General features: G+C 47.0%; 45 protein-coding genes, 1 tRNA gene and 1 other RNA gene. 6 read left to right on the top strand and 41 right to left on the bottom strand.

Going from position 1 to position 53390, the window contains the following annotated elements; genetic code table 11:
- From ssrA to CS562_RS31110, 10 genes are all read right to left on the bottom strand, one after another.
- Positions 1-306: a transfer-messenger RNA gene (ssrA, locus tag CS562_RS31155) on the bottom strand; the annotation flags it as partial.
- A 669-nt stretch (positions 307-975) separates the two neighbouring features.
- Positions 976-1458: an SsrA-binding protein SmpB gene (smpB, locus tag CS562_RS31150; protein ID WP_024629496.1), complete on the bottom strand. Its 483-nt coding sequence runs from the start codon at positions 1456-1458 to the stop codon at positions 976-978.
- A gap of 180 nt (positions 1459-1638) precedes the next feature.
- The gene (rnr, locus tag CS562_RS31145; protein WP_099859268.1) at positions 1639-4413 is read right to left on the bottom strand and encodes a ribonuclease R; all 2775 of its coding nucleotides are present in this window, start codon (positions 4411-4413) and stop codon (positions 1639-1641) included.
- A gap of 451 nt (positions 4414-4864) precedes the next feature.
- Positions 4865-5098: a preprotein translocase subunit SecG gene (gene secG, locus CS562_RS31140; RefSeq protein WP_024629498.1), complete on the bottom strand. Its 234-nt coding sequence runs from the start codon at positions 5096-5098 to the stop codon at positions 4865-4867.
- 219 nt (positions 5099-5317) lie between these two features.
- Positions 5318-6604 (bottom strand): phosphopyruvate hydratase, encoded by a 1287-nt coding sequence (eno, locus tag CS562_RS31135; RefSeq protein ID WP_076291983.1) that lies wholly within the window; start codon positions 6602-6604, stop codon positions 5318-5320.
- Positions 6605-6938: 334 nt separating this feature from the next.
- Positions 6939-8483, bottom strand: coding sequence for a 2,3-bisphosphoglycerate-independent phosphoglycerate mutase (gpmI, locus tag CS562_RS31130; protein ID WP_076291984.1), 1545 nt, complete (start codon positions 8481-8483; stop codon positions 6939-6941).
- Entirely contained in the window at positions 8483-9235 is a 753-nt protein-coding gene (tpiA, locus tag CS562_RS31125) for a triose-phosphate isomerase (protein ID WP_017691241.1), read from the bottom strand. Before tpiA ends, gpmI begins: the two co-directional genes overlap by 1 nt.
- Positions 9236-9268: 33 nt before the next feature.
- Positions 9269-10450, bottom strand: coding sequence for a phosphoglycerate kinase (locus CS562_RS31120; protein WP_076291986.1), 1182 nt, complete (start codon positions 10448-10450; stop codon positions 9269-9271).
- A 149-nt stretch (positions 10451-10599) separates the two neighbouring features.
- Positions 10600-11607: a type I glyceraldehyde-3-phosphate dehydrogenase gene (gene gap, locus CS562_RS31115; protein WP_056695277.1), complete on the bottom strand. Its 1008-nt coding sequence runs from the start codon at positions 11605-11607 to the stop codon at positions 10600-10602.
- A 105-nt stretch (positions 11608-11712) separates the two neighbouring features.
- Complete coding sequence (locus CS562_RS31110; protein ID WP_076291987.1) at positions 11713-12738, bottom strand: sugar-binding transcriptional regulator; 1026 nt, start codon at positions 12736-12738, stop codon at positions 11713-11715.
- 483 nt (positions 12739-13221) lie between these two features.
- Here CS562_RS31110 and CS562_RS31105 point away from each other — a divergent pair.
- Together CS562_RS31105 and clpP are read left to right on the top strand one after the other, a co-directional pair.
- Positions 13222-13296, top strand: a tRNA-Arg gene (locus tag CS562_RS31105).
- Positions 13297-13475: 179 nt separating this feature from the next.
- The gene (clpP, locus tag CS562_RS31100) at positions 13476-14072 is read left to right on the top strand and encodes an ATP-dependent Clp endopeptidase proteolytic subunit ClpP (protein ID WP_072735760.1); all 597 of its coding nucleotides are present in this window, start codon (positions 13476-13478) and stop codon (positions 14070-14072) included.
- Positions 14073-14263: 191 nt separating this feature from the next.
- Here clpP and CS562_RS31095 read toward each other — a convergent pair whose 3' ends face one another.
- From CS562_RS31095 to CS562_RS31065, 7 genes are all read right to left on the bottom strand, one after another.
- Positions 14264-15361 (bottom strand): stalk domain-containing protein, encoded by a 1098-nt coding sequence (locus CS562_RS31095; RefSeq protein WP_076291988.1) that lies wholly within the window; start codon positions 15359-15361, stop codon positions 14264-14266.
- 364 nt (positions 15362-15725) lie between these two features.
- On the bottom strand, positions 15726-16481 hold the full coding sequence (locus CS562_RS31090) for an SIMPL domain-containing protein (RefSeq protein WP_076291989.1): 756 nt from the start codon (positions 16479-16481) through the stop codon (positions 15726-15728).
- Between the two features lie 147 nt (positions 16482-16628).
- A complete protein-coding gene (locus CS562_RS31085) occupies positions 16629-16898 on the bottom strand; it encodes an HPr family phosphocarrier protein (protein WP_017691248.1) in 270 nt (89 codons plus the stop codon).
- 254 nt (positions 16899-17152) lie between these two features.
- Positions 17153-18091, bottom strand: a complete 939-nt coding sequence (gene whiA / locus CS562_RS31080; protein ID WP_076291990.1) for a DNA-binding protein WhiA — start codon at positions 18089-18091, stop codon at positions 17153-17155.
- Positions 18092-18097: 6 nt separating this feature from the next.
- Positions 18098-19084 (bottom strand): gluconeogenesis factor YvcK family protein, encoded by a 987-nt coding sequence (locus CS562_RS31075; RefSeq protein WP_053782950.1) that lies wholly within the window; start codon positions 19082-19084, stop codon positions 18098-18100.
- A 13-nt stretch (positions 19085-19097) separates the two neighbouring features.
- Complete coding sequence (rapZ, locus tag CS562_RS31070) at positions 19098-19997, bottom strand: RNase adapter RapZ (RefSeq protein WP_053782949.1); 900 nt, start codon at positions 19995-19997, stop codon at positions 19098-19100.
- 51 nt (positions 19998-20048) lie between these two features.
- The gene (locus tag CS562_RS31065; RefSeq protein WP_063566497.1) at positions 20049-20999 is read right to left on the bottom strand and encodes an ROK family glucokinase; all 951 of its coding nucleotides are present in this window, start codon (positions 20997-20999) and stop codon (positions 20049-20051) included.
- Positions 21000-21361: 362 nt separating this feature from the next.
- On the opposite strand from CS562_RS31065, the gene CS562_RS31060 reads away from it, so the two are divergent.
- Genes CS562_RS31060 through CS562_RS31045 form a run of 4 tightly spaced genes read left to right on the top strand, consistent with a single transcriptional unit; the run spans position 21362 to position 24796 of the window.
- On the top strand, positions 21362-22315 hold the full coding sequence (locus tag CS562_RS31060) for an ABC transporter ATP-binding protein (protein WP_099859267.1): 954 nt from the start codon (positions 21362-21364) through the stop codon (positions 22313-22315).
- Position 22316: 1 nt separating this feature from the next.
- The gene (locus CS562_RS31055; RefSeq protein WP_099859266.1) at positions 22317-23054 is read left to right on the top strand and encodes an ABC transporter permease; all 738 of its coding nucleotides are present in this window, start codon (positions 22317-22319) and stop codon (positions 23052-23054) included.
- A gap of 9 nt (positions 23055-23063) precedes the next feature.
- Positions 23064-24197 (top strand): sensor histidine kinase, encoded by a 1134-nt coding sequence (locus CS562_RS31050; RefSeq protein ID WP_099859265.1) that lies wholly within the window; start codon positions 23064-23066, stop codon positions 24195-24197.
- A complete protein-coding gene (locus tag CS562_RS31045; protein WP_076291994.1) occupies positions 24194-24796 on the top strand; it encodes a response regulator transcription factor in 603 nt (200 codons plus the stop codon). The genes CS562_RS31050 and CS562_RS31045 overlap by 4 nt, the downstream gene beginning before the upstream one ends.
- A gap of 178 nt (positions 24797-24974) precedes the next feature.
- Here CS562_RS31045 and CS562_RS31040 read toward each other — a convergent pair whose 3' ends face one another.
- From CS562_RS31040 to CS562_RS30925, 24 genes are all read right to left on the bottom strand, one after another.
- Positions 24975-26006: an AI-2E family transporter gene (locus CS562_RS31040; RefSeq protein ID WP_076292022.1), complete on the bottom strand. Its 1032-nt coding sequence runs from the start codon at positions 26004-26006 to the stop codon at positions 24975-24977.
- Between the two features lie 160 nt (positions 26007-26166).
- Positions 26167-27126 carry a thioredoxin-disulfide reductase gene (gene trxB / locus CS562_RS31035; protein WP_099859264.1) on the bottom strand — a complete coding sequence of 320 codons (960 nt, stop codon included), beginning with the start codon at positions 27124-27126 and terminating at the stop codon, positions 26167-26169.
- Positions 27127-27296: 170 nt separating this feature from the next.
- Positions 27297-29030 carry a tetratricopeptide repeat protein gene (locus tag CS562_RS31030; RefSeq protein WP_099859263.1) on the bottom strand — a complete coding sequence of 578 codons (1734 nt, stop codon included), beginning with the start codon at positions 29028-29030 and terminating at the stop codon, positions 27297-27299.
- A 192-nt stretch (positions 29031-29222) separates the two neighbouring features.
- Positions 29223-30977 carry a hypothetical protein gene (locus tag CS562_RS31025; RefSeq protein ID WP_099859262.1) on the bottom strand — a complete coding sequence of 585 codons (1755 nt, stop codon included), beginning with the start codon at positions 30975-30977 and terminating at the stop codon, positions 29223-29225.
- Positions 30978-31072: 95 nt separating this feature from the next.
- Complete coding sequence (locus tag CS562_RS31020; RefSeq protein ID WP_099859261.1) at positions 31073-31945, bottom strand: carbohydrate ABC transporter permease; 873 nt, start codon at positions 31943-31945, stop codon at positions 31073-31075.
- Between the two features lie 62 nt (positions 31946-32007).
- Positions 32008-32904 carry an ABC transporter permease gene (locus CS562_RS31015; RefSeq protein WP_099859260.1) on the bottom strand — a complete coding sequence of 299 codons (897 nt, stop codon included), beginning with the start codon at positions 32902-32904 and terminating at the stop codon, positions 32008-32010.
- A 136-nt stretch (positions 32905-33040) separates the two neighbouring features.
- Complete coding sequence (locus tag CS562_RS31010) at positions 33041-34642, bottom strand: extracellular solute-binding protein (RefSeq protein ID WP_099859259.1); 1602 nt, start codon at positions 34640-34642, stop codon at positions 33041-33043.
- Positions 34643-34977: 335 nt separating this feature from the next.
- Positions 34978-37230, bottom strand: coding sequence for a helix-turn-helix domain-containing protein (locus tag CS562_RS31005; RefSeq protein ID WP_076291999.1), 2253 nt, complete (start codon positions 37228-37230; stop codon positions 34978-34980).
- Positions 37231-37522: 292 nt separating this feature from the next.
- A complete protein-coding gene (locus CS562_RS31000; RefSeq protein WP_076292000.1) occupies positions 37523-38470 on the bottom strand; it encodes a ribose-phosphate diphosphokinase in 948 nt (315 codons plus the stop codon).
- A gap of 309 nt (positions 38471-38779) precedes the next feature.
- Complete coding sequence (hisJ, locus tag CS562_RS30995; RefSeq protein WP_076292001.1) at positions 38780-39604, bottom strand: histidinol-phosphatase HisJ; 825 nt, start codon at positions 39602-39604, stop codon at positions 38780-38782.
- 11 nt (positions 39605-39615) lie between these two features.
- Complete coding sequence (gene hisIE / locus CS562_RS30990; RefSeq protein WP_099859258.1) at positions 39616-40344, bottom strand: bifunctional phosphoribosyl-AMP cyclohydrolase/phosphoribosyl-ATP diphosphatase HisIE; 729 nt, start codon at positions 40342-40344, stop codon at positions 39616-39618.
- Positions 40337-41098, bottom strand: a complete 762-nt coding sequence (gene hisF, locus CS562_RS30985) for an imidazole glycerol phosphate synthase subunit HisF (RefSeq protein WP_099859257.1) — start codon at positions 41096-41098, stop codon at positions 40337-40339. The genes hisIE and hisF overlap by 8 nt, the downstream gene beginning before the upstream one ends.
- Before the next feature lie 67 nt (positions 41099-41165).
- The gene (gene hisA, locus CS562_RS30980) at positions 41166-41900 is read right to left on the bottom strand and encodes a 1-(5-phosphoribosyl)-5-[(5-phosphoribosylamino)methylideneamino]imidazole-4-carboxamide isomerase (protein WP_024634114.1); all 735 of its coding nucleotides are present in this window, start codon (positions 41898-41900) and stop codon (positions 41166-41168) included.
- 311 nt (positions 41901-42211) lie between these two features.
- Entirely contained in the window at positions 42212-42835 is a 624-nt protein-coding gene (hisH, locus tag CS562_RS30975; RefSeq protein ID WP_099859256.1) for an imidazole glycerol phosphate synthase subunit HisH, read from the bottom strand.
- Positions 42836-42838: 3 nt separating this feature from the next.
- Entirely contained in the window at positions 42839-43468 is a 630-nt protein-coding gene (hisB, locus tag CS562_RS30970) for an imidazoleglycerol-phosphate dehydratase HisB (protein WP_063566514.1), read from the bottom strand.
- Positions 43461-44765 carry a histidinol dehydrogenase gene (gene hisD, locus CS562_RS30965; RefSeq protein WP_099859255.1) on the bottom strand — a complete coding sequence of 435 codons (1305 nt, stop codon included), beginning with the start codon at positions 44763-44765 and terminating at the stop codon, positions 43461-43463. Before hisD ends, hisB begins: the two co-directional genes overlap by 8 nt.
- Positions 44766-44872: 107 nt before the next feature.
- Positions 44873-45532: an ATP phosphoribosyltransferase gene (gene hisG / locus CS562_RS30960; RefSeq protein WP_064641175.1), complete on the bottom strand. Its 660-nt coding sequence runs from the start codon at positions 45530-45532 to the stop codon at positions 44873-44875.
- A 1-nt stretch (position 45533) separates the two neighbouring features.
- Complete coding sequence (locus CS562_RS30955) at positions 45534-46727, bottom strand: ATP phosphoribosyltransferase regulatory subunit (RefSeq protein WP_099859254.1); 1194 nt, start codon at positions 46725-46727, stop codon at positions 45534-45536.
- Between the two features lie 485 nt (positions 46728-47212).
- Complete coding sequence (locus CS562_RS30950; RefSeq protein WP_076292007.1) at positions 47213-47734, bottom strand: acyltransferase; 522 nt, start codon at positions 47732-47734, stop codon at positions 47213-47215.
- Positions 47731-48381, bottom strand: coding sequence for a pyrophosphatase PpaX (gene ppaX, locus CS562_RS30945; RefSeq protein ID WP_099859253.1), 651 nt, complete (start codon positions 48379-48381; stop codon positions 47731-47733). Before ppaX ends, CS562_RS30950 begins: the two co-directional genes overlap by 4 nt.
- A gap of 6 nt (positions 48382-48387) precedes the next feature.
- Entirely contained in the window at positions 48388-49425 is a 1038-nt protein-coding gene (gene lgt, locus CS562_RS30940; protein WP_076292009.1) for a prolipoprotein diacylglyceryl transferase, read from the bottom strand.
- Between the two features lie 126 nt (positions 49426-49551).
- Complete coding sequence (gene hprK / locus CS562_RS30935) at positions 49552-50490, bottom strand: HPr(Ser) kinase/phosphatase (protein ID WP_076292010.1); 939 nt, start codon at positions 50488-50490, stop codon at positions 49552-49554.
- Between the two features lie 288 nt (positions 50491-50778).
- Positions 50779-51903: an ABC transporter ATP-binding protein gene (locus CS562_RS30930; protein WP_099859252.1), complete on the bottom strand. Its 1125-nt coding sequence runs from the start codon at positions 51901-51903 to the stop codon at positions 50779-50781.
- A gap of 103 nt (positions 51904-52006) precedes the next feature.
- Complete coding sequence (locus CS562_RS30925; protein WP_257219662.1) at positions 52007-53203, bottom strand: PucR family transcriptional regulator; 1197 nt, start codon at positions 53201-53203, stop codon at positions 52007-52009.
- Positions 53204-53390: the final 187 nt, after the last annotated feature.

Here is a 53390-nt window from a genome sequence, read left to right as displayed (position 1 = left end):
GGTGTAGTCACAGTTTTGATGTCACCCGAGTATCGCCCCGTAACCGGCTATACGTTGGGTCAGCCTGATTGTCTTCTTCAGCACACCCCAGGCGGAGATGTGACAGCGTATCCCACTACTTGTTAGCCCCTAATCCTGTCACATGGGCGATGCAGGTTAGAAGCACGCACACAGTTTCTTAGGCTGCGAAAGCGTAGTTTGTTTGTTGTTTGCCGTTTAATAGGCTTTAGCGTTGATGAAGTGGACGCGTCCCCACTACCCGCTACCCATGCTCGAACTATCCCCGTCGAATCCATAAACGCCCCCTCATATAAGAAGGGCTCCAGGATTAATCCGTGAATACGGAGCAAAGGTGCTGCACATCTTTTTCCTCCAAGGTAAAAAGATGCTTCTTTCAAACTCGGCATTCCTGTTTCCTGTTTGCTACAAGAACATCATAACATAGGAACAATCACCGATATAGTACAGATTGCTGGAAGACGTTCCAGCAGACTGAGCAACTGTGCAAGTTTAACCAACACACATATGAAGCTCAAGCGTCTACATATTATACCGCGTCCCTCAAGGGAAGTAAAGTTGAGTACCGAATGCCAACGATTCACAAACAGTTCCACTTAACTATCTTACCCACGATCCGAACAAACTACGCAGCCATCTGCAAACTTACTCCATCAACCTTGCCAATAAACCATACAGTTTTAACTTGTACTAACCTAACATCTTAATAGACAGGATACGTGGCAACAACTGGTGTATCTCATATCATAACCGGCACAATAATCTGACTGGCGCACGGCAAATGAGCGTGTTGCGCCAAACTCATTACACCGCTTCCCCTTAACAAGGACCTCTGATCAGATCAAAAAAATCCCAAGCTCTACCCAACTACGGGTAAAACTTGAGATCCTTATTTCTAAAATAACCCGCTTATCACTAACTAACTTACCATGCGCAATTCAACACATAGCAACTCAGTTAACGAGCCACCTTCTGCTTCTCGCGCAGTACCCGTTGAATATCACGTTGTGCATCGCGTTTTGCGGCAGACTCCCGCTTATCATACTGCTTCTTACCTTTACCCAGTCCAAGTAAGAGCTTTGCATACCCGTTACGAATATAGATCTTCAGCGGCACTATACTGTATCCGTCCTGCTTCGACAGCCCTAGAAGCTTGTGGATCTGCACTTTATGCATCAGCAGTTTGCGCGTACGGGTTGGATCAATTGGATTATGACGGTTCCCTTGTTCAAAAGGACTAATATGCATATTGTGAATATGAATCTCACCGTTCCGAATCGTGGCAAATGCATCGCCAATATTCGCACGGCCGTTACGAAGAGATTTTATCTCCGTTCCGGTAAGCACCATGCCCGCTTCATACGTATCTTCAATGAAGTAGTCATGGGAAGCCTTTTTATTCTGTGCAAGCACTTTACTCTGTCCATCATTCTTGCCCATGTCCTCACTCCTTCTCCGTAAAATAAGCCGGTACCTATGCTCTACAGCAGCGCACCACACATCTCCTCAGGTACCACATGCCAGACCTTAATTGTAGCAAGGACCGCTGTTAAAATCAAGAAAGAGGCGGTCTGCGCCGCCCCTTCTCATTACACTCATTTCATGTTCAGCGAAACGCTTTTACTTTTTCTTCTTCCGTACAAAAGCCGCCGTTCCGTTGGCAGGTGCACCTTTATTCTTTTTGCGCTTACGACGTAGTGCTCCACCTTCCTGAACACCGCCTGGTGTAGCTCCTTCTCCAATAAACACACCGCTAGGTGAGGTGTTTTTGCGTCCACTACCGCCTTTGCCACCTTTACCTCCGCCTTTACCGGATTTGAAGCTTCCTTCACCACGACTGCTGCCGCTGTTCAGAGCATTCCCTTGTCCACTAGCTGAAGTGCCTTCCTGACCACCTGCGGTAGAGCTATAACCACCTTTGCCCGAGCCAAAACCAAAGCTTACCGCTCCCTTGCTCCGGCCAGCTGATCCGCCAGTATCTCCAGCACGACGCTCTCCTCTCGGTTTGCCGCCACCTTTGCCACCCGCGCTTCCGGCTGTGTTCGAAGCTCCGCTACGACCGCCACGGCCGCCTTTGCTGCTTTCATCGGCAGATCTGCCACCACGGCTGCCTCCAGTACCAGTTGGGGCACCTTTACCACCACGTGAGCCACTGAATCCACCGGAACCACTCTTCGCGCCACCGCGTCCTCCACCAGCAGGACGTCCACCTTTACCTCCACGTCCACCAGTGAAGCCACCAGGACGTTCGCCGCGAGGTTTCATGTCGACCATTTCAAAGTCAATCGTGTACTCTTCCATGCTCACACGCGCCACACGAATCTTCACCTCATCACCGATGCGGAAGACCTTGGAGGTGCGTTCGCCAATCAGAGCCATATGTTGATCATCAAAATGGTAATAGTCGTCTGTGAGCGCACTCAGGCGAATCAGACCTTCTACCGTATTCTCCAGTTCAATGAACATACCGAAGCTGGTAACACTGCTGATCATGCCTTCGAACTCTTCGCCGACTTTATCGAGCATGTACTCGGCTTTCTTCATTTTCTCTGTATCCCGCTCAGCTTCAACCGCCACACGCTCACGTTCCGAAGACTGTTGCGCAATATCGGCCATACGCCCAGCCAAATACTCCTGACGGTTCTCAGGCAAGGCCCCATTGTTCTCAATTACTTCCCGAATAACACGGTGAATGACGAGATCGGGATAACGACGGATCGGTGATGTGAAGTGACTATAGAATTCTGCCGCGAGGCCAAAGTGACCTGACATTTCAGAATCATACTTCGCCTGTTTCATGGAACGCAGCATCATTGTACTGATAACCGTCTGTTCTTTCGTTTCTTTAATATCCTCAAGAAGGGATTGAAGCGCCCGTGGATGAATCGCGTTGCCACGTCCCTTGACGTGGTGTCCGAAATTCGCCGCAAAGGCGAGAAAATTTTGCAGTTTTTCCTGATCTGGATCTTCATGCACACGATAGATGAACGGAACCTTCAACCAGTGGAAATGCTCCGCTACTGTTTCATTGGCTGCCAGCATGAATTCCTCAATAATTTGCTCCGCAATCGAACGCTCCCGTTTCACGATATCCACTGGTTTGCATTCTTCATCCACGATGATTTTGGATTCTTCAAAATCAAAGTCAACCGCACCGCGGCGCATACGCATCGCACGAAGCTTCAAGGCAATCTCTTTCATCAAGTGGAAATCATCCACCAGGTCCTTGTAACGCTCCAACAATTCAGGCTCTTCACCTTCAAGAATTTTACGAACATTGGAATACGTCATCCGTTCTTTGGTCTTGATCACACTTGTGAAAATGTCGTGTTTCACAACCTTCATCTGGTCGTTGAATTCCATCTCACAAGAAAGGGTCAAGCGATCTACTTGTGGGTTCAAACTACAGATCCCGTTGGACAACCGTTGCGGAAGCATCGGAATAACACGGTCCACCAGATACACGCTGCATCCTCGGTTGTAAGCTTCCTGGTCCAACTTGGAGTTTTCCTGCACATAATAGCCTACATCGGCAATATGAACGCCCAGACGGTAGTTACCGTTAGGCAGTTTCTCCACATTGACAGCGTCATCGAGATCCTTCGCGTCTTCGCCATCAATCGTAACGATATTAAGTCCACGCAGATCACGGCGACCTTGCTGGATAATTTCTTCTTCCGTAATGGCATCCGGTGCTTTTTCCGCTTCTTCCACCACTTCATCCGGGAAGGCTTCAGGCAGCTGATGTTTACGGATTACGGACAAAATATCAATACCCGGCTCATCCTTATGACCGAGAATCTCGATCACTTCACCTTCTGCTGCTGCCCGGCCCTCTGGATAGCTGACGATTTTTGCAACAACTTTTTGCCCATCAACAGCTCCATTAAAGTTCGTACGCGGGATGAAGATATCCCGGTTAATCCGCTTGTCGTCCGGAATGACGAAGCCATAAACCTCGTGGCTTTGGAATACACCGACCACTTGCGTGACCGCACGGGTAACAATACGGACAATCTCACCCTCCAAACGCCCACCAGAAGGCCCTTGAGAAGTAACCTTAACAAATACCGTATCGCCGTTCATCGCGCTTTTCATATCGTTAGCGTGGATGTACACATCCGGGTGTTCCCGATCCTCAGGGATGAGGAAAGCAAACCCCTTTGCATGAGCCTGCAAACGTCCGCGCACCAAATCCATACGTTCTGGCATACCGTAGCGGTTATTGCGGGTCAGCAAAACTTTGCCGGATTCCTCCAGCGTATTAAGCATAATTAAAAAGGCTTTGAAATCAGCCGCATCTTCAATCTCGAAGTGCTGTTCCAGTTCCTGATAAGTCATCGGTTTATAAGCGGTTTCCCGCATGAAGTCGAGCAATTGTTGTTCTGTTATCATTAATATTCACCTCGGGAAACATAAAAGTGTAATCTTGTCTCATCTCTCTATGTATCGGAAACCTTACAAATAGAAAAGCCATTTAACACAGGCCTCACTATCTCATACCCTAGTATACACGAATTCAATCCGGCGCATCCGTACCCTGCAAAATAAACCAAGCATTCATGGCCCCTTGCATAACCGCGCTTTCATGCATCATAACAGCATTTATGCTACATGTGTTTTGCTCTCGAAAAGACAGAAAAGAATCGGCCCAGAACAGGGCGAATATGTAGGAAGGTAACCGAACGGAAGTGAGAAGATATCGAAGATCAGAATCATGTGGTTCATTGGAAAAGACTGGTCATGGATGAATTTATTAAAAAACCTCCGTTTCTTCTCGAAACGAAGGTTAATCATTCAAGCGTTCCTGCTCGAAACTATCGCGTTACATCAGGCACTCCAGCTCTTACTTGGAGACAACCGTAACGATGATAGACAAAATGAAGAATCCTGCACCCAGTACAACTGTTGCACGTTGCAGGAAAAGATCCAGTCCGCGCGCTTTCGTTTTACCGAAAAGATGTTCCGCACCACCGGAGATGGCACCCGCCAAACCAGCGCTTTTCCCGTGCTGCAGCAATACTACAGTGATTAGACCGATCGAAAACACCACGAGCAGCAATTTCAAAGCAATATCCATTCTTTCCACCTCCTACCCATGTGGGCATAACATCTCACCATAAAAACAGTTACTTTAATTGTAACACAGCTATTAACGTGATACAAGTAGTGGCATTTCCTCAATTACTGAGATATCGCCACCCTTCTCAACCTTTTAATCTTCTTAAGTAAATAAAATCAACTTAATAAAAAAGACAAGCCGGTTACCCGGCTTGCCCGTGAGTTGTCGTAAGACAACTTATTTTTTGAGGTTGTAGAAACCTTTGAGACCATTGTATTGAGCCAGTTCGCCCAGTTGATCCTCGATGCGGAGCAATTGGTTGTACTTCGCGATACGGTCTGTACGGGAAGGAGCACCCGTTTTGATTTGACCTGCGTTTGTTGCAACAGCGATGTCAGCGATTGTGCTGTCTTCGGACTCACCGGAACGGTGGGAGATTACAGCAGTGTATCCTGCACGTTTAGCCATTTCGATTGCATCGAATGTTTCAGTCAATGTACCGATTTGGTTAACTTTGATCAGGATGGAGTTACCGATACCTTCTTCGATACCTCTACCCAGACGCTCTGTGTTCGTTACGAACAAGTCATCACCAACGAGTTGTACTTTGTCTCCCAATTTCTCAGTGAGCAATTTCCAACCATCCCAGTCATCTTCGGACATACCGTCTTCGATTGTGATGATTGGGTATTTCTCAACCCATGAAGCCAGAAGGTCAACATACTCAGCAGAAGTGTAAGATTTACCTTCGCCAGCAAGTGTGTACTTACCATCCTTGTAGAACTCAGTGGAAGCAACGTCCATACCCAGGAATACGTCAACGCCTGGTTTGTAACCAGCTTTTTCAATAGCTTCGATGATTGTAGTGATTGCTTCTTCGTTAGAACCAAGGTTCGGTGCGAAACCACCTTCGTCACCTACAGCTGTGTTCAAACCTTTGGAGCTCAGTACGGATTTCAGGTTGTGGAAGATTTCCGCGCCTACGCGAAGAGCCTCTTTGAAGCTTGGTGCTCCAACTGGAAGAACCATGAACTCTTGAACGTCGATGTTGTTGTCAGCATGCTCACCACCGTTGATGATGTTCATCATTGGTACTGGCAGTGCTTTAGCGTTGAATCCGCCCAGGTAAACGTACAATGGCAGGTCCAGAGCGTCAGCAGCTGCGCGAGCTACTGCCATGGATACAGCCAAGATTGCGTTAGCACCCAGTTTACCTTTGTTTGGCGTACCATCCAAAGTGATCATCAATTTGTCGATACCCAGTTGATCCAATGCATCCATACCGATTACTTCTGGAGCGATTGTTTCGTTTACGTTTTTAACAGCTTGCAGAACGCCTTTACCCAGGTAACGGGATTTGTCGCCATCGCGAAGCTCAACAGCTTCGTGGGCACCAGTAGATGCACCGGATGGAACGATAGCGCGTCCGATTGCGCCGGACTCCAGGTATACTTCAACTTCAACTGTAGGGTTACCGCGGGAGTCGAGGACTTCGCGAGCGTACACGTCAGAAATAATAGTCATGAGTGATAATCTCCTTTAAATTTAAATTTATTAAAAATTAGGACCACTTGTGTTTTCCCTTTTCCACTACGGTAGCAGAATCGTCTTCCGATCTCTGTCTGTTATCCCCTGATTTCTTTGAACTTATCGTCATAAGTTGAAATCATNTTTTCCACTACGGTAGCAGAATCGTCTTCCGATCTCTGTCTGTTATCCCCTGATTTCTTTGAACTTATCGTCATAAGTTGAAATCATGTGATAAAGGCGAACGCTCCGCTTCTTCAGACTATTTCTGCTGCCTTCGTTCAGGGGGAAACGCCAAACTTCCCAATTTCATATATTGTGGCTAAGCAACTTATTTACGGGTAGCGATGACGGATGTACCTGTCATTTCTTCCGGTTTAGGCAATTGCATCAAGTCAAGAATCGTTGGAGCGATATCTGCGAGGATTCCGCCTTCACGCAGGGTAACGTTAGCATCTGTAACGATGAATGGAACTGGGTTCGTTGTGTGAGCCGTGAACGGACGTCCTTGCTCATCGAACACCATATCCGCGTTACCATGATCCGCAGTAATCAACACAACGCCGCCTTTAGCGAGTACTGCATCTACAACACGGCCCATACATTCATCTGTTACTTCTACTGCCTTAATCGTAGGCTCCAGCATGCCGGAGTGTCCAACCATATCAGGGTTAGCAAAGTTCAGAATGATGGCGTCATGTTTGTCTGCTTCAATCTCGCGAACACATGCGTCAGCTACTTCATACGCGCTCATCTCCGGTTGCAAGTCGTACGTAGCAACTTTTGGTGAGTTGATCAGCACGCGTGTTTCGCCCGGAAGCTCAACATCACGGCCGCCGCTGAAGAAGAAGGTTACGTGCGGGTATTTCTCGGTTTCTGCAATACGCAATTGTTTCTTGTTATTCTGTACCAGAACTTCACCCAGCGTGTTGTCTAGGTTTTTAGGCGAGTACGCCACATAACCTTCAACGGTCTCACTGAACAAGGTCAGGCACACGAAGTGCAAGCCCACAGGGAACTTCGGACCACGGTCGAAACCACGGAAATCCTGGTTCGTGAATACTTGCGACAGTTGGATCGCACGGTCAGGACGGAAGTTGAGGAAAATGACGGAATCGCCGCTCTCCACCAAACCTACCGGCTGGCCATCCGCTTTAACAATAACCGTTGGTTCAACGAATTCGTCAAATACGGATTTTTCATACGATTCTTCAACCGCTTTGAGTGGATCAGTGTATTTCGGTCCATCACCATAAACGATGGCACGATATGATTTCTCAACACGTTCCCAACGTTTGTCACGGTCCATCGCATAGTAGCGACCTTGAACCGTTGCGATTTGTCCTACACCGACTTCCTCGATTTTGGCAATCAGCTTCTGCATGAACTCTTTACCGCTATCTGGCATAACATCACGGCCATCCATGAAGGCATGAATGTATACGTCATTCATTTCTTCTTTTTTGGCAAGATCCAGCATAGCGAACAAGTGGTCGATGTGACTATGTACGCCGCCATCGGACAACAAACCATACAAATGAAGCTTTTTACCGTTTTGTTTCGCTTCGCGTACAGCTTTAACGAGTGTCTCGTTATCGTAAAATTCACCGTCACGAATCGATTTGGAGATACGAGTCAAATCCTGGTATACGATCCGGCCGGCACCAATGTTCAGGTGACCTACCTCGGAGTTCCCCATTTGCCCTTCCGGCAAACCTACAGCTTCACCGCAAGCAGTGAGAGTTGTATGTGGGAATTGGCTCATAAAACGGTCATAGTTCGGTTTCTTGGCTTGCGCTACCGCGTTGCCTTCCTCCGTGTTACGAAGACCAAAGCCATCCATAATGATCAGTGCTACAGGTTTTGGAGCTGTCATTACTTCGCCCCCTCAACAAGCGCGATGAACGAAGCCGGCTGCAAGCTGGCACCGCCAACAAGCGCGCCGTCGATGTCGCTTTGTCCGAGGTATTCTGTTACGTTCTCAGGTTTAACACTGCCGCCGTATTGAATACGAACTGCACTCGCAACCGTCTCGTTGTACAGATCCTTCACCAGTGTACGAATGTAAGCAATAACTTCATTCGCATCTTGGGAAGTGGAGGATTTGCCTGTACCAATCGCCCAGATTGGCTCATAAGCGATAACCACTTGTGCCGCTTGCTCTGCAGATAGACCTGCCAAAGCAGCTTCTGTTTGCACTTTGCATACGTCTTTTGTTTGGTTCGCTTCGCGCTCTTCAAGCGTCTCACCAAGACAGAAGATTGGAGTCAATCCGTGACGGAATGCTGCATGCAACTTTTTATTGACAGTCTCATCGGTTTCCGCAAAATATTGACGGCGCTCCGAGTGACCAATAATGACATAATCCACACCCAGGTCTTTCAGCATAACGCCGCTGATTTCACCTGTGAATGCACCGTTGTCTTCAAAATGAAGATTTTGTGCACCAATTTTGATGTTTGTGCCTTTAACGGCTTCTACCAGAGATGGCAGATTCGTAAACGGTGCGCAGATAACAGTCTCTACGCCTTCAACTTCCGCTTTTCCTTTAACTTCCTGAATGAAGTCATTGGATTCGGAAACCGTTTTGAACATTTTCCAGTTACCTGCGATAATCGGTGTTCTCATGGTTTTCAACTCCTTCATGCTATAGCTTAAAGCTTACTTGTCGTTCAATGCAACTACGCCAGGAAGCACTTTGCCTTCCATGAACTCGAGCGATGCACCGCCACCTGTAGAGATGTGGTCCATTTTGTCAGCCAATTTAAACTTCTCAGCTGCTGCTGCAGAGTCACCGCCACCAATGATGGTGTATGCCGATGTCTCAGCACAAGCTTCCGCTACTGCACGAGTACCGTGGGAGAAAGGCTCGATTTCGAATACGCCCATTGGTCCGTTCCATACAACGAGTTTGGAGTTTTTAACAACGTCAGCATAGATCTCACGTGTTTTAGGACCGATGTCGATACCTTCCCAATCTGCAGGAATGTCGCCAACTTCAACAATCTTCGTGTTTGCGTTCGCACTGAAGTCGTCGGAGATAACGATATCAACTGGCAGATAGAAGTTTTTACCCAGTTTTTTCGCTTTTTCGATAAAGCCCAGAGCTACATCCAGTTTGGACTCATCCAGCAGGGATTGACCTACTTCATAACCTTGAGCCTTCATGAATGTGTAGGAAAGACCGCCACCGATGATTACGTTGTCTGCAATGTTCAACAGGTTGTCGATCACATCGATTTTGTCTTTAACTTTGGAACCACCGATAATTGCTGTGAAAGGACGCTCAGGGTTGGAGATTGCTTTGCCCAACACTTCAAGTTCTTTCTCCATCAACAGACCGGATACTGCTGGCAACAGGTGAGCGATACCTTCTGTCGAAGCGTGTGCTCTGTGAGCTGCGCCGAATGCATCGTTAACGAATACGTCAGCCAGTTCTGCAAATTGTTTAGCGAGTTCCGGATCGTTTTTCTCTTCGCCTGCGTGGAAACGAACGTTCTCAAGCAACAATACGTCGCCGTTGTTCAGTTCAGCGATTTGAGCTTTTACTGTTTCGCCAACGGAATCATCCGCTTTAACGACTTTTTTACCGAGCAATTCGGACAAACGCTCAGCAGCTGGAGTCAAACGCATGGATTCAACCACTTCGCCTTTTGGACGACCCATGTGGCTTGCCAAAATAACTTTAGCGCCTTTTTCGATCAAGTAGTTAATCGTAGGAAGCGTGGCACGAATACGTTTGTCATCTGTAATTTTACCATCTTCGAGCGGCACATTAAAATCTACACGGACAAAAGCCCGTTTTCCTGTCAATTCGATATCACGTACACTTTTTTTGTTCATCTGTATTTCCTCCGCACCCATGTATTTGGTGGATCAATCAAGGGCCCAAATCCCTTGTCAATCCTGGTGTTTTTGAGAAATTTGCAAAATGTTGATATATAAAGAGCGGAAACAATAGCATCTGTTTCCGCTCTATGTTATTGCAGATATTACTTGATCATTTTTGCAAAGTGCTCCAAAGTGCGAACCAGTTGAGCAGTGTAGGACATTTCATTGTCATACCAAGCTACAGTTTTAACCAATTGTTGGTCGCCAACAGTCAGAACTTTAGTTTGAGTTGCATCAAACAGGGAACCGAAAGTGATACCTTGGATATCGGAAGATACGATTTCGTCTTCTGTGTATCCGAAAGTTTGTGGATCGGAAGCTTCTTTCATTACTGCGTTAACTTCTTCAGCAGTAACTTTTTTACCCAATACAGTCACGAGCTCAGTCAGGGAACCAGTAGCTACTGGTACACGTTGAGCTGCACCGTCGAGTTTGCCTTGCAGTTCTGGAATAACCAAACCGATTGCTTTAGCAGCACCAGTTGTGTTAGGGATGATGTTTTCAGCTGCTGCGCGAGCACGACGGAAGTCACCTTTAGGGTGTGGAGCATCCAATGTGTTTTGGTCGCCAGTGTAAGCGTGAATTGTAGTCATCAAACCTTGAACGATTCCGAATTTGTCTTGCAGTGTTTTTGCCATAGGTGCCAGGCAGTTAGTTGTGCAAGATGCGCCGGAGATTACAGTTTCAGTACCGTCGAGGATTTCATGGTTTACGTTGTAAACGATGGTTTTCATGTCGCCAGTAGCTGGTGCGGAGATAACAACTTTCTTAGCTCCACCTTTCAAGTGTTTCTCAGCTGCTTCTTTAGTTGTGAAGAAACCAGTACATTCCAGAACGATATCTACGCCCAGGTCGCCCCAAGGAAGTTCTTCTGGGTTACGGTTAGCCAATACTTTAACTTCTTTGCCGTTCACTTTGAAGAAGCCATCGTGTACTTCAACATCGCCATCGAAGCGACCTTGAGTTGTATCATATTTAAGCAAATGAGCCAGCATTTTAGCATCAGTCAAGTCGTTGATTGCTACAACTTCAATGCCCTCTACATTTTGAATACGGCGGAATGCCAAACGACCAATACGTCCAAAACCGTTAATACCTACTTTAATCATGAGTAAGTTCCTCCCAAGTTTTGATTAATTTTTTATGAAGCTTATATATTCAAGACAGACGGTGAAGTCCGTCAAGACAACAATGGTTGTGGTGCAAATAAAACCTTATTCCATTTCAGCGACGATGACTTCAGCAGCAGCCTCATCAATAATCAGAATATCTTCCTGACCAAATCGAAGAACAGAATGTATGGCAGCAGCCTTGCTCTTGCCACCTGCAATCCCAATCACGACATCGGTTCGTTCAATATCCTGGAGTCGCATGCCCAGCGTAAGCATGGTATGTACCACCTCACCCTGATCATTAAAGTAATAACCGAAGGATTCCGATACGGCCCCTTGCTCCTGGAGTTCATCTATGATCTCTGTCGCAAGTTTGCGGCGCCGTGCCATCTCTACGGCATCACCGATTCCATGAATGACAATCCGCGATTTTCGGATCAGCTGCAGAATCTCCTGAACACTCGGGTCCTGGATTAGTGATTCGTAGGCATGATCACTAAGCAAATCCGGTACATGCAGGAGTTTGTATTGGGCTCCTACCCGTTTTGCCATCGTGGATGCTATCGTGTTGGCCTGAATTTCGAGGCTTTCTCCCAGCCCACCGCGTGCCGGTACAAACCAGACACCTTTCAGCGATGTTGGCGGAGTCAATTGCTCAGCGACTTCAGCCGTTGTTGAACCGCCTGTAACGGCGACAACATCGTTATCACTCATAATATTACCCAGAGCCTTCGCTCCGGCTCTGCCCAGCTCCCGTTTGGCAAATGGAGAAATGTCCGAATCGCCGGGAACCACAACTACCTTTTGCAGACCGTAGGCTTGCTTGATGCGTTCTTCCAGTTCGGATAATCCGAACAGCTCTTTGGCGACGGGTTCCAACTGCTGCAGCAATTCATGCCCTGCCTCACTGATCTTCATCCCTGCACTGTCAATTTCAATAAGTCCCTGAGCCTTTAACAAATCGGTCTCAGCCCTCAGAACCCGCTCGGTCATCTGCATGGAATTAGCTAACGTTCTTCGTCCGATCACATCCGATAACATGATCTGGCGCAGAATCGTATACCTCTTTTTCAAGACATCCATGAGATCAGGCAGAAGCTGCTTTTGCACTTCTAAAATCGTTCGCATGCTTTCCACTCCCGCAAGCTTCTCGTTCCAAGCTCTCTTTCATGGCCCTAAAACGTCCCGGGTTAACTTTTTAAGTCCCACGTCTATTCTACCTAAAACTGACGCGACATGCAAGTGTTTCGAAGCGTTATTTCGACACGTTTCAGGCGTTTGTACGCGCCTATTTTCACAATGTCAATCTCCCATGATCGAGAACAACCTGTTCGATACCATATATAGAAGCAAAGTAAAATTCTCATCTACATATTGCTTGCTATTGTCTTTCATATGGCATGTCCAAAACCTCTTTTAGCATTTACCTATTTCCGCTCTTTATCCACTTATCTTCATCATGATCATTTTCAGGGTATTCCAAACCAAAACAGCGAACATCTGCTTGCAATTCAATTGTTCATGAGCTATAATCATTATTGCTGTCACATATTTGAAACTTTTATTTCAAAACTGCTTTTAAGCAACTATGCTCGCAGCAATAATCAATGTGCGCCCGTGGTCCAATGGATATGACGTAGGCCTCCGAAGCCTGAGATCCAAGTTCGATTCTTGGCGGGCGCGCCATTCTTAATTAGTAGCTCATAACACTCTTAACCAATGAAACCGAATAGGTTTCTTTTTTTTAAAACTTAGTTTGACTTTCTTTGACTTTTTGTTTGAAATTGTTTATGATGTGGGTAATACGGTAACAGTTTATATATAAACACCAATTTAACATTTACATTTCCGAGGAGGTTTTTCACGTGAGTTATATTCCAATGGTCGTTGAACAGAGCAACCGCGGTGAGCGCGCCTATGACATCTATTCCAGATTGCTGAAGGATCGTATCATCTTCCTTGGCAGTGATGTAAATGACGTTGTGGCGAATGCCATCATGGCACAGATGTTGTTCCTAGCTGCGGAAGATCCGGAGAAAGACATTCACTTATACATCAATAGCCCAGGCGGATCCATTACAGCCGGTATGGCGATTTACGATACTATGCAATTCATCAAACCGGATGTATCTACCATCTGTGTAGGTATGGCGGCTTCGATGGGTGCATTCCTGTTGAACGCAGGTGCCAAAGGTAAACGTTTTGCATTGCCTAACAGCGAAATCATGATTCACCAACCACTTGGTGGTGCGCAAGGTCAAGCTTCGGACATCGAAATTCGTGCCCGCCGCATCCTGAAAATGCGTGATACGTTGAACCGCATCATCGCTGAGCGCTCAGGCCAACCGCTGGAGCGTATCGAGAAAGATACAGATCGTGACTACTTTATGAGTGCTGCTGAAGCTGCTGATTACGGTATCATCGATAAAGTTATCGAAAACGTAGGTTCCCAAGGCATCTAAGCCGAGCCGAATCGCCAATTAAACGGATATACCATATAGCCAACTCAAACGGCAACGCTCAGTTGAGTTGGCTATATGAAAAAAGGACGCTCTCGTCAATATGACGAGGGCGTCCTTTTTTTGATGATAATTTAAGAGTGCATAATACAAATTCAATCGATTCACTTAACTTTCATAGAAAATCTAATACTTTACTTGTCTGCTGTTAAGCCACTGAACGGTTCTGTGCCTTTAGGAAGTAGCTCTTTGTATGTGAACGGGAATTCCGGGAAGCCTTCCGCATAAGCTGTGTATTCATACAACTGGAAGAATACAACTACACCTGTTGGTGTTACATAGAAATCCTGATCTTTATTCAGACCTTTATAGCCTTCAAGGTAACCACCACTTGCTTTAAGCTGATCTCCCACTTTTTTACTTACTGTCTCACGTACGGTTTTGTTATTTTGGATCACATCATCCAGACTCAATTCTTTACCGGAATCTAGAGCAAAGGTGTGACCTGTACGGAACGTCATGCCATGTGCGCCCGCATAATCTTGATAACTTTGCGTAATGAGCCCAAGCACACCATTTTCGTTATACGTCACAACATAAGAACTCTCAAATGCGTATGGACGGTTCGCTGCTGCGTCACCAAATTCCTTGGTTTGTTTTTTAAAATCCGCTACGAAAGCATCGACTTCATCTTTCAGCACCTTGTTGATAGCCGCTTCTGCTTTATCGTTAGCCAGTCCGCTCACCTGAGGATATTGAATATCGACTTCAGCGTTCTTGATGCTGACCTTCACTGTTGCCGCTTTGACTGTCACGCTATTTTGCTTCACTTTACTCAACGTCAGTGTCTTGGCTTTTCCATCCCAGCTGCCCTGAACACCCAAATAATCTCTCATTGCAGAAAACGGAATATACAATCGGCCATTAATCAGCTTCGCTTCCACTTGTGGATAGTAGTTATTAATTCTAACACTCGGTGCCCCATCAATCAGGCTGATGGTCATCGTATTATTAGCTGCCGTTAAGGAGTATTCTTTAGTCTTAGCATCATATTTCAAACTTCCACCTGCTACATCTTTCACTGCGGTAAGCGAAACCCAAGTGGAGCCACCTTGAAGCAGTCCTTTTTGAGTAAGCGTTTTTCCTCCCGATTTCAGAGTTACCTCAGTAGGTGTTGTCACTTTCGTCGATACTGAAGCTGCCTGTACAGAACTATCCTGCCATACAGTCCCGCTCCCCACAATAATTCCTGCCGCCAGTAGTGCACTTGTCCATTTTTTCCATGATGTCATATATAAAACTCCTCTCTCGAATTCAAATTGAGTGTCATTGCGTATGTATCCTGATTTGATCGTATGCCTCATACGCTCACCTCTTTATTATAATTAACCCAATTCCGGAAAGGTTTACAGCCCCAGTTACAATGTTGTTCGATCCAGATGCCTATAATGAAGGTTTTGTTACGAACAAATGGACAAAAAAGATACCAAAAACCAGCAATTCATTTCGTCATATTTCACCTCTTCTTTCCAAACTTCATCAAAGTCCGCCTTTATAACAAAAAAGACGCTGTCCGATGGACAACGTCTTTGTCATTATTGCCTTTCGCCCGCTCAAGCATAACTTTAACGGACATCCAGCCTTCATTTACTTTACTTATTTCATTTCATACGTAATATTCAGCGTTGTGCTTACTTTAACCTGTCCTGTTTCAATTTCTGTGCTACCAGCAGAATCAGCTGTTGCTTTGGACATCAGAGCCTCACTTGCATAGAACACAGGTACATTAGCGTCACCTTGGCTCACGGAGAGAACAGCACCCAGTTGACGTTTAACTGCTTTTGCAATAGCTCCAGCTTTCACATCAGCATTGGCAACAGCTTTTTCAATCACTTGAGCTTCAAAGCTCTCCGGTTTTTCTACCGTAAAACGCACATTCTCAATATTATTGGCACCAGCTTGGGATGCAGCATCCAGGAGTTCACCAATCTTGTCCATCTCCCGGTACGTTACAGTCAATGTATGATGAGCTGTGTACCCTTTGATCTTCTGTCCGTCTTTTTCACTATACGTGTAGTTAGGCTGTACGTAGAACTGGCTGGTTTGAATATCATCCGCACTGATTTTCCACGTACTTTTCAGCAGATTGCTAACTTTTTGAATTTTCGCTGCATTCGCTTTTTGAGCGGAGGCTGCAGTATCTGCTGTACTGTTCACTCCAATGGAAAGATAAGCGATGTCCGGCTTCACTTGAATCTCACCTGTACCCACAACGTTGATCACGTTTTGCTGTACCCCCTGTACCTCAGCAGCATACGCATAATTACTAGGTGCTACCCACGCAGTACCTCCTACAAGCAATGTACCTGCAACCATCACCGCGCCCAGCGGTTTCAACCATAATTTACCCATTACGTTAGCCTCCTTAAGTTTTAACATCTCAAACTCAAATCGATTTGATACCTAACAGACGGGCTTAATTCCATAATGTTGCACTTGACAGCCTTAAAACGCAAAAAAGCCCCTTTCGGGACTTCTTCATTGGGTTCAAATCATATCTTATTGGTTCTCAAGCTCTTCCTTGCTTACCAGACTAACTAAAGCGTTTACAGCCTGTTCGGCGTCCGCGCCTTCTGCACTAATCTGGATTTCCGTACCAGTACTGATTGCAAGGCTCATGATCCCCATGATACTTTTTGCATTTACTTTTTTGTCGTCCTTCTCGACGAACACTTCAGATGAGTACTTATTCGCTTCTTGAACGAACAGTGCCGCAGGTCTGGCATGGAGACCCGTTTTCAAACGGACAACTACCGGGTGCTTTGTCATGGAAACTTACCCCCTATTATGAAATCTGGACATTAAATACACAATTATATTTATAACATTATACCATATAACCAGAGCAGGACACTAGAAGAAAAAACTCAGGGTGATTGGGATGTCATTATTATGACCCATTTTAGCCTTTTTACATCACCTCATTACACCTGAGCAGCTCTCCTGATCCTTATGGGCTGACTTTATACTGACCTTTTGGCGAAAACCAAAACAATCAATTCCCAGACTACCTTAATCTTAATTTAACCGTAACGCTCGGTACGAACCTTTTCTGCCAGCTCATCAATTTTGCGGAGCCGATGATTCACTCCAGACTTGCTGACTGTACCTTTAAGCAGTTCGCCTACTTCCTTCAAGTTGATATCCGGATGGGCGAGTCTGACTTCAGCCACTTCACGAAGCTTTTCGGGCAACGACTCCAGACCAACTTCCTTTTGCAACAGTCTGATGTTATCGATCTGTCTGACGGCTGCTCCAATCGTTTTGTTCAAGTTCGCTGTCTCACAATTGACGATTCGGTTGACGGAATTACGCATATCTCGCATAATACGCACATCCTCGAACTTGAAAAGGGCCTGATGTGCACCAATGATACTGAGCAGCTCAATGATTTTCTCGCCTTCCTTAATGTATAGGATGAATCCTTTTTTGCGTTCTATACACCGGGCATTGAGATGAAATTCATTCGCCAGGTCCACTAGGGCCTGACAGTGCTCCTCATACATGGACGCAATCTCCAGGTGGTAGGATGAACCTTCGGGATTGTTGACTGAGCCTCCTGCCATAAATGCGCCTCGAAGATAAGCACGTTTACAGCAGTTATTATTGAACAGTTCTCCACTGATCCCGGGAGTAAACAGAAATCCTTCGGAAACAATGTACAGATCTTTTAGAATCTCCTGTACCATGGTTGGAATCCGAACAATATATACATTGTTCTTTTTCAGCCGCATTTTTTTGCGGACAAGCAATTCCGTATGCACTTGAAAATGCTTTTTAAGCAGAGAGTATGCCCGTCTTGCAATGGCGGCATTCTCCGTCGAAATATCCAAGATGACTTTTTTATTCGATAACTGCACCGCACCAAGCATACGGATGAGGGCTGAAAGTTCCGCCTTTTCGCAGCACGGTTCGCTTTCGATCATCGTTAGTTCTTTTTTGGTCTGTGCTGCAAACGACATGGGACTTCACCTCTTCCGTAACATCCAATTTTGTACAAGTTGATAGATGTGATGGCTCAGCTTGTCGGCATCATGGCGCAGATAAGTTCGGAATAGGACCAACGTATCCGCAACGACTTGATAGCCGGCACTCTTCAGCACATTCATATCCAGCACAACCGGTTTAGCTCCTTTTTCCGCATACTTATTCTGCACCTGCAGCGGAATATCACCATTATTTACAATGACATAGTCGAAAATTTGGTGTCCTACATGTTCATGTACCGCCTTGAGGTGGTCACTCACCGTGTAATTATCCGTTTCTCCCGGCTGTGTCATCACATTACAAATAAACATTTTTACTGCGTCAGCCTCAACGACAGCTTCAGCCAGCTTAGGTACAAGCAGATTGGGCAGAATGCTCGTGTAGAGACTACCTGGCCCAATCAGAATGGCGTCTGCCTGACGAATAGCCTCAACAGCCTCTGGCAACGGCTCCACGTGATCCGGTTCAAGGAAAACGCGTTTGATCCGTAAGCCAGCTTCAGGGATCTTGGACTCGCCCGTAACAATCGAGCCGTCCTCCATCTCTGCATGCAGTATAACGGCCTGCCCGGCTGCGGGCAATACCTCACCCCGAACGGCAAACACGCGGCTAAGTTCCCGCACAGCGGTCACGAAGTCGCCCGATATATCCGTCATTGCAGCCAAAATCAAGTTACCCAGGCTGTGGCCTGCAAGCCCCGCGCCTGTATTGAAGCGATAATTCAGCATATCCGACAACAACGGTTCTACATCAGCCAGCGCTGTAAGTACGTTACGAATGTCGCCCGGAGGCGGCATTTGCAACTCATTACGCAGGATGCCCGAACTTCCTCCGTCATCCGCCACCGTCACGATGGCCGTGATGTCCAGCGGCTTTTCCTTCAAACCGCGCAGCATCACGGATAATCCGGTTCCGCCGCCCATGACTACAATTCTCGGACGTTCTCTTCGTGGTCCGGCTTCTTTCATCCCTTCACCCTCTTCAATGACGGTCCCGGTCGGCGTCGCGATGGCTCACGGTAACAGCCTCAGTTTCGCTGCTTCCCAACATTTTGCCCAAATATTCCGATATTGCTACCGAACGATGCTTGCCTCCGGTACAGCCGATTCCAATAATAACCTGGCTTTTGCCTTCCTTCCGGTATTGCGGAATCAGAAAATGCAGCATATCCAGCAGCTTGGTCAGAAACGCCTGCGTCTCCGGCCATTTCATAACATATTCGTATACATCACTATTCTGTCCCGTATTCGGACGTAAATGTTCAATATAATGCGGATTTGGCAAGAAACGAACGTCAAACACCAGATCCGCATCGATCGGAATACCGTATTTGAACCCAAACGATGTAATATTTACCGACAGCATATGGCTTTCCAGATGAGAAAAGCGGGATATGATGCGCTCTTTCAGTTGAGCAGGCTTCATCGTACTGGTATTCAGTACCTGAGTGGCGGAATTTTTGAGTTCCTCCAGCATCTTACGTTCCAGCCGGATGCCATCAAGCGGCATGCCCTCAGGAGCCAGTGGATGTCTGCGCCTGCTCTCCTTATAGCGCTGGACCAATACAGAGTCTGTCGCGTCCAGGAATAGTATTTCACAATGAATGGTAAAATGATCTTTAATATAGTTCAGTGACTCGGACAAAGCCGTAAAGAACTCACGACCGCGAAGGTCGATAACTAGTGCGACCTTGCCAATTTTGCCGTTCGATTGCTCAATCAACTCCGCGAATTTCGGAATCAATACCGGCGGAAGATTATCCACACAGAAGAAACCAAGATCCTCCAGGCTTTGTACTGCAATCGTCTTGCCTGCTCCGGACATGCCCGTAATGATAATGAGCGTGGCGCCTGTGCCCGGTGAAACTTCACCTTCAAGCATAAATGTCCCCTCCTTATCATATTGCTGTCGGATTATACTGTTACGAGGTTACTAGGAACGCAAGAGAAGACCAGCCGCGCCAACAATACCTGCATTGTTGCCAAGCGTTGCTTCAAGAATTTTAACCCCTTCTTGCAGCGGTTCAGGTGTCAGTTTCGCAAACACAGTCCGTACTTCATCAAACAAAATATTACCCGCTTTGGATACACCGCCACCGATAATGAACATCTCAGGGTTAATCACAGCCGCTACAGCCGCCATCGATTTGCCCAGATAGAATGCTGCACGATTGACGATACGAAGAGCAACTTCATCGCCCGCTTTAGCAGCATCAAATACTTCTTTAGCTGCAATCTTATCCACGAGTGCCAGTGATGTATGGTCTCCACGCTCTACAGCGTCTTTGGCCATACGAATAATTCCGGTTGCTGAAGATACAGTTTCCACGCATCCCATTTTGCCGCATCCGCATTGAATTGCTTCCAGATCAGGAACAACACTGACATGACCAAGCTCACCAGCCATACCGGAGAAACCTTGATAGATCTTGCCGTTCAAGATCAGTCCACCACCAACGCCTGTACCAAGCGTATAGCATACACAGTTGTCCACGCCCTTGCCAGCACCTGCCCAAGCTTCACCCAGTGCAGCCACGTTTGCATCGTTATCTATTTTGACTGGCTTGCCCAGACGTTCTTCCAAAATCGAACGAATGGCTACATTCCGAAATCCAATGTTAGGGGCAAGAACGATAATTCCCTCGCGTACATTGGTGAACCCAGCCACTCCTGCTCCTACACCTTCAAGCTGTTCCCAGCTGTAAGGCGATTCGGCAACGATATGACGGACATACTTTTCGATGTTGGCAATGACCGTGTCAACGCCCTTATCCACTTCAGTCGGTCCTTCATACGTATGCATAAGCTGACCGTGTTCATCACATATACCGACCTTGATTGCTGTTCCGCCGAGATCGACCCCAACGTAGATTTTCTCAGACATGCTACAAGCCACCTTTATCTATCTATAATAGTTTAATCCTACGTACCAACTATAATTGAAGGATACGCCTGGGTCAAGACGATAAGACCTTTGCTGTGATTAGCTTCCTCGCTATTGTGAACAACATCACAGGCTATCTTTGAATACGTATACAACCTCATTTGTCTCTATTAAAAACGCAGGCTTTATCCCTTCCTCCATAGAGGAGGAGGCCTCAACTCATGATATTGCATATCCACTCGTTCCATGCGTAAAAGATGACAATTGTCATCTGAATCTCATGACATTCCTTACTAATCACGTCTAAGGCAGTTCGTTAAGATGGAAGTATCTTATAGAACAGAACAAGGACGTGATTCATTATGAGCTCACCCGTTATAAAACTTGAACAGGTAAGCAAAAGGTATGGCAACAAAGAAGTTGTCAACAATATCTCCTTAGAGATCAGCCGTGGTTCGGTTGTTGCGATCCTTGGCCCTAATGGCGCCGGCAAAACAACAACCATGAAAATGATGCTCGGCTTGTCCACTGCTACATCAGGACTTGTGACTGTGCTTGGCCAAAAACCGAATCACACACAGGTTCGACAGAAAATTGGTGTCATGCTGCAGGATGTGAGTGTAATGGATGGGCTTACCGTTCGAGAGATTATAAGCATGGTACGCAGCTATTATCCCGCACCGCTTCATGCAGACCATATCGAAGAACTGACGGGACTCCCTCCAGCCGACTTAAATAAAAGAGCAGAGAAGCTGTCCGGCGGACAAAAGCGTAGCCTAAATTTTGCCCTCGCCATGGCAGGTAATCCCGAAATTTTATTCTTTGATGAACCTACAGTCGGACTGGATTCGGAAACAAGGAGACATTTCTGGGAACGAATCCGCCAGCTGGCACAGGAGGGTAAAACCGTAATCTTCACAACGCACTACCTCCATGAAGCAGATGAAATAGCGGATCGAATCATTCTCTTTAACCGAGGTACCATTGTTGCAGACGGAACACCAGGGAATATCAAGGCCGGAATCACCATACGAACGATTTCCTTTTCAACTACGCATAGCATGTTCACCAATGATGATGTGTCCAACACGGAGATGGCATCCGTAGTCGATGTCCGTGCACAAATCGAAGAGCTGCCTGATGTAGACGGGATCGAATATCACAAAGATCGTTACATTCTTCACACCAAAAATACAGATGTGCTGCTCCGTCACCTCATTGAACGCGGGATTCCCGTTAGTGACATCCGAATTGAAACCGGACAGCTGGACGATGCCTATGCAAACCTGATGGAAAGCATGAAGGAGGAAATTTGATATGTTGATGCTTCTCGCTCAATCTCGTGTTGAAATGCTCCGCATGTCCCGCAATGTCTACTTTATTTTCTGGTCCTTGATGATGCCCGTCGCCTTCTATTTTCTTTATACGCGCATCTTCACTACAGGAACAACAGATTCAGAACAATGGAATGCCCACTACTTGATGTCTATGACCTGCTTCAGCATCATGGGATCCTCGATCATGACACTCGGTATCCGACTTGTCCAAGAAAGAGCACAGGGTTGGGTCGCTTACTTGCAAGTGACTCCGTTACCCAACTCGATTTATTTTGGAGGCAAAATGGTGGGACAAACGATAATGCACCTGTTTTCCATCTTCGTCATCTTTACAGCTGGATTCCTGATTAATGGTGTATCACTTCCTCCTGCTCAATGGATCGGCTCCGCCCTTTGGATTCTGGCTGGTTCTCTCCCCTTTCTTGCACTTGGCACCTGTATAGGAACATTCCGACGGGTGGACACCGCCAGTGGATTGAGCAACGCTCTCTATCTATCTCTGGCCTTGCTGGGTGGGATGTGGATGCCTCTTGACATTATGCCGAGCTGGCTACGACAGATCGGCAACTGGCTGCCCTCCCATAGCTTTGGCAATGGAGCGTGGGTTATTATAGCCGGAGGCGTGCCTGCCCTGCGCGATATCCTACTTTTGGCAGCATATCTGGTGGGTTTTATGTTACTATCCACATATATCCGTAATAAACAAAGGGAGGCGTAATCTTCAAATATGCTTCAGCATTTCGAGCTTTTCCCAAAGCGATATGGCTTTTACCCGTATATATGGATGATCTATCTGGCTATGCCAATCTATTATTTGTGGAACGCACAGGGACATGAGTGGTACATCGGCGTAACCTCCTTCATCGTATTTATCCTGACTTATCGGCAACTCTACATGACATCAGGTACCTCACTCTTTTCCTATTGGCTTAGCCTACAGATGCTTTGCGTTCTGGTACTAAGCCTGGTGATCGATCCCAATATGTTTTTCCTCGGATTTTTCACAGCCAATTTTATCGGATGGTACACGGAAAAACGTCAGTTCCGAATGTTTTTGGTCATATTCGCCATTGTCCAGACCATTCCAATTGCTTTAAAAATTCAATACCTTAGCGCTTATCAACTCATGTTTTTTGCACCATTTTACCTTATTATGCTTGCTTCACCCTTCGGGATCCGTTCCATGCTGGATCGACAAAAGCTGGAGGCCCAGCTGGATGAAGCCCAGCAGCATATCAAGGAACTAATCAAACGTGAAGAGCGAATGCGAATTGCCAGGGATCTGCATGATACCATGGGACATACGCTCTCGCTGATCACACTGAAGAGTGAGCTGGTTGCCAAACTCATTGTCAAAAATCCCGAACGTGCCTTACAGGAAGCACGGGAGATTGAGCGCACCTCCCGCGCGGCATTGCGGGAAGTACGCCAGCTTGTCTCTGACATGCGGGCAATCAGCATGGTTGAAGCACTTGCCGATGCCAAAGAAATGTTGAAGAGTGCTGATATCGAGCTTCAATTAATAGGAGAACAGGGCCTATTTCATGATGTTCCCGATCTAACCCAGAACATGGCGAGCCTCTGTCTGCTTGAAGCCGTAACGAATATTGTAAAACACAGCAAAGCCACTTGCTGTGTAATTAAGCTGGAACGAACGCATGATGGCATAAGCATACGGGTTAAAGATAACGGTAATGGCATTAGTCCTGGTGAACATCAAGGCAATGGCCTAAAAGGCATGTCTGAACGACTGAACCTTATCGACGGCTCCCTCCATATTTCCTCGGACTCTGGAGGAACTGTTCTTGTCTTTTCTTTTCCCTTGATCGCCACTGAACACCAAGGAGGAATTCGAGCATGATTCGTATTTTGATTGCTGAAGATCAACGCATGCTGAGAGGTGCACTTGCCTCACTGTTAGACCTTGAAGATGATTTTGAGGTCATCGGTGAAGCAGGTAATGGAGACGAAGCTCTGAAGCAAGTTGGTTCCCTCCATCCGGATATATGTCTTATGGATATTGAGATGCCTGTGATGAGCGGCCTGGACGTAGCGGAACGCATACAACAACTCGGACTGCCCTGTCGTATTATTATCCTCACTACCTTTGCCCGTCCGGGATTCCTGGAGCGTGCCATCCAGGCTGGAGTACAAGGATATTTGCTTAAGGACGAGCCGAGCGATCGTTTGGCAGGAGCTATTCGTCGGGTCATGAATGGTGGACGAGAGGTTTCCCCAGAGCTCGTTTTTGGTGCCGCCAAAGAAACGAATCCGTTAACTGAACGTGAAAAAGAAGTGCTTAAGCTCGCAGCCACGGGTATGAATGCCAATCATATCGCTGCCTCGCTTCATCTTTCCTATGGTACTGTGCGCAACTACCTGTCTGAAGCTTTTAACAAGCTTGATGCCAAGAACCGTATGGAAGCCGTCAGCATTGCAGAGCAGAAAGGATGGTTGTAGAAAATAGCGCGCTCGGTTCATAAGTACCAACAAATGTACTAAATACATCCACTTACATACATCTTCCAGTGAATATGGGCAGAGAAAAACGCCTTCCGGGAACGGGAGGCGTTTTTCTCTACTTTTATGAACGTTACCTGTACCTAAACCTATCCTTCAGCAGCTATTCAGCTACTGGTCACAACTTCGTTTCCACTCGTACAGGCTCTTCCGTTTTTTCCATCTTGTTGACGTCCAGAATATCGAGCAGGAAGACAAAGATCGGAATACCGATGATAAGCCCCCAGATCCCCAGAAAATGTTGAGACAGAATCAGTACGATAAACGTGTAGAACATCGGCAATTTGGTTTTGTGCGCCATCAGCTTTGGATTCAGGAAGTACGTCTCCAACGCATGAATGATGACGATCATAATGATCACGATCACACTGAGCTGTAACCCACCCAGTTGATAACCGATTAGACACAGCGGAATCAGTGAGATGATAACCCCCGCAACGGGTACCAGACTCAGCATGAATACCAGAATGGTCAGAGCGAACAAATACGGGAAACCGAGTATCCATAATCCCAGAATCGTCAAAGCTGTATTAAAGACCGCAATCAACAATTGTGCCTCGATCACTTTACCAAAAGAAGATACAAACTTATCTCCAAGATAAGCCACTTCATTATAGAACCAGCCGATCTTGCTTGTTTTGAACTTGGCGGTGAACTTGGAAATCTCCCGCTTTTGCAACAAGAAGAACAGACTCAGAATGATGACCAGCAGAATGAACTCCAACCATTTGCTTAACGCAAAAATATACTTTAAAGCATCGTTGGTATAGTTTTTGATATCGAACGATTGAAGATAACCTGCAATTTTGGAAGCAAAATTATCTCCGTCAGCAGTATCAAGAAACTTCATAATCTCATTCGTCAACTGAACGACCTGATCCACAATCCGTGGTGAATACCTGGAGATGCCCAGTACAATGGCTGCAATAACGATAAGATAGAGCAGGATGACTACAACTTTATAGTTAACCGGAAATAAACGATTCAACTTCTCTGTGATAAAATGCTGCAACCTGTTCATGACATACGTCACCAGGAATAACAGCAAAATCATGTGCAGCATACTCCCCATGCTGAATAGAACCAAACAAAACAACAGCAGAATGAGAAAACGCCGCACTGTTGCATTTTGTAACCAATCTTTTATCATTTCCCCCAAAGTCTTCACCTCACAGCTAATATGCCCATTATGTATACGATCTCATGCCCACTTTGGTTTCAAAAAAAGAGAAGCCTTCCGGCTTCTCACATCATGAGACTTCCCGTTGTCTCTTCTACTTAATTTATGCCAAACCATGCCCTTTTCATGCTTACTTATCCAGTGTTTCGCTCCAGTCATGCACAATACTGCCTTCAAGGAATTTCTCGCAGTCCATTGCAGCCATACACCCTGAACCTGCTGCTGTAATGGCTTGACGATACTTCGTATCCTGAACATCACCGCAGGCGAACACACCCGGAATGCTGGTCTCGGTTGTACCCGGTTTAACGACAACATAGCCGTGTTCATCCAAAGTAATCTGGTTGCTCAAGAAACCCGTATTCGGTGTGTGTCCAATGGCAATGAATACGCCATCCGCTTCAAGCAATTCTTCCTGTCCAGTCTCGTTATTGCGTACCTTAAGCCCTTTAACGCCAAGGGCCTCAGGCACAACCTCGAGCGGTGTGCGGTTCAAAGCCCATTTCACCTTCTCGTTGCTGCGAGCCCGATCCTGCATAATTTTCGAGGCACGTAATTCGTCCCTGCGGTGAACCAAGGTAACGTCTGTTGCAAAACGGGTCAGGAAGCTAGCTTCCTCCATTGCGGAGTCTCCACCGCCAACAACGACGATCTTTTTACCACGGAAAAAGAATCCGTCACAGGTGGCACATGTACTTACCCCACGTCCCACATTCTCCTGCTCTCCGGGAATGCCGAGATAACGGGCCGAAGCGCCGGTAGAGATAATGATCGATTCGGCTTCCAGTTCACCGATGCCTCCAACTTTAACCTTGAAGGGCGGTTTGCTGAAATCCACTTCTTCCACCCAACCATTCTTGAACTCAGCTCCAAAACGCTCCGCTTGCTTGCGCATATTGTCCATCAGTTCCGGACCCATAATGCCTTGCGGAAAACCAGGGAAATTCTCAACTTCCGTTGTCGTCGTCAACTGACCACCCGGCTGGAGACCTTCGATAACCAGTGGGTTTAGATTAGCACGAGCCAGATATATCGCTGCTGTCAGACCCGCAGGTCCGGTTCCGATCACAATCGTTCTGTATTTAGACATATAGATACAGCCTCCTTAATAAGGTTGAGAGTGTGTTGAGTGGCGATTAACTTGCTATGATGATATCCTACAGGCATGTCGAGACCTATTCGTTAAGTTTACCCGTTTTCCAGGCTTATGTATCCTTCACGCAATGAAGTCTATCCCAAAGCGAGATTTTCAAGGAACATTTACTGGACCGGTGGGTTGGAATTGCACACTTTATTGATTTGCCGTGCATATTTGCTGACTGTGGCAGCTGATATGCCATACCGGTCGGCTATGCTTTGGTAGGTCACTGGACGACTATGAATCTTAGCAGCCAGATATTCCAATCCCGCAGCCAAACCTTCAATTTGCTTCGTGCCAGGTACTTCCGGGTGCACGCGAGATACATAGTCTTTCCACAGCCGCTCCATTTCTTGCTGCAATTCGGCTTTGGCTTCAGACATCTGTAATGCACGGTCCACGACCGCCTGCCAATGCGAAGAAGCTTTCGCCTCCGTTTGTTCCGTCAACGATTCCATCTTCGGAATGGTTCGTTGGCTCAATGCAGTTAACGGTCGCAGAACAGGAGAATCATCCTGCTCAGCTCCTTCTGAACCAAGACCGTTTAACACGGAACGAGCGGCTTCCACCAATTCCTGATCTTCACCAGGTTCCTCGATAAAGGATTGCAGTGCCTGCTGCACCTCATAATCACCAATCATGCCAAGAGCATGAATGACCTGGAGCTTGGTAGCCCGATCCCCATGTCGCAACGCCCAGAAGAAAGAGGAACGGATCAATGGATCATTTTTCATCTCTTCAGGTATGCCATTGCCATAGTTCTCCCATTGTCTGAATTGCTCGTCAAATGGCAGATGATAGTGATAACTTAGTTTCTCCGGATCTTTTTCTCCCTGTTTCACTGCCTCAAGACCCGACAGATAGTACCGGGATACTTCCGAACCCGGATCCAGCTTGCCCACATGACGCCACAGACGTTCAGCGGAATCGTAACGTTCGGTATTATAAGCTGCGACTGCTGCATAATGCGCGAGAGCCGGATCCGCAGCGGTTTCTTCATCCTTCAACAGCCGACGGAAATGTACATAAGCCGTATCATGTTGACCTAGGATACCCATCGTGGTAGCCAGCTTGTAGACCTGTTCGTGCTGGAAAGGCACGATGACACGCAATTTTTTGATCAGAAGTAACACTTGGTCGGCTCGATTCTCGTTCTGATGAAAGATCGCCAGATTACACAGTGCATGCAAATTACCAGGCTCCTGCTCCAGTACCTCGGCAATCGTCTCTTTCGCCTTGGGAAACAGCCCCATATAATAATAGGCAAGCGCCAAGTTGTTGCGTGCAGCCAAATAATCAGGATAATCGGGTGACATGCCTTCCAGCAGTTCAGCCGCCTGTGCAAACTTCCCTTGTTCCAACAATTCCCGCGCCTGATCGTGTTCAACGACACCCTTACGTGATTTGATCCGGTTCAGTTTGGCTGGTCGATCCAGCTCGTAGTACAGAAGCTCCATCATCTCTTCGGCTTCCGTCATAAACTGACCTTGGGTATCCTCCTCCAAATACGTAACAAGCGCTTGCTCAGCTTCTTCAAACCGATCCATATTCGCATAATTGTTCGCCATGTAGAAATAACATTCCGTCATGGACGGATCTACCACGTCGAGCACATGCGCAAGAACGGCATTGGAAGCCTCGTAATCCCCCTTCTCTGATAATATACCCGCCATATTACAATGATTCACCGGATTTTCCGGCTCATATTCAACAGCTTTACGAAAATATTTTAATGCCTTGTCGACGTGATTACGGTCCAGCGAGCGGACAGCTCTCTCAAAAAAGAAAGAAGCATCCAAGTGAATCGGTATTACATTGGCAAGGTGTCCCTCAGCCCGCAGTAGCTTGCCCTTCATCTTCCAAGGCACCTCCTCTTTGCTTTCATTCATACTCTCCAGTATACCACATCTTAAGGCCCACTTCTCAATATGTAGTTTCATGTCGTTTATGCCAAAAATGCGCAAAAAAGATGACACTTCTCATCCCTTTCGAATGAAATGTCATCTTTTTGCTTCATGTACTCTTACTTAAGGAGAGATTCATCAGAATTACAGCTTTAAAGCCATGGATGGCGAAAGAGAGATATGAACTGTCTTGTGGAAAGGAGTCATAAAGTTAACCAGTACAACCTTACACTTATTAGGCAGCTTTGCCTCACGTACGGTTGCTGCCAAATGCCCTACCTCGCCTCCGGTCAGCTCAATCCAGTCATCTCCACAGGAATAACGCAACGTGCCGCTCTTCCACAGATAATGGCCTTCACTTGTCTCAAGCAATTCCCCATGGGAAAGCTCGCCCTCGCTTCCGAACACGAAAGAAAGCTGCACCATAAGCGGCTCCGGCTGCTCTCCCGCCAGTTTCAGGGTCCAGCCATTTTCCGTTCGTAACACTTCCGTCTGTACAAGGAACGTCTGTTCATGGGTGAGATCTCGACTCTGATGGGGCAACAAATACCACGGACTGATAGCTGTTCCCGCCGTCTCAGGCAGTTGACTATCCGGGATCGGACCGTAATAGCCTTTCTTCTGTTCGCCCGTTAGAAGGTAACCTGCTGGCAATCGAGACATGTGCTGCATCGGCACATATCCTGGATTAAAATAGGAGGCCAACTGAACGGCCAGTAGACGTACGGCACCATGACGAAGGGCAAAGAATGAAGGCACCTCCGTCATTACAGTCGCACTTGTATTACCGGAACGAATACGTGCTACAGGTGCGCCGAAGTCCGTATGCAACCGGCTGTGTGATATGTGTCCATGATGACCTGCCGAATCTATTCGCTGTAAATATTCCTCCCGCACAAATCGTTCGTTCAGTATGATCTCGTACAGCTCAGGCAGCTGTTCGCGTGTCTTACCTGCCTGCTGCTGAAGCTCAGGCTCCAGCAGCAGCCGGACGAGCGCATTGACCGAACAGACGCCGGGATCTGTTAACATTTCTCCAGCCCAATCCGCCATGCCGGCAAAGATCGGATCACCGTCCAACCGGGCCATAATGGCATACGGCAAGTAATACGGTGATAAATCATGCACGCTCCCCAGATCCTGGCGACCTGAGTAATCCGTAACAACCTCACCTGTTGGATGTACTAAATACACCATCATGCGAAGATTGAGTCTCACCGGGTCCAGCAATTCAGGGCGGTTCAACAGGCGTGCCGCATGAATCAGCATGATGTCGCTAACCGCGCTGTAGATTCCGTTGCTTCGTTCAGTCCACTCCCCATCAGGCGCAATATCCATACCTTCAGCCAGCCACTGCTCTGCACGCTGCACAGCTTCCTCCAGGTCAAACAATTGATGCAGGAAACCGAGCGCCGCGCATAGCACCCAGCGATGATTCGGCGTATGACAGCCTCCAGTCAGCAAGACTGGAACAGTTCGTTCCAGAAACAGGCGCATATTGTCCAGTACAGGTTGCAATGGCTCCCAGTCCTGCTGCTGAAGAAGTTGATATAACTGGGCATATCCCACGACAAGAAATGCGGTATCCGGTGGAGAATGGGAATTGGTCCAACCAGGAGAGATGGAGCCGTCTGCATGCTGATTCCGGAGTACGTACTCCGATGCCAGCTGAAGACGATTTAACAGATCTTCATCCCCATAATAGATCGAATCCGGATTTGCGAGTGCAGCTCCCCAGTAACACATGTCCGTAGGTGTTCCGGTCGTATGGTTGACCCAGGCGATACCTGTAGAGGGGTCAATCGTTCCTCCATAATAGCGGCTGTCCGGATCAAGCACTTGCCGCGATATCCCTTTTTGCACTGCTCTGTCATTGCTTTCCACCAGTTGTCTGTACATGTCCAGTCCCTCCAAACAAATGCCGATGAACGGAATATTCGGCGCAATAATTCTTGTCATCTGGTTAATCACGATTGGCTTAAGAAAACCTATGATCAGCCCTTAACTGCTCCAAGCATGGCACCGCTAACAAAATATTTTTGCAGCCATGGATAGACGAACAGAATCGGTACGGTTGCAAAAATAACGGTGGCCGCCTTGAGACTTTCAGGGGTTAATGGAGCGCGATTGGCACCTTCCATCTGAGTGAGCTCACTCACCATGTTGTTTTGCACCATTTGGAACAGTTTGAGCTGAAGTGGATACAGCTTAGGATCATTAATGTACATCAGGGAATCCTGAAAGCCATTCCAGCGGCCAACAGCATAGAACAACGCCAAAGTTGCCATGACCGGCATTGACAGCGGTAATATGATTTTCAACAGGGTATGCAGATGTGAACTGCCGTCAATTTCAGCGGACTCCTCCAGACTTTCTGGTATACCATTGAAAAATGAGATCAGGATAATCAGGTTAAACGGACTGACCAGACCTGGCAGAATTAGCGCCCACGGCGAATTAAGCAAGTGCAGGTCACGAATGAGCAAGTACTCGGGAATGATCCCCCCGCTAAAGAACATCGTAATGATGATCACGTACATGAAAAGCTTGCGGCCCTTCATTTTTTTCTTGGTCAATGGGTATGCAGCTGCGATTGTGAACACCATGCATAACACCGTTGTCACAATCGTTAACAGGGTCGTATATCCCAAGGAATACAGCATCGAATGATCGGAGAACACCTTAACATACGCATCCCAATTGAACTCCTTAGGAAAAATGGTGACTTCACCCGATGTAATGGCACGATTGGAGCTTAATGATATGGCAATCGTGTGCAGAAACGGAGCGAGACAGAACACGACGAACAAGCTAATAAACAGGATGATAACGGTATCAAAAATCCGGTTTGAGGTGCGTTCACTCATATGCGCACAACTCCTTTACTGATGGTATACATATAAAGCAGCTTAGCGTACCTTCTGTTCTTTTAAAGAATTCCTTCACCTGTTGTCTTTTTCGATATATAGTTCGAGCCGAGTACAAATATAAGTCCAACGACTGCCTGGAACAGCCCAACGACGGTTGCCAGCGTATATTGTCCCGATTCCAGCCCGACCCGGTATACAAAGGTACTGAGCACATCGGAGTATTCACGTACTGCCGTGTTCCCGATAATATAAGGACGATCAAAGCCGATGCTGACCATATGACCCAAATTAAGAATGAGCAGGGTTACGATGGTAGGCTTGATGCTTGGCAGGGTTATATGCCAGATTTTCTTCAGCCGTGTCGCTCCATCAATCTCTGCCGCTTCGAACAATTCCTTATTAACACCCGTCAGCGCAGCCAGATACAGAATGGTTCCCCAACCTGCACTTTGCCAGACACCTGTGAACAGGTAAGTCACGAGCCAGGGATTTTTCTCCGTCAAAAATGGAATCGGATTTAAGCCGATACTTTCAAGTACACTGTTTACCATACCGGATTGGTTACCGAATAACTGGTACACAATGCCCCCAATAATGACCCACGAAATAAAGTGAGGGATATACAGAATCGTCTGCGATATTTTTTGAAACCATTTAAACCGGATTTCATAGAGCATGATGGCTAATATAATGGGAGCAGGAAACGAAACGATCAGATCAAGAAAATTCAGCATAAAGGTGTTGCGCAACGTGGTGTAGAAATCTCGCATCCCGAATACCTCACGAAAGGCATCAAAACCGATCCACTCACTGCCGTTAATACCTTGAAACAGATTAAAATCCTTAAATGCGATCTGAACGCCATACATCGGTCCGTAGCGAAACACCACGAAATAGATGAGGGGCAGTGAAATCAACGCGTATAATTGCCAATACCTCTTCAAGTATGCGGTCAAGTCGGTCTCCTCCTAACAACGAAGAAACACTGTGCCGCCTTAACCTCAGCCGACGGCACAAGTCCCTTCATGATTGATGCAATTTCAAGCTTGTGTTCTTTGGATTCGTACGCTCATAGATTCATATCTCCAACTATTATTTCGCAGCAAGCTCCTGAACCGCTTGATCCAGTTCCTTTTTCAGTTCTGTGCCGCCCAGGGACATGAAATCATTCATTTCCCGTTCATACACTGCATCGAATTCTTCGGGTTTAGCCATTGCTGTTTTTACGATAATGACATTAAGCTTATCTTTGAGCGCTGTACTGTACTTCATCTCTGCCTGAATCGGTTTGTCAAAAATGATGGGTCCTACCGTGTCGGTGTTAGCAATATCAATCGACTGTTTGAGCATTTCCTGATTGTTTTGCGGGAAGCCCATGACCCACGCTTTTTCGTTGGTAGCCTGATCACCGATATTTTTACCGTTTGAAATAATAGCTGTATCCCCTGCGTTGAACAGACGATCTTTCGCTTCCTGTGAAGCATCCTCTTTGACAACCGGAATTCCGTCTACCAGATCGTAGTTCTCTCCTTCCACGCCGCTGTAAATATCAATCAGGTTATTTTCTGATGCCATCCAATCCAAATATTTGATTGCTTCCACCGAACGTTTGCTGCTCTTCGGAATCATGATGTACATGCCGTTTGAACCGTAACGGGATTTGATATGTTTGTTGTCTACGTTTGCGTTGGTGTACGCATCGACCGGAAGCACCTTACTGCCCTGCGTATTTTTAAGCAAGTTATCCAGAGTGCCATCCGCATAGAAAATGGCGTCGACATCCTCAGACCAATAGCCAATGTTACCGTTCTGTACATCCTTCACCAGTTGAGCCTTATCTTCATCCAAACTGAAGTCCTTGCTGATCAAACCTTCATTGTATAGCTTGTTCATGAACTTCATCGCATCCTTGAAGCCTTCATGGAGAGGCAATTCATAACGTTGGGCATAAGTCAGATCCCCGCTGATCGGCTTAATGAATGAGTAAATTAATGTTTCGAACTGAGCTGGCGCCAGTGCCATTCCCATTGGAATGTTTTTGCTGCCAAGTCCACCAGGGTCCTTCTCTTTAAATGCTTTCAAAGTGGTATACAATTCATCCGTCGTCTTCGGTACTGGCAATCCCAGTTTATCGAGCCAATCCTGACGAATATAAGAGCTATATCTGCCTGTGATGGCACGTTTGCCAGGAACTGCGAACTGCTGGCCCTCTAATTGACCAAACTTAAGGGTGTCCTCGCCAAGGAATTTTTTCAGGTTCGGTCCGTATTGATCAATCAACTCTCCCACATCAGTCAGACCACCTTGTTCGGCGTAACGATAAAATACACTTGAGTCATAAACAAATACAATATCCGGAACATCCGTATTACTCGCCATTAGGACATTCAGCTTGGTTACTTCCTCCGAGCGCTGAATCGGTACGAATTGTATATCAATGTTATTCGGGTCGCCGAACCGTTCCTGGATCAGCTTGGACAAATAGTTATTCGTAATGGTATAAGGCGAAGGACTATTCCCGCGGTCAAACACCTCCACTTTTAAAGTGACACGCTCGCCGCTACCTGATGCACTGCCTTCTGATTCCTGATTCGATGCAGATGAACAGCCGGCTAGCAAGGAAACTCCCATTACCATAGTAAGCGCCAATCCCATCCATTTCTTTAGACTCCCTTTGGTTGCTTTTCCTGTCATTTTGTCATCTCCTTAGCATTGCGTGAATGTTTAAAGCTTGCCCAGAGTATTCCACATCTTTCCGTGCTCTGGCAATAAACCTGTTTCGGAAACGCTTACATAAGGATAATGGTTTATCCCGAGCGACGATTTTCGCAGACTGACTATATTCGTAAAGGACCCGAAAACTGGCGTAAATCAAGGGTTTCTTGCATAAGCGCAAGCTTCCAAGACGGAATACAGGCATACACTAGCAGCAAAAAAAGGCGGACTCCTACATGGCTTCTCCTGAGAAAAACCTGCATGAATTCCACCCTGTGCTTAGCACGGTATAATGCGTAGCATGAGCCTTTGAATTACGACTCGGGATCGTGTTGTTCACGTTTCATACGGCGATAGTCTCCCGGTGTAATACCCTCAACCCGTTTGAATACACGTCCCAAGGTTATTCCATTGGCATACCCCACCTTCAAGGCAACGTCCTGTAGGGAAAGATCCGTACTCCGCAGAAGACGCTCCGTTTCCTTCATCCGCAATTCTGTAAGGAAGTCTACAAACTTCATATTGAACTCTGTCTTGAACAAATAACTTGCATGTTTGCCGGTAATCTGGAATCGATCGCTCAGATGTTTCAGCGAAAGATCAGGATTCGCAAACTGTTCCTCGATATAGTTTTTCATTTCATTGACCATCGCTTTGTAGCTCTTGGTTTCGGTTACCGACACATAAGTTCTGAACAAGTCCGTCAGGTCATCAAACAGAATATCTTTCACACCTTCAAGTGTCTCCGCTTCTTTCATCAGCATCAACCACTTGTTTATGTTTTCCTCCGATAATTTTTCCTGCAGCTGTTCGGACATGACCGCTACTTCCCGGCTGAGCATCTGTAGCATCGCCTGAATCAAGGAGTGAATCTCATCATCTGGCAGCTTATCACGTTCAAAAGCCGCAAAGATCTCCTCCAGTTGATCACGCCACTGACTACTCGACATCCGAAACCGTTTAACAAAATCAGCAATCATCTGCAAATAGGTATAGGTATCAAGCAGCTGCTGCTGAGTTTCTCCATATCCAGCCAGAGCAACATCACCGTCTCTCAGCAATCTGCGGTGCATCACAGTCTCAGCCGCCACGTATGATTCTCGAATAGCCTTGATGCCCTCCGCGATCGGTCCGATACCGAAACTCAATGATATACGCAGATTCTGCTCAACCCAGGATCGGCATTCCTCCGCAACTAAGCGAATTTGCTCCGTCATATCCAGGTTACCGTCTGTGGACAGGAAAAGGATCGCAATCTGATCCGAGCTGACCCATTCTGTCCAGCATTGCATACCCGCATTGCGTGAGAGCTCCTGCAGCACATTCATTAACGCAAATTTGAGTGTATTCTGCTCACCTCTCGTAAACCGTTCCTGGAATCCCTTCTCATATCGGTTGATTTCGCCAACCACAACAGCGAAGCATGACGAAGTATCCACGCCAGTTAACGGGGAAAGATCCTTTAATCGCTCTACCGCATGATCCAGATTCTCCCCATTCAGCAGATCGTTAAATAGTTTGCTGCGCTGCAGCAGCACGTTTTCCCTGCTCTTTTTGTCCGAATCCATCATATGGTTTATTAGGTTTTCCAACACGCCATCAATCAATTTCATCTCATCGGTCCGTGAGCCCGATTGCTCTAGCACCCGAATCTGATGCGCCTCAATCCGATTCATAATAATCTGGATGGGTTTATAGTTGCGACGAGTGATATAGATAATATAGACAATCGCACAAATGACGGTAACAACCGCAATAATCACCCATACATAGGAAACCACCGAGACCCAACCATATAAGTTCCCCTCCTTGATCCCACTGGAGATCGTCCAACCCAATCTTTCCAGCGAAAGGGTGTTCAGCTCTTGGCCTTCTACAGCACCTTCACGATCTGAATGCGCATCGTAAACAATCTGACCGTCACGGTCAAGAATGCTCATGAATGAAAGCTGCCCATTAACCATACTATCAATGCTCTGCTCGATGCTGCTCATCTTGATATTAATGACAAGCGCCCCATCGGAGCCAAATGGCAAGGGCATATCCTTATCCACCGTCAACACCCGAATAGGCGTACGCTGATTAACTCCTGCATCGAATTCCCTGACAGGCTGCCAGCCTGAAGTAAGAGAACCAGAGTCGATCCGGTCGATCCACGCCTTGTCTGAAAAGCTGTCTACATCCTTAGAGCCGCTTGAGGTTAAAACGCTTTCATTTTTCTTGTCATACAAATAAATGGATTGGATCCAAGGGTTGGAACTCGTCAGCTCACGCAAGCTTTGAGCAATGCTATACACGGTCTCTTCGCCCACCTGGTTCTGGCTATTAAAATAGTACTTATAGGCCTGCTCACTCTGCACCGCTTCCATAACCGACAACTCAATATCCCGGATCGTCCGATCCAGACTGTCCACCAAATAGCTGGAGGAGATACGGTCTGCTTTCCTTGTTTCTTCCCTGGAGATGTCGTTAATGAAAACAAAAGCGATAAAAATGAGTACGGTCATGGTAAGAAAGAAAATAGGAAAATAAGAAAACAGTAAACGATAATACCAAGTCCGGGACAATAAACCCCACTCCTCACTCCACGACACCGTTGTATAATAGCCGTGGTTCTACTGTTCATCACATCAGTTACATCTCTGGGATTGAATTCCCTATATACGCAGCCATAAAATCAATTTTAAGTTATTATAGCACAAGCCCCCAGGCAGCAAATGAGTAATCGATTCCCTCTTTCTCCTTAACTCATCCGCATCTCTATCCTAATCCATCATAAAAAAATAAAAACCGTGCTGAGCAGCAAACTACTCAAACACGGTACAATACACCTGAATTCGCACAAATCTGTGGTCATGATTAAATCCCTGAATCTTTAAACAATGTCGCCATGGAGCCACCATCCACAATAATGCGAACAGCACGCGCAAGCATTGGAGCTACGGGCAACACTTTGAAGCATTCGGGATGGTCATCCGGCAGTGCGATGGAGTCTGTGACTACCACCTCGGCTATAGACGGGTGATTGAGCTTACTTAGTGCTCCGTCCGAGAACAGACCATGTGTTGCGCATACATATACGTTTTTGGAGCCTCGCTCCTTCAACCCTTCAACAACATTGAGAATTGTCGTTCCGGTATCGATCAGATCCTCAATAATAATTGGAGTTCGACCTTCAACATCCCCAATAACATGCGTAATGATCGATTCATTGTGGCTTGGACGCTTCTTAATCATAATGGCAAAAGGTGAATCCAGACGATTCGCCAGTTTCTCTGCCATCGAGGCTCGTCCCGCATCAGGGGAAACAACCACTGGATTTTCAATCCCTTTACTCAGCAAATAATCACTGATGAGATCCAATGATGTCATGTGATCCACAGGAATATTGAAAAATCCTTGAATTGCCGCTGCATGCAGATCAATGGTAACTACCCGGTTTGCCCCAGCAGTAGTTAACACATCCGCAACCATCTTGGCAGAGATCGGCTCACGCGGAGCAGACTTGCGTTCCTGACGGGCATATCCGTAATAAGGAACAATAATATTTACCGTACGGGCAGAAGCCCTTTTGGCTGCATCAATCATGACGAGCAGTTCTACGAACAACTCATTGATCGGATGAGATAATGATTGAACTAGAAACACATCACAGTTGCGGATCGTCTCTTCGTAGTGAACGTATATTTCTCCGCTCTTGAACCGGGACAGTTTGATCTTGCCTAGTTGTACACCCAGCTTGTCGCATACCTGTTCTGCCAGCTTAGGGTTCGATGAACCGGAAAAAATACGTAACGAATGCTGCATAATGCCCTCCCGAGGGTTGAAGTCCCAATATAATCCTTTATCAGTCTAAAAGTGAATGTTCAAAAAGGCCGGTTTTCAGTACCGAGAAGATGGGATAAAGCTAGAAATGGAGTAGCGGAGCGTAGGCAAAACTACGTGAGCAACCACAAAGTTTCCGAAGGAAACATTCTTCGTAAGCCTCCCACTTATTTCGGCTGAATTCCAGCTTCGATACTGATGATGCCATTAGGCATCCTTCGTAATTAAAAGCGGACTTTTTTGAACTTCCTCTAAAAAGGTTATTTCCTACCCTCATTATACTCCACTGCCTTATACATTTAAAGAAAGGAACGAGCGCTGTCGGCCTTCAAAAACGGCTACCTCCGTACAGCCCAGCTCATGCAAGAGCGCCTCGGCCTCAGGTAGATAATCCCCTAGCTTCAGCGGATCATGTGCATCGGAGCCAAGGGTCAGCGGAATTCCCAATCGAATGGCCTCCGTTAACATCCGGCGACCAGGGAACATCTCTGCGCAGGGCTTCGATAATCCTGATGCATTGAGCTCCATAGCACAGCCACTTTTTGCGATAGCTTGCAGTGCTGCGTTTTCAAGGGCTATACGCTCTTCAGTCTGCTCTGGTGCCGGAGTGAAGCCAAAGCGCTTGATCACATCTGTATGACCCATAATATCGTACATTCCCGTCGCTGCCGCTTTGCTCACAGCATCATAGTATTGACGATAGACTCCTAGTACGTCTTTGCCTTCCCAATGATGGGTCTGGCGAAAATCCGTAATGTCCCATTCCCCGAGAAAATGAACCGATCCAATCACATAGTCCCATGGGTAGCGTTCAATAATGGCCCGGATTTCGGTCTCCCAGCCTTCAATATAGTCGCCTTCCAGGCCGACACGCACATCGATCTGACCACGGTACCGCTCTTTCAGAGAAAAACACTCTTCCACGTAACGCGGCAGCTCATCCATGGGCATTGCCATCTCAGGATAATAGTGAGCGGGGTCTACATGCAGCAAAGGCATGTGATCCGACAGCCCGATCTGCGACAGCCCAATCTCCACCCCACGCTGTACATAAGCCTCTAGCTTGCCAACCGCATGACCACACCGCTCATGGTGTGTATGATAGTCTATACGCACAGGCTCGCCTCCTAATCGCGGCGTGGCCGCTCGTGGCGACGGCTCAGCTCTGACATGATGTCATCCAGCGGCAGTTTGCGCTCTTGCAACAGAACGAGCAAGTGGTACATCAGGTCACTGACCTCAAGACGAAGCTCGTCATTGTCTTTATTTTTGGCGGCAATGATCGTCTCGGACGCTTCTTCACCGATTTTTTTCAGAATTTTATCAACGCCTTTATCGAACAGGTACGTCGTATATGCGCCTTCCGGACGCTCACGTTCACGCTCTGCAATGACCGACTCCAGTTCAGCCAGTACTTCAAAACGACTTTCGGAGCTAGTACTTGAATTTGTTGCACTAGAATCATTTGAAGTCTGGTCTGTGGATTGCTCTGGCAAGCCCACGATCTCATTATGGAAACACGTCACCGCTCCGGTGTGGCAAGCAGGTCCATTCGGTTTTACTTCAACTAGCAAGGTGTCACCATCACAATCGTATTTCAATGAAGTAATCGTCTGTACGTTGCCTGAAGTTGCGCCCTTGTGCCACAGCTCTTGACGCGAGCGTGACCAGAACCACGTTTCACCGGATTCAAGCGACAATTTTAGGGATTCCCGATTCATATAAGCCATCATCAGAACTTGGCGTGTCTCTGCATCCTGCACAATGGCAGGTACCAAACCATCGCTCCAACGAATGTGTTCCACAACCTGCTCCAAGGATAACTGCTCCTTAATCTCATTGCTTACATTAGTCACGGATCTCCACCCCTTGCTCTCTCAAATGTTGTTTTAACGCCGGAACGGCGATTTCTTTGTAATGGAATATCGTTGCTGCTAGACCTGCATCCGCTTTGCCTGTCGTAAACACATCATAGAAATGGGATTCCTTGCCTGCACCGCCTGAAGCGATGACCGGAATACGTACCGATTCGGATACCGCTGCAGTCAGCTTCAGATCGAATCCGTCCTTCGTTCCGTCCGCGTCCATGCTTGTCAGCAGAATTTCGCCAGCGCCTAAGGTCTCCGCCTGTTTAACCCAGTCCAGCGCCTTAATTCCTGAAGGTTTACGTCCACCATGCGTGTACACTTCCCATTCGCCCCAAGCCTCATTATACTTGGCGTCTATTGCAACGACGATACACTGGGAACCAAAGCGGCGTGCACCGTCTGCAATCAGCTGAGGATTAAGCACAGCCGCCGTATTTATCGCAATCTTGTCCGCTCCTGCACGCAGAATGCGCTTCATGTCTTCCACCTTGGAGATCCCTCCGCCTACGGTAAAAGGAATGGCGATCTCGCCTGCGGTTTGCCGCACCACTTCTTCCATCGTTTCGCGGCCTTCCACCGAAGCGGAGATATCGAGAAACACCAGTTCGTCCGCACCCTCGCGGTCATATAGCGCCGCCAGCTCCACCGGATCACCCGCATCGCGGAGATTGACGAAGTTAACGCCTTTGACAACCCGGCCGTCCTTCACGTCCAGACAAGGAATGATTCTTTTTGCCAGCATGCTCCTCTTCCTCTCTCCTGATGATCGTTATCGTGCAAATGTTATTTGAGCCTATATAGTATCGCTATTATTTATTTACCGCACGTACCGCTTCAGACAGATCAATACTGCCAGTATACAGCGCTTTTCCTACGATTGCTCCTCCGACACCATCTTCCGCATGTTTGCTTAAACGAAGCAGATCATCCATAACACTAACTCCACCGGAAGCAATCACCGTACGGCCACTTGCCTTCGCAAGAGATACGATCGCTTCCACGTTAGGGCCCTGCATCATACCATCACGAGAGATGTCTGTGAAGATGAAGGTTTCGGCACCGAATGCCGCCAACTCCTTTGCCAGTACCTCAGCCTGGACCTCCGATGTCTCCAGCCATCCACGTGTCGCCACATAGCCATTGCGTGCATCGATACCAATAGCTACTTTGTCTCCATATCGTCCCAGTACTTCTTCTGTAAAAGCACGATCCTCAATCGCAGCTGTTCCGATAATAAGGCGACTCACGCCGAGACCCAGCAGGCGTTCTACATCAGCCACTGTACGAAGGCCTCCACCGACCTGAACAGGCACGTTTACGGCCGAAGCGATACGCCCGATCAGCTCATCATTCACGGGATGACCTGCTTTTGCACCGTCCAGATCTACCAGATGAACGTATGTACCACCTTGCTTCTCCCAGGAAAGAGCAACTTGAACCGGGTCATCGTTATATACCGTTTCCTGATTGTAATCTCCCTGCACCAGTCTTACACATTTGCCGTCCCGGATATCAATTGCCGGATATATGATAAAAGATGACATACAAGGCCTCCTGAATATATTCATATTTGTGCTCTATATAAATTGAAACTAGAGAATATTTACACTTGCCACTCCGATGACAGAACAACCTTCCGATCGCTGTTATCCCCAGATTTTTTTGAATCCCTTATTTAAAGGGGAAAATCCGGGGATAAAGGCGAACGCCTCGCTTCTTCAGATTATTTCTGTCCTCTCCGTTATCGTGTAAATGATTAGTTCAATTTATATAGATTAGATTTTATATAAGTTTAGCTACGTATTATTTTATAAGGATGAAATTAAAAAAAAAATCATAGGATCGCGAATTATGGTTACGCATTAGGTCGTCCAGTCAACGCCAGGAAGTTTCCAAGCAGCTTCATACCCAGCTCTCCGCTCTTCTCAGGGTGGAACTGCATGCCGAAATTGGAGCCTCTGCCAACAATCGCCGTAACCGGATGTCCGTAATCCGTTACTGCCAATAGATCGCTCTCTACGTCCGTACGTGCATGATATGAATGGACAAAATAGACATGACTTGCCTCAAGCCCCGCGAATAGCGGATTTTCCGGGTGCAGGAACTGCAATCGATTCCAGCCCATATGCGGAACCTTTAATTCTCCCGGTGCGAATCGCACAACTTTACCCGGCAAAATATTCAATCCTTCATGCTCGCCATGCTCCTCGCTTGAGCTGAACAACAGCTGCATGCCCAGACAGATGCCGAGTAGCGGTGTTGGTCCAGCTGACGCTTCCTTCACCACTGCGTCCAAGCCACTCTCTCTCAAGTGAACCATGGCATCGCCAAACGCACCTACACCTGGCAAAATCACACCATCTGCACCTAGAATCGCATCCCGATCACCTGTCACCAGCGCTTCGTAGCCAAGACGTTCGACCGCTTTGCCGACGCTGTGCAGGTTCCCCATACCGTAATCGACAATTGCAATCGCCATCGTCTACAGCACTCCCTTCGTGGAAGGCACACCCGTTACACGTGGATCAATCGTTGTCGCCTCATCCAGTGCACGGCCCAGTGCTTTGAAGATCGCTTCGATCATGTGGTGCGTATTTTGTCCGTAGTGCACGATAACGTGCAATGTAATGCGCGCTTCCAGCGCCAGTTTCCACAGGAACTCATGTACCAGCTCGGTTGAGAAGCTGCCCACTTGCTGAGACGGGTATTGTGCGCGGTACTCAAAGTGAGGGCGGTTGCTGACATCGATGACTACCTGAGCAAGGGCCTCATCCATCGGTACAAATACACTCGCATAACGTTTGATGCCCCGCTTGTCACCCAATGCTTCACGAAGGGTCTGTCCCAGACAGATCCCGATATCCTCCACCGTGTGGTGGTCATCAATATCAACATCGCCACGCGCCTGTACGTTCAGATCGAATTGTCCATGCTTTGTGAACAGATCGAGCATATGATTCAGGAAAGGTACGTCCGTTTCAATCTCGGATTGCCCGGTTCCATCTACGGCAAAAGAAAGCTGAATGTTCGTTTCATTTGTTTTGCGGTCTACCTCTGCCTGACGTACAGCACCCTTGTTCTGAAGGTCCAAACCATTATTCTGCTTATCCATTATCCGATTCCGCCTTTCCTTCCTGTTCTAACCGTACAGAGATCGCACGGGCGTGTCCTTCGAGCCCTTCATGCCGGGCCAGCTCTATAATAGCCGCTCCATTTTGGAGTAATGCTTCCTTGCTGTAATAGATCAAACTCGATTTTTTGATAAAATCATCCACGTCCACAGGTGAACTGAATCGGGCTGTTCCATTTGTCGGAATAATGTGATTCGGTCCCGCAAAATAATCCCCTACCGGCTCCGAGCTATACGGGCCGAGGAAGATCGCTCCGGCATTCTCGATTCGGCCAGCGTAAGCCATAGGCTCCTGCACCATGATCTCCAGATGCTCCGGTGCGAGCCGGTTCACCACATCGATTCCCTCATCGATGGAATCGACCACAATAATTGCGCCATACTGCTCCACGGAAGCAGCAGCGATATCACGCCGCGGCAGCACTTCTAGCTGCTGCCGCACTTCGGCCTGCACGGCTTCCGCCAGCACAGCCGAGGTTGTGACGAGAATGGCCGATGCCATCTCGTCATGCTCCGCCTGCGACAACAGGTCGGCGGCGACATATACCGGATTCGCCGTATCATCGGCGAGCACCACAATCTCACTCGGCCCGGCGATACTATCGATATCGACTGCGCCGTACACTTCGCGCTTCGCGAGCGCCACGTATATATTGCCCGGTCCACAGATCTTGTCGACCGGGGCAATGCTCTCCGTGCCGTAAGCGAGGGCGGCGATCGCCTGAGCGCCGCCAACCCGATACATCTCGCTCACGCCTGCTTCCGCAGCGGCCACGAGAATGTACGGGTTAATGCCTTCGCCGCCGTTCGTTGACGGCGGCGTCACCAACACAATCTCTGGCACGCCAGCCACCTGTGCCGGAATCACATTCATCAGCACCGACGAAGGGTACGCTGCTTTGCCGCCAGGTACATACACGCCGACCCGCTTCAGCGGTCGGATCACCTGGCCCAGCAGACTGCCGTCCGGCTGCCAATCCATCCATGAGTTGCGCTTCTGCTTCTCATGAAAAGCACGAATGTTCGCGGCGGCCTGACGGATCGCCGTCACGAAGGAAGGCTCCACGGCTGCATAAGCTGCCTGCAGCTCTTCCTGCGGCACGCGCAGCTCCGCAGCCGTCAGCTTCGTGCGATCCAGCTGCTCTGTGTAACGCAGCAGTGCAGCATCCCCTTCCCGGCGAATGTCGCTGACAATGCGCCGTACCGTTTCATTTTGCTCCGGTGTACCGTATTCCACTTCCCGCTTCAGATCAAATTCCCGTGCAGGTACAATTTTCATGCGTACATCCTCCCTATCCCTGTAGTGCCTGTGATGCGTCCAATACCCGTTTATGCTATATAATCAATCATCGATTAGTTACTTCTGTTCCATCTTACATGCTTGATTTATCCTCGAAAAATCCCCGCCGACACCTCATTCGAGGCTGGAATGACCTGTTGGAGAGCATCGCATAATGCCTGAATTCGTGCGTTCTTCATCCGATAGCTGACCCGATTGGCAATAAGGCGGCTTGTGATATCCAGAATGCCCGTCATCTCCACGAGTCCGTTCTCACGCAACGTCTGACCCGTCTCTACCAGATCGACGATTCGATCAGCCAAACCGATCAGCGGCGCCAGCTCGATGGAACCGTTCAGTTTGATAACTTCCACCTGCTGTCCTTGCTCGCGGAAATATTGGGAAGCGATTCTCGGGTACTTTGTTGCCACTCGCTGCTGAATGCCAGGTGTCCAGTCCGGTAGTCCAATAACAGACATGCGGCACTGTGCGATACCCAGGTTCAACAATTCGTACACGTCCCGATTTTCCTCAAGCAGAACGTCTTTACCCACAATCCCTATATCCGCTACCCCATACTCCACATACGTTGGCACGTCTACGGGCTTCGCCATGATGAACTCCATCCCCGCTTCCGGCACTTCGATGACCAGCTTGCGCGTATCGTCCACGTCTACCGGAATATCAAGCCCTGCTTCACGGAACAGTTTGGAGGCTTTCTTATAGATTCGGCCCTTCGGCATAGCTACCTTCAAAATATCCGACATCTTAGCGTCCCCCTCCATTTTCAGATCCGTACGTGATAACCTGCTCAGCCTGGATTGACTTGTTGCCTGTTAGAGCCTCTTTCCCATCTTTAGGAAGGAGGCATGTTACTACATTCTGACCAATGCTGCGTAGTCTCGCAGCCTCTGTTAGAGCCTCAGCCCGGCATTCCGAAGTATATTGAATAAGTACAAGCTTCTTCTCTTCCATCGTAATTCCATGAACACCATCGATAATACGGTTTGTTTTGAGTGCAAATCCTGTAGCCGGTAATGAACGGCCAAACTGTTGTAACAGATTATCATATCGTCCGCCACTGCATACCGGGGATCCGAGCTCTGCTGCATACCCTTCAAACGTCATGCCTGTATAATAGGAGAAATCACCAATCATCGTCAGATCAATCAGCACATGCTCAGAAACACCGTACGCTTCCAACACTTCGAATACTGCACAGAGATGTGCAATGGACTGTGCTGCTTCAGTACTTGAACTCAGCTCTGCTGCATGTGTACATACTTCTTTACCGCCACGCAGACGCAAAATGGCCTCAAGCTGCTCCTTCAGTTTCGGTTCCAGATTCAATGCTTCAATGGATTGGCGATAGCCGACATAATCACGTCCCAGCAATCCTTCTTTCAACTGCTCCTGTTGTACCGTTTGGCCCGGAATGACTTCTTCCAGTAACCCGTTCAGAAATCCCATATGACCCATCGCAATTTTAAAGGAAGACACACCCGCTGCCTGCAAAGAAGCGATCGCAAGTGCTACAACTTCTGCATCTGCCTCTGGCGAATCATCACCGACAAGCTCTACACCTGTTTGGAAAAATTCCGCCTCACGCCCCGCTTCCTCTTCGATGGAACGAAACACATTCGCATGATAGGACAAACGCAGAGGAAGCTCCTCATCCTTTAATAGAGAAGAGACCACCCGTGCAATCGGAGCTGTCAGATCTGATCTTAGTACGAGCGTAGTCCCGCGACTGTTCAATAATTTAAACAGCTTGCGATCCGATGTGGAACTCGCTACACCTACGGTATCGTAGTATTCAATCGTTGGCGTAATGATTTGACGGTAACCCCAGCGTTCCATGCATTCCAATACATTCCGCTCAATGGTTCGCAGCTTGGTCACCACATGTGGTGTATAGTCACGAAAACCTGTCGGTTTTTCAAAGCCTTTTGGTTTGGACATTGGTATTATTCACCCCGAGTCAGTAATTTAAGATTGGTAGACGTTCTATTTCAACAGGATTTATGTAGTGTAAATCCCCATTCTATCTTGTAACCTGAATTTTTATTGTTGCTGCCAGGCAGCCTTCAGAAAACGTTTAGTACGTGTTCATTTATTCTTAATTATACTTACTTCAATCTTCTTTCTTTAACATGGTAAAGTGCTAACAAACTAAAGGATATGGGATATGATAACATGAATGACTATCCATCGTCAACAATACAGCCCCTTTGGGGTGCTTGTACTATATCCTCTATTTTGATCCCATTGCTGAACATGAGTCTAACTATTTGTATACGAAAAAAGCTGCCATCAGCAGCTTCCTTACTCCAGTCAATTCGACTTATTGCTCTTCCCCTGACTGAACCCATTCAGGTTAATTTTCGTCCGTGTATTCTTTGTGGTGATCTTTTGCAGATATATCCGTAGGCCGTCTCCCAAAATCATTACTCATCAGCCTTTATGACAATCTCCTCCGCTGATGCATTCGAGCGAGACAGATCACGAAGTGGATTCCCTCCAACAAAAGCTCCCGGAGCTACATCCTTATGAACAACTGCTCCTGCAGCTACAACCGCACCGTCTCCGATGGTCACACCTGGCAGGATGGTTGAATTTGCACCGATCAGTACATTTTCCCCGATAATCACCTCACCGAGTCTGTACTCTTTAATAAGATACTCGTGAGCCAGGATCGTGGTATTGTAGCCAATCACGGAATTTTCGCCTACCGTAATTTTCTCCGGAAAGAAAACATCAACCATCACCATCAATCCAAAAGCCGTATGTTTACCCACCTTCATGCCGAGCATGCGACGATAGATCCAGTTCTTGACCGATAAAATCGGGCAGTACCGTGACAACTGAATCCAAATAAAATTGCGCACGCCTTTCCACGGACTCACAGTCTTATAGATATGCCAAAGTGCGTTATGGCCTTCTACGGGATAGCGGGTTACTTTTCTCATGAACGTTCCGTTTCAATCAGCTTAAGCAAGTCCTTCATGTCGTGCAAAATGTAATCCGGGTTATAGCCGCTCAATACGGCCTCTCCCTTAAGGGACCAGGCTACGCCTGCCGAAAGCGCACCCGCGTTCTGTGCCGATTGAATATCGACCGGGCTGTCACCCACCATCAATGTTTTGGAAGGATCTGCACCCAACTCTTCGATCGCCTTCAGGACTGGTTCAGCATGTGGTTTGGGATTGGTTACATCCGTAACTGTCACAATCGATTTCATATACTTCAACAGGTCGAAACGCTCCAGCACCTTAAGAGTAGATGGACGAATCTTCGTTGTGACAACACCCATCACGATTCCTGCCTCATGAAGAGCTTCAACGACCTCAATGACGTGAGGAAACGGCTGAACCATCGCCTCATGATGAACGTCGTTATACGCCCGATATCCTTTGACATACTCCGCAACATCCTCTTTCCCAGAGAACGTACGCATCTGATTCTCCAGTGTCCCCCCCATATGAGGAATGATCTGTTCGCGTGTCCAAGGGGTAGATAACTGCAAATCCTTCATCACATGAAGGAAAGAGTTGATAATTAGTTCATTCGTATCAATAATCGTTCCATCCAGATCAAACAAAACCGTGTCAATCATGTTGCATTACTCCTTTTTCTCTTCAGCTTGCTTCAGATCCTCTTTGGTCGAGACTGGAGTTACCGTGTCCTCTTTGCCTGCAACCGGGCCTGTGTGCACCATATCATCCGATGATTCTGAAGGAACTTTGGAAGATACAATTGGATCGCTATACCTTACATCTGCCTTGCCTGTCATTCTTCTCACAACGATGAAGACTATCGCAACAATAATGATCCCAATAGCCAGCAACTGCGAAATTCTTACGTTACCGTAGGCCGGATCAAGATATCCTTGCTCGAATCCCATAGCTGTCATCGGTGACCATAACCCATTAACCATGGAGGCAACCCATTGCGGAGCCTGGAATCCCAGACTGTCGGTACGAAGCGCTTCGATAAAGAAACGACCGATCGAGTACCAGATAAAATAGGACATAAACAGCTCACCAGCACGCAGAAACTTCTGACGACGAAGCACCAGCAAGATGACCAAACCAACAAGACTCCACATCGATTCATACAAAAATGCAGGATGATGGAATACACCTTCCACATTCATCTGATTAACGATAAAGTCTGGCAAATGAAGCTTGTCTCTCAAAAATGATTCTTCTACTGGACCACCATAAGCCTCTTGGTTTACAAAGTTACCCCAGCGTCCGATCATTTGTCCAACGATCAGTCCAGGCGCACAGATGTCGGCCATACGCCAGAAATTATACCCTTTACGACGGAAGAAAATGACTGCACATATGATCGCACCAATCAGTGCGCCATATATCGCGATTCCACCATTCCATATTTTAAAGACATCCCAGAAATTATCCTTATAATCGTCCCATCGAAATGCCACGTAGTATATGCGGGCACCGATAATGGCAGAAGGCACACCAAGCAGGACCATGTCCATAAACACTTCCTGCGGAATGTTATACCGTTTGCCTTCCCGGATGACGAGCAGCAAACCTACAAGTGCCGCTGTACCGAGAATAAGCCCGTACCAGTGAACCTTTAACGCTCCGATGGAGAACGCAATGGGGTTCAACAGTAATAATGTATCCATTCATTCACACTCCTATAAATTGACTCATTCACAAGCAGGACCAACTGCTGCATGTCTCCAACACGCTATACAGGAGTAGAATACAGCAACAATTGGCCTTTAATTATATAATAGAGCCTTCTCTTCTTAGTCCATGTCTTCCATGTCTTCCGAAATCGTTGCTGTCAGCTTGTTCGTAAATTGCAACGCAGCGTTAAGTCCCATTTGCTTAAGACGATAGTTCATCGCCGCAACTTCAATAATTACAGCCAAGTTCCGTCCCGGACGAACAGGAATGGTTACCAGAGGTACATCTGTATCGATGATACGTGTTGTCTCCTCATCCAGACCGAGGCGATCATACTGCTTATCCTGCTGCCAAGCCTCTAGACGCACTACCAGGGTGATCCGTTTATTATTACGCACAGCCCCTGCACCAAATAATGTCATCACGTTGATAATCCCGACTCCCCGAATCTCAAGTAGGTGACGGATGAGCTCTGGTGCTGTTCCGTGCAGCTGGAAGTCTGATGTTTGCCGGATTTCAACTGCATCATCCGCAATCAAACGGTGTCCACGCTTCACCAATTCAAGTGCCGTTTCACTCTTACCAATACCACTACTGCCCGTAATTAGCATACCGACTCCATTCACATCACACAGTACGCCATGAATCGTTGCCGTTGGCGCAAGCTTACGCTCCAGGAATCCGGTAATACGGCTCGATAAAATGGTTGTAGCCATGTTGCTGCGAAGCACGGCCAGATTCTGCTCCTCACTGATTTCGATCAGTTCCTGTGGTACTTCCAGTCCACGAGTCACCAAGATACAAGGTGTTTCTTCCGTGCATAGGCGCTGCATCCGATCACGACGCTCGGCCTCAGGCAACATGGAAAAAAAGGCCAGCTCTGTTCTCCCAAGCAGCTGTACCCGTTCTTGTGGATGGTATTCAAAATAACCGGCCATTTCGAGGCCAGGACGGTTTAAGTCGTCTACAGTAATGACTCTCTTCAAACCTTGAGCTCCGGAAACGACCTCAAGCTGGAACTGCTGTACCAATTCAGATACTTTCACTTTTTTCGCCATTTGTCTCTTCCTTTCAGCATTCGCTGCCTCTCTATGTACATCAGCATTTTTGCGTCAATTCCATTCCATTATTAGCGCATTCATTTTGTTTGTTTCAGGTTACAGATTTTACAAAACAAAACCAGCCTTCAAATAATCTTAAATGAATTCAGTGTTGAATGCAATCGTGAACCATGGCCGCCCATTAATCAAAAAAGCCCCTTCCAGCAATAACGGAAGGGACTCAGATTACAATGTATAATTGCGTTAACTGATAGATTCCATCGTTACCGATGAATCTCAGTACTATTAGTCTTGAAGAAGAACGTTTGCTTCAGTCTCTTTGTCAAAGATATGAACTTTGTTCATGTCAATTGCCATTTTAACTGTGGAACCATCACGAGTGTTGGAACGTCCGTCTACACGTGCGATTGTAGTGTCGTTACCTACACCGCTCAAGTAGAGGAGCATTTCGTGACCCAAGTTCTCTGTTACGTCTACGTGTGTAGAGAATACAGAGTTCGGCGATGCTTCCAGGAATACTGGCTCTTCGTGAATGTCTTCTGGACGAACACCCAGAATGACTTCTTTACCAATGTATCCTCTTGATTTCAGCACTTGTGCTTTACCTTGTGGGATTTCAACGTCCACACCAGGAGCTACGAAATGCAGGCTAACACCTTGCTCAGCCAATTTACCCGAGATAAAGTTCATTGTCGGGGAACCGATGAAACCAGCTACGAACAGGTTAGCAGGGTGGTTGTAAAGCTCTTCTGGAGATGCTGCTTGTTGGATGATACCATCCTTCATAACAACGATCCGATCACCCATTGTCATTGCTTCGATTTGGTCATGCGTTACGTAGATAACGGTTGTTTCCAAACGTTTCGCAAGTTTAGTGATCTCAGCACGCATTTGACCACGAAGTTTAGCATCCAAGTTGGAGAGAGGCTCATCCATCAAGAACACTTGTGGATCACGGACGATCGCACGTCCCAAAGCGACACGCTGACGTTGACCACCGGACAATGCCTTAGGTTTACGCTCAAGCAAATGCTCGATATCCAGGATTTTAGCTGCTTCACGTACACGTTTGTCGATCTCATCTTTTTTCACTTTACGCAATTTCAGACCAAACGCCATGTTTTGGTATACGCTCATATGCGGATACAAGGCATAGGATTGGAATACCATCGCGATATCGCGGTCTTTAGGAGCAACGTCATTAACGACACGGTCACCGATATAGAGTTTACCTTCAGAAATTTCCTCAAGGCCTGCGATCATACGCAGTGTTGTTGATTTACCACAACCGGACGGACCTACCAGTACCAGAAACTCTTTATCTTTAATGTCCAGGTTAATATCAACTACTGTTGCTTTATCAGAACCCGGGTATTTTTTGAAAATATGCTCTAAACGTACACCAGCCATGATTGTTGCCTCCTCAGAGATCATTTTGTAATCGAATACATTTTGTAGTTTTATATTAACCCATTTGCATGATGTTTGACTATTCGCAAACTGCACAAAAATATCAAAGCTTTTTCGTCACTTTGTACATAAGCAGTAAAAGCCTTACCAGAACAGCACTTTCGAAGTTTCTGACATCATATCCGATCTCCTGTTTGATCTTATCCAATCGATATACCAAAGTATTACGATGAATAAAGAGTCGCTTTGCCGTCTCACTCACATTACAATCGAGATTGAAGAAGGTCTCCAGAGTAGCCAGTGTCTCACTATCACTAAATAACACAGTACCTTTGCCCGTTTCCTGTATAAAACGAAGACGTTGTTGCACAGGAATGCTATCTACCAAACGTTCGAGTTGCAGATCCCAAGGGAGATGGATGTGTTGTGCGACATGGAAAGCCCTGCCCAAGTGTACACTCTCTTGAAGAAGTGCCGTGACAGGAGATAGCTGCTTTGCAGGGGTACATGGTAAGGATGCAGACAAATGAAATACGCCCGCCCATTCACTGGCCACCAATTCATAGAGCCCCTGACAAAAGGCATTCAGTAAATCCTTTCTGGCTTCCGTCGTATCCTCTTCAGCTTCACCAGTGACAATCTGTTCATCACCTAGAAACACCCACTCCTGCGCTCCCACAGGAATCAGTATAATCTCTTCACCGAAATAACTTTCGAGCAACTTATTCAATTCCTTCGAACGTATGCGATGAGCATCAGGTGTCTCACATTGAAGTAGAAATGGGATTTTCTCTGTATTCAATTCCCCATCCAGTGAAAAACGATCTGGAATAGGCTCCTGCTGGACTGTTTGCTCCATCTGCTTCCGAAGCCATTGTCCCAATTCAGCAAGCTGTTGTTCTCTATCATTTTCATATATCACAGGCTGTTCTTCATCTAAAGATTCCTTATGACTACTAATGAGAAGTTCAATTAAACGCTGAACTTCCAGCGTAACGGCATCAACAGAACATGCCCAATATAAAAGAGTACCTTCTTCCTCGTTCATCCCGACTTTAAAATATATAAGGTCTTGTGTACGCCAACTGCTTACATCCTTAGCCAAACCAACCATCTTCTCATCATCACCTATGAAACCTTCGGCCTCTTTTGTAAGAGTATTATGAGCCACTGGAACAGTTCTACGATAAGCTGAGCTTAATCCATATTGATTCCATTCTTCTATAGTTATCACGGATTCGTCCAATGTAGTACCTATAATTGCTTCGATTTGTTGTTTTAGATCAGGTATGAGCTTCATATAATGAACGCCACCACTCTGCTTTTTTCTATTATTTTATCATATCTTGCGCAGCATCGCCTTTTTCAGTCTTTATTAGAGTTTCCACATTATTAATTTATTTATCTACAACAAAAAAGAGTGATTAATCAAATTAATGATCAATCACTCTTTTTTAAAAGATGAGTCATGAAGGGCTCGAACCTTC

Source organism: Paenibacillus sp. LK1 (genome assembly GCF_002750415.1).
GTDB lineage: Bacteria > Bacillota > Bacilli > Paenibacillales > Paenibacillaceae > Paenibacillus > Paenibacillus taichungensis.
Note: the sequence above shows the minus strand (reverse complement) of the source record. Positions and strands in the feature narration are given on the sequence as shown.

Bases quoted from the DNA above. Each gene is read 5' to 3' on its own strand.
- hisH (WP_099859256.1), bottom strand. From the start codon at position 42,835: ATGGCGATTGCAATTGTCGATTACGGTATGGGGAACCTGCACAGCGTC.
- CS562_RS31110 (WP_076291987.1), bottom strand. From the start codon at position 12,738: ATGCGAACGATTTTAGAAGTGCAAAAGCAGCTTCTGCCTGATCTCATG.
- CS562_RS30925 (WP_257219662.1), bottom strand. From the start codon at position 53,203: ATGAAGCTCATACCTGATCTAAAACAACAAATCGAAGCAATTATAGGT.
- smpB (WP_024629496.1), bottom strand. From the start codon at position 1,458: ATGGGCAAGAATGATGGACAGAGTAAAGTGCTTGCACAGAATAAAAAG.
- rapZ (WP_053782949.1), bottom strand. From the start codon at position 19,997: ATGCTTGAAGGTGAAGTTTCACCGGGCACAGGCGCCACGCTCATTATC.
- CS562_RS31055 (WP_099859266.1), top strand. From the start codon at position 22,317: ATGTTGATGCTTCTCGCTCAATCTCGTGTTGAAATGCTCCGCATGTCC.
- eno (WP_076291983.1), bottom strand. From the start codon at position 6,604: ATGACTATTATTTCTGACGTGTACGCTCGCGAAGTCCTCGACTCCCGC.
- CS562_RS31030 (WP_099859263.1), bottom strand. From the start codon at position 29,030: ATGAAGGGCAAGCTACTGCGGGCTGAGGGACACCTTGCCAATGTAATA.
- CS562_RS31025 (WP_099859262.1), bottom strand. From the start codon at position 30,977: ATGTACAGACAACTGGTGGAAAGCAATGACAGAGCAGTGCAAAAAGGG.
- CS562_RS31120 (WP_076291986.1), bottom strand. From the start codon at position 10,450: ATGAACAAAAAAAGTGTACGTGATATCGAATTGACAGGAAAACGGGCT.
- CS562_RS31090 (WP_076291989.1), bottom strand. From the start codon at position 16,481: ATGGGTAAATTATGGTTGAAACCGCTGGGCGCGGTGATGGTTGCAGGT.
- CS562_RS31075 (WP_053782950.1), bottom strand. From the start codon at position 19,084: ATGAAAGAAGCCGGACCACGAAGAGAACGTCCGAGAATTGTAGTCATG.
- hprK (WP_076292010.1), bottom strand. From the start codon at position 50,490: ATGGCGAAAAAAGTGAAAGTATCTGAATTGGTACAGCAGTTCCAGCTT.
- hisD (WP_099859255.1), bottom strand. From the start codon at position 44,765: ATGAAAATTGTACCTGCACGGGAATTTGATCTGAAGCGGGAAGTGGAA.
- CS562_RS31065 (WP_063566497.1), bottom strand. From the start codon at position 20,999: ATGTCTGAGAAAATCTACGTTGGGGTCGATCTCGGCGGAACAGCAATC.
- rnr (WP_099859268.1), bottom strand. From the start codon at position 4,413: ATGATAACAGAACAACAATTGCTCGACTTCATGCGGGAAACCGCTTAT.
- CS562_RS31060 (WP_099859267.1), top strand. From the start codon at position 21,362: ATGAGCTCACCCGTTATAAAACTTGAACAGGTAAGCAAAAGGTATGGC.
- CS562_RS31095 (WP_076291988.1), bottom strand. From the start codon at position 15,361: ATGACATCATGGAAAAAATGGACAAGTGCACTACTGGCGGCAGGAATT.
- whiA (WP_076291990.1), bottom strand. From the start codon at position 18,091: ATGTCGTTTGCAGCACAGACCAAAAAAGAACTAACGATGATCGAAAGC.
- trxB (WP_099859264.1), bottom strand. From the start codon at position 27,126: ATGTCTAAATACAGAACGATTGTGATCGGAACCGGACCTGCGGGTCTG.
- CS562_RS30950 (WP_076292007.1), bottom strand. From the start codon at position 47,734: ATGAGAAAAGTAACCCGCTATCCCGTAGAAGGCCATAACGCACTTTGG.
- hisA (WP_024634114.1), bottom strand. From the start codon at position 41,900: ATGTCATCTTTTATCATATATCCGGCAATTGATATCCGGGACGGCAAA.
- CS562_RS31040 (WP_076292022.1), bottom strand. From the start codon at position 26,006: ATGATAAAAGATTGGTTACAAAATGCAACAGTGCGGCGTTTTCTCATT.
- CS562_RS31000 (WP_076292000.1), bottom strand. From the start codon at position 38,470: ATGCAGCATTCGTTACGTATTTTTTCCGGTTCATCGAACCCTAAGCTG.
- gpmI (WP_076291984.1), bottom strand. From the start codon at position 8,483: ATGACAGCTCCAAAACCTGTAGCACTGATCATTATGGATGGCTTTGGT.
- tpiA (WP_017691241.1), bottom strand. From the start codon at position 9,235: ATGAGAACACCGATTATCGCAGGTAACTGGAAAATGTTCAAAACGGTT.
- hisB (WP_063566514.1), bottom strand. From the start codon at position 43,468: ATGGATAAGCAGAATAATGGTTTGGACCTTCAGAACAAGGGTGCTGTA.
- CS562_RS31010 (WP_099859259.1), bottom strand. From the start codon at position 34,642: ATGACAGGAAAAGCAACCAAAGGGAGTCTAAAGAAATGGATGGGATTG.
- gap (WP_056695277.1), bottom strand. From the start codon at position 11,607: ATGATTAAAGTAGGTATTAACGGTTTTGGACGTATTGGTCGTTTGGCA.
- CS562_RS30955 (WP_099859254.1), bottom strand. From the start codon at position 46,727: ATGTCCAAACCAAAAGGCTTTGAAAAACCGACAGGTTTTCGTGACTAT.
- ppaX (WP_099859253.1), bottom strand. From the start codon at position 48,381: ATGATTGACACGGTTTTGTTTGATCTGGATGGAACGATTATTGATACG.
- CS562_RS31085 (WP_017691248.1), bottom strand. From the start codon at position 16,898: ATGACAAAGCACCCGGTAGTTGTCCGTTTGAAAACGGGTCTCCATGCC.
- CS562_RS31045 (WP_076291994.1), top strand. From the start codon at position 24,194: ATGATTCGTATTTTGATTGCTGAAGATCAACGCATGCTGAGAGGTGCA.
- hisG (WP_064641175.1), bottom strand. From the start codon at position 45,532: ATGTCGGATATTTTGAAGGTAGCTATGCCGAAGGGCCGAATCTATAAG.
- CS562_RS31050 (WP_099859265.1), top strand. From the start codon at position 23,064: ATGCTTCAGCATTTCGAGCTTTTCCCAAAGCGATATGGCTTTTACCCG.
- CS562_RS30930 (WP_099859252.1), bottom strand. From the start codon at position 51,903: ATGGCTGGTGTACGTTTAGAGCATATTTTCAAAAAATACCCGGGTTCT.
- CS562_RS31020 (WP_099859261.1), bottom strand. From the start codon at position 31,945: ATGAGTGAACGCACCTCAAACCGGATTTTTGATACCGTTATCATCCTG.
- lgt (WP_076292009.1), bottom strand. From the start codon at position 49,425: ATGGATACATTATTACTGTTGAACCCCATTGCGTTCTCCATCGGAGCG.
- secG (WP_024629498.1), bottom strand. From the start codon at position 5,098: ATGGATATTGCTTTGAAATTGCTGCTCGTGGTGTTTTCGATCGGTCTA.
- hisF (WP_099859257.1), bottom strand. From the start codon at position 41,098: ATGCTGGCAAAAAGAATCATTCCTTGTCTGGACGTGAAGGACGGCCGG.